The 57671-nt window shown below is 39.1% G+C and carries 48 protein-coding genes, 2 pseudogenes and 1 riboswitch (1 of these 51 only partly in view); of the genes and pseudogenes, 40 read left to right on the plus strand and 10 right to left on the minus strand.

What is annotated here, in order from left to right; all coding sequences use genetic code 11:
• Positions 1-3: 3 nt before the first annotated feature.
• Both DAHG_RS21965 and DAHG_RS02150 read right to left on the minus strand, forming a co-directional pair.
• Complete coding sequence (locus DAHG_RS21965) at positions 4-1248, minus strand: 2-hydroxyacyl-CoA dehydratase (RefSeq protein WP_022936669.1); 1245 nt, start codon at positions 1246-1248, stop codon at positions 4-6.
• On the minus strand, positions 1245-4181 hold the full coding sequence (locus DAHG_RS02150) for an acyl-CoA dehydratase activase-related protein (RefSeq protein ID WP_022936670.1): 2937 nt from the start codon (positions 4179-4181) through the stop codon (positions 1245-1247). The genes DAHG_RS21965 and DAHG_RS02150 overlap by 4 nt, the downstream gene beginning before the upstream one ends.
• Positions 4182-4549: 368 nt before the next feature.
• On the opposite strand from DAHG_RS02150, the gene DAHG_RS02155 reads away from it, so the two are divergent.
• From DAHG_RS02155 to DAHG_RS02200, 10 genes and pseudogenes are all read left to right on the plus strand, one after another.
• The gene (locus DAHG_RS02155; RefSeq protein WP_022936671.1) at positions 4550-6178 is read left to right on the plus strand and encodes an ATP-binding cassette domain-containing protein; all 1629 of its coding nucleotides are present in this window, start codon (positions 4550-4552) and stop codon (positions 6176-6178) included.
• Positions 6168-7826, plus strand: coding sequence for an ABC transporter ATP-binding protein (locus DAHG_RS02160; RefSeq protein ID WP_022936672.1), 1659 nt, complete (start codon positions 6168-6170; stop codon positions 7824-7826). The genes DAHG_RS02155 and DAHG_RS02160 overlap by 11 nt, the downstream gene beginning before the upstream one ends.
• Before the next feature lie 102 nt (positions 7827-7928).
• Positions 7929-8558: a CatB-related O-acetyltransferase gene (locus DAHG_RS02165; protein WP_022936673.1), complete on the plus strand. Its 630-nt coding sequence runs from the start codon at positions 7929-7931 to the stop codon at positions 8556-8558.
• A gap of 14 nt (positions 8559-8572) precedes the next feature.
• The gene (locus tag DAHG_RS21705) at positions 8573-8881 is read left to right on the plus strand and encodes a lacto-N-biose phosphorylase central domain-containing protein (protein ID WP_022936674.1); all 309 of its coding nucleotides are present in this window, start codon (positions 8573-8575) and stop codon (positions 8879-8881) included.
• A 28-nt stretch (positions 8882-8909) separates the two neighbouring features.
• Positions 8910-9065 (plus strand): annotated as a pseudogene (locus DAHG_RS22115) (1,3-beta-galactosyl-N-acetylhexosamine phosphorylase C-terminal domain-containing protein); the annotation flags it as partial.
• Between the two features lie 175 nt (positions 9066-9240).
• On the plus strand, positions 9241-11157 hold the full coding sequence (locus DAHG_RS02180; protein ID WP_022936676.1) for a helix-turn-helix domain-containing protein: 1917 nt from the start codon (positions 9241-9243) through the stop codon (positions 11155-11157).
• Positions 11158-11307: 150 nt separating this feature from the next.
• The gene (locus DAHG_RS20385; RefSeq protein WP_022936677.1) at positions 11308-11796 is read left to right on the plus strand and encodes a PTS system mannose/fructose/N-acetylgalactosamine-transporter subunit IIB; all 489 of its coding nucleotides are present in this window, start codon (positions 11308-11310) and stop codon (positions 11794-11796) included.
• A 13-nt stretch (positions 11797-11809) separates the two neighbouring features.
• On the plus strand, positions 11810-12592 hold the full coding sequence (locus DAHG_RS02190; protein WP_022936678.1) for a PTS mannose/fructose/sorbose/N-acetylgalactosamine transporter subunit IIC: 783 nt from the start codon (positions 11810-11812) through the stop codon (positions 12590-12592).
• The gene (locus tag DAHG_RS02195) at positions 12585-13406 is read left to right on the plus strand and encodes a PTS system mannose/fructose/sorbose family transporter subunit IID (RefSeq protein ID WP_022936679.1); all 822 of its coding nucleotides are present in this window, start codon (positions 12585-12587) and stop codon (positions 13404-13406) included. The genes DAHG_RS02190 and DAHG_RS02195 overlap by 8 nt, the downstream gene beginning before the upstream one ends.
• Before the next feature lie 10 nt (positions 13407-13416).
• Positions 13417-14196: a ChbG/HpnK family deacetylase gene (locus tag DAHG_RS02200; protein ID WP_022936680.1), complete on the plus strand. Its 780-nt coding sequence runs from the start codon at positions 13417-13419 to the stop codon at positions 14194-14196.
• A gap of 271 nt (positions 14197-14467) precedes the next feature.
• On the opposite strand, the gene DAHG_RS02205 is transcribed toward DAHG_RS02200, so the two are convergent.
• On the minus strand, positions 14468-15916 hold the full coding sequence (locus DAHG_RS02205) for a glycoside hydrolase family 1 protein (protein ID WP_022936681.1): 1449 nt from the start codon (positions 15914-15916) through the stop codon (positions 14468-14470).
• 175 nt (positions 15917-16091) lie between these two features.
• On the opposite strand from DAHG_RS02205, the gene DAHG_RS02210 reads away from it, so the two are divergent.
• From DAHG_RS02210 to DAHG_RS02240, 7 genes are all read left to right on the plus strand, one after another.
• Positions 16092-16469 (plus strand): RidA family protein, encoded by a 378-nt coding sequence (locus DAHG_RS02210; protein WP_022936682.1) that lies wholly within the window; start codon positions 16092-16094, stop codon positions 16467-16469.
• A gap of 11 nt (positions 16470-16480) precedes the next feature.
• On the plus strand, positions 16481-17854 hold the full coding sequence (locus tag DAHG_RS02215) for a PTS transporter subunit EIIC (protein ID WP_022936683.1): 1374 nt from the start codon (positions 16481-16483) through the stop codon (positions 17852-17854).
• Positions 17855-17908: 54 nt separating this feature from the next.
• Positions 17909-19111, plus strand: a complete 1203-nt coding sequence (locus tag DAHG_RS02220) for a pyridoxal phosphate-dependent aminotransferase (protein WP_022936684.1) — start codon at positions 17909-17911, stop codon at positions 19109-19111.
• 122 nt (positions 19112-19233) lie between these two features.
• Positions 19234-19896, plus strand: a complete 663-nt coding sequence (locus tag DAHG_RS02225) for a helix-turn-helix transcriptional regulator (protein ID WP_022936685.1) — start codon at positions 19234-19236, stop codon at positions 19894-19896.
• A gap of 211 nt (positions 19897-20107) precedes the next feature.
• Complete coding sequence (locus tag DAHG_RS02230; RefSeq protein ID WP_022936686.1) at positions 20108-20419, plus strand: PadR family transcriptional regulator; 312 nt, start codon at positions 20108-20110, stop codon at positions 20417-20419.
• A 16-nt stretch (positions 20420-20435) separates the two neighbouring features.
• Entirely contained in the window at positions 20436-21710 is a 1275-nt protein-coding gene (locus tag DAHG_RS02235) for a DUF2812 domain-containing protein (protein WP_022936687.1), read from the plus strand.
• Positions 21711-21723: 13 nt separating this feature from the next.
• On the plus strand, positions 21724-22998 hold the full coding sequence (locus tag DAHG_RS02240; protein WP_022936688.1) for a DUF2812 domain-containing protein: 1275 nt from the start codon (positions 21724-21726) through the stop codon (positions 22996-22998).
• A gap of 74 nt (positions 22999-23072) precedes the next feature.
• Here DAHG_RS02240 and DAHG_RS02245 read toward each other — a convergent pair whose 3' ends face one another.
• Together DAHG_RS02245 and DAHG_RS02250 are read right to left on the minus strand one after the other, a co-directional pair.
• Positions 23073-23555, minus strand: coding sequence for a hypothetical protein (locus tag DAHG_RS02245; protein WP_022936689.1), 483 nt, complete (start codon positions 23553-23555; stop codon positions 23073-23075).
• A 795-nt stretch (positions 23556-24350) separates the two neighbouring features.
• Positions 24351-24839, minus strand: coding sequence for a hypothetical protein (locus DAHG_RS02250; RefSeq protein ID WP_022936690.1), 489 nt, complete (start codon positions 24837-24839; stop codon positions 24351-24353).
• A gap of 853 nt (positions 24840-25692) precedes the next feature.
• On the opposite strand from DAHG_RS02250, the gene DAHG_RS02260 reads away from it, so the two are divergent.
• The 11 genes and pseudogenes from DAHG_RS02260 (at position 25693) to DAHG_RS02320 (ending at position 37003) form a co-directional block, all read left to right on the plus strand.
• Complete coding sequence (locus tag DAHG_RS02260) at positions 25693-26634, plus strand: hypothetical protein (RefSeq protein ID WP_022936692.1); 942 nt, start codon at positions 25693-25695, stop codon at positions 26632-26634.
• Between the two features lie 79 nt (positions 26635-26713).
• Positions 26714-26792, plus strand: a riboswitch (ZMP/ZTP riboswitch).
• 100 nt (positions 26793-26892) lie between these two features.
• Complete coding sequence (gene pflA, locus DAHG_RS02265) at positions 26893-27627, plus strand: pyruvate formate-lyase-activating protein (RefSeq protein ID WP_022936693.1); 735 nt, start codon at positions 26893-26895, stop codon at positions 27625-27627.
• Positions 27614-27913 carry a YbbN family protein gene (locus DAHG_RS02270; protein ID WP_022936694.1) on the plus strand — a complete coding sequence of 100 codons (300 nt, stop codon included), beginning with the start codon at positions 27614-27616 and terminating at the stop codon, positions 27911-27913. The genes pflA and DAHG_RS02270 overlap by 14 nt, the downstream gene beginning before the upstream one ends.
• A pseudogene (pflB, locus tag DAHG_RS18510) lies at positions 27913-30157 on the plus strand (formate C-acetyltransferase). Before DAHG_RS02270 ends, pflB begins: the two are co-directional and overlap by 1 nt.
• 84 nt (positions 30158-30241) lie before the next feature.
• Positions 30242-31414, plus strand: coding sequence for a metal-dependent hydrolase family protein (locus DAHG_RS02285; RefSeq protein WP_022936697.1), 1173 nt, complete (start codon positions 30242-30244; stop codon positions 31412-31414).
• Between the two features lie 216 nt (positions 31415-31630).
• Positions 31631-32572, plus strand: a complete 942-nt coding sequence (locus DAHG_RS20390; protein WP_022936699.1) for a helix-turn-helix domain-containing protein — start codon at positions 31631-31633, stop codon at positions 32570-32572.
• A gap of 113 nt (positions 32573-32685) precedes the next feature.
• The gene (locus tag DAHG_RS02300) at positions 32686-33411 is read left to right on the plus strand and encodes a hypothetical protein (RefSeq protein WP_022936700.1); all 726 of its coding nucleotides are present in this window, start codon (positions 32686-32688) and stop codon (positions 33409-33411) included.
• Positions 33412-33416: 5 nt separating this feature from the next.
• The gene (locus tag DAHG_RS02305; RefSeq protein WP_022936701.1) at positions 33417-33977 is read left to right on the plus strand and encodes a TetR/AcrR family transcriptional regulator; all 561 of its coding nucleotides are present in this window, start codon (positions 33417-33419) and stop codon (positions 33975-33977) included.
• Positions 33978-34060: 83 nt separating this feature from the next.
• Positions 34061-35926: an oleate hydratase gene (locus tag DAHG_RS02310; protein WP_022936702.1), complete on the plus strand. Its 1866-nt coding sequence runs from the start codon at positions 34061-34063 to the stop codon at positions 35924-35926.
• A 317-nt stretch (positions 35927-36243) separates the two neighbouring features.
• Positions 36244-36690 (plus strand): GNAT family N-acetyltransferase, encoded by a 447-nt coding sequence (locus DAHG_RS02315; protein ID WP_022936703.1) that lies wholly within the window; start codon positions 36244-36246, stop codon positions 36688-36690.
• A 16-nt stretch (positions 36691-36706) separates the two neighbouring features.
• Positions 36707-37003 carry an MGMT family protein gene (locus DAHG_RS02320; protein WP_022936704.1) on the plus strand — a complete coding sequence of 99 codons (297 nt, stop codon included), beginning with the start codon at positions 36707-36709 and terminating at the stop codon, positions 37001-37003.
• Between the two features lie 136 nt (positions 37004-37139).
• Here DAHG_RS02320 and DAHG_RS02325 read toward each other — a convergent pair whose 3' ends face one another.
• Together DAHG_RS02325 and DAHG_RS02330 are read right to left on the minus strand one after the other, a co-directional pair.
• Entirely contained in the window at positions 37140-37730 is a 591-nt protein-coding gene (locus tag DAHG_RS02325; protein WP_022936705.1) for a cytidylate kinase-like family protein, read from the minus strand.
• Positions 37727-39142, minus strand: a complete 1416-nt coding sequence (locus DAHG_RS02330; RefSeq protein ID WP_022936706.1) for an MATE family efflux transporter — start codon at positions 39140-39142, stop codon at positions 37727-37729. Before DAHG_RS02330 ends, DAHG_RS02325 begins: the two co-directional genes overlap by 4 nt.
• 412 nt (positions 39143-39554) lie before the next feature.
• Between DAHG_RS02330 and DAHG_RS18520 the strand changes: the two genes are divergently transcribed.
• From DAHG_RS18520 to DAHG_RS02355, 5 genes are all read left to right on the plus strand, one after another.
• Entirely contained in the window at positions 39555-40565 is a 1011-nt protein-coding gene (locus tag DAHG_RS18520) for an ABC transporter permease (RefSeq protein ID WP_051151176.1), read from the plus strand.
• The gene (locus DAHG_RS02340; RefSeq protein WP_022936708.1) at positions 40562-41530 is read left to right on the plus strand and encodes an iron chelate uptake ABC transporter family permease subunit; all 969 of its coding nucleotides are present in this window, start codon (positions 40562-40564) and stop codon (positions 41528-41530) included. The genes DAHG_RS18520 and DAHG_RS02340 overlap by 4 nt, the downstream gene beginning before the upstream one ends.
• On the plus strand, positions 41527-42279 hold the full coding sequence (locus DAHG_RS02345; RefSeq protein WP_022936709.1) for an iron ABC transporter ATP-binding protein: 753 nt from the start codon (positions 41527-41529) through the stop codon (positions 42277-42279). Before DAHG_RS02340 ends, DAHG_RS02345 begins: the two co-directional genes overlap by 4 nt.
• A gap of 15 nt (positions 42280-42294) precedes the next feature.
• Positions 42295-43257: a siderophore ABC transporter substrate-binding protein gene (locus DAHG_RS02350; protein WP_022936710.1), complete on the plus strand. Its 963-nt coding sequence runs from the start codon at positions 42295-42297 to the stop codon at positions 43255-43257.
• A gap of 146 nt (positions 43258-43403) precedes the next feature.
• Positions 43404-45041, plus strand: coding sequence for a Na/Pi cotransporter family protein (locus tag DAHG_RS02355; RefSeq protein ID WP_022936711.1), 1638 nt, complete (start codon positions 43404-43406; stop codon positions 45039-45041).
• Positions 45042-45064: 23 nt separating this feature from the next.
• Here the strand turns inward: DAHG_RS02355 and DAHG_RS18525 are convergent, their stop codons facing one another.
• Positions 45065-45859 carry a putative ABC transporter permease gene (locus tag DAHG_RS18525; protein ID WP_022936712.1) on the minus strand — a complete coding sequence of 265 codons (795 nt, stop codon included), beginning with the start codon at positions 45857-45859 and terminating at the stop codon, positions 45065-45067.
• Positions 45860-46009: 150 nt separating this feature from the next.
• On the opposite strand from DAHG_RS18525, the gene DAHG_RS02365 reads away from it, so the two are divergent.
• Both DAHG_RS02365 and DAHG_RS02370 read left to right on the plus strand, forming a co-directional pair.
• On the plus strand, positions 46010-47368 hold the full coding sequence (locus DAHG_RS02365; RefSeq protein ID WP_022936713.1) for an aldehyde dehydrogenase: 1359 nt from the start codon (positions 46010-46012) through the stop codon (positions 47366-47368).
• Positions 47369-47536: 168 nt separating this feature from the next.
• Positions 47537-48514 (plus strand): ArsR/SmtB family transcription factor, encoded by a 978-nt coding sequence (locus DAHG_RS02370; protein ID WP_022936714.1) that lies wholly within the window; start codon positions 47537-47539, stop codon positions 48512-48514.
• Here DAHG_RS02370 and DAHG_RS18530 read toward each other — a convergent pair.
• Complete coding sequence (locus tag DAHG_RS18530; RefSeq protein ID WP_022936715.1) at positions 48506-49360, minus strand: SPL family radical SAM protein; 855 nt, start codon at positions 49358-49360, stop codon at positions 48506-48508. The two genes, DAHG_RS02370 and DAHG_RS18530, sit on opposite strands and share 9 nt — an antisense overlap.
• A 559-nt stretch (positions 49361-49919) precedes the next feature.
• On the opposite strand from DAHG_RS18530, the gene DAHG_RS02380 reads away from it, so the two are divergent.
• From DAHG_RS02380 to DAHG_RS02400, 5 genes are all read left to right on the plus strand, one after another.
• Positions 49920-50360, plus strand: a complete 441-nt coding sequence (locus tag DAHG_RS02380) for a hypothetical protein (protein ID WP_022936716.1) — start codon at positions 49920-49922, stop codon at positions 50358-50360.
• A gap of 273 nt (positions 50361-50633) precedes the next feature.
• A complete protein-coding gene (locus tag DAHG_RS02385) occupies positions 50634-50978 on the plus strand; it encodes a hypothetical protein (protein ID WP_022936717.1) in 345 nt (114 codons plus the stop codon).
• Between the two features lie 17 nt (positions 50979-50995).
• Positions 50996-51943 (plus strand): helix-turn-helix transcriptional regulator, encoded by a 948-nt coding sequence (locus tag DAHG_RS18535; RefSeq protein ID WP_022936718.1) that lies wholly within the window; start codon positions 50996-50998, stop codon positions 51941-51943.
• A 947-nt stretch (positions 51944-52890) separates the two neighbouring features.
• A complete protein-coding gene (locus tag DAHG_RS02395; RefSeq protein WP_022936719.1) occupies positions 52891-54357 on the plus strand; it encodes a DUF2779 domain-containing protein in 1467 nt (488 codons plus the stop codon).
• Positions 54358-54466: 109 nt separating this feature from the next.
• Positions 54467-56458 carry an FtsX-like permease family protein gene (locus tag DAHG_RS02400; protein WP_022936720.1) on the plus strand — a complete coding sequence of 664 codons (1992 nt, stop codon included), beginning with the start codon at positions 54467-54469 and terminating at the stop codon, positions 56456-56458.
• Positions 56459-56492: 34 nt separating this feature from the next.
• Here DAHG_RS02400 and DAHG_RS18540 read toward each other — a convergent pair whose 3' ends face one another.
• Positions 56493-57671, minus strand: partial view of a peptidoglycan-binding domain-containing protein gene (locus tag DAHG_RS18540; protein ID WP_022936721.1) — the 3' portion only. 930 nt of this gene lie beyond the right edge of the window; the window shows 1179 of its 2109 coding nt (coding positions 931-2109); the start codon falls outside the window, past its right edge; its stop codon occupies positions 56493-56495.

A 57671-nucleotide genomic window follows, 5' to 3' on the forward strand; every position in this document is an offset into this window, starting at 1 on the left:
TTTTTATGCTTTATCACGCTGGGCGTTCACTCTCGCATTGCTCAACATCAGTTTCAGTCGGTTTTCCTGATTAATTTCTGTTGCGCCGGGATCGTAGTCAATGGCAACAATATTGGAATCAGGGTATTGATCCTTAATCTTTCGGGTCATGCCCTTCGCAACAATATGATTCGGCAGACAGCCAAAGGGCTGACAGCATACAATATTTTTTACGCCATGATCGATCAGATCAAGCATTTCGCAGGTCAGCAGCCAGCCTTCACCCATTTTAACACCGGTGGAGATATAGCCATCGGCATAGGCAGGCAGCTTGGCAAAGGGTGTCGGCGCTTCAAAGCGGGATTGATTAATCATTTTAATCATCAGATTCTGATAACGCTGAAGCAGTGCCAAAACAGTTTTATTCACCAATAAGGTTTTGGTAGAGAAACCATAGAAGCCGACATCGAGAATGTTGTTTTTTAAGCAGTACATGGCAAAATCCATGACTCCGGAAAGGACAGGCTCCATGCCTTCACGAATCAAGAAGTCTTCTAAATAGTTATTGCCGATCGGTGCGTATTTCATATAAATCTCGCCGACGATACCAACCTTGATTTTCTTTTCACCGCTGACTGGAATCGCTTCAAAATCTTGAATCATCCTTTTGATATTCTTTTTAAAATGTAAAAAGCGAGTTGAATCAAACTGTCTGACCATTTCCTCACACCATTGATCAAGCAGCTTTTGAGTATCTTGACTATTGATTTCATAAGGCTTTACCTGATTGGCAAGACACATCAAAGCATCACCGTACATGGCAGCATAGAGCACATGCATAATCAGGTTGGGGGTCAGTTTAAAACCCGGGTTGGATTCAAGATTGCTGGTGTTGACGGAAATTACTGGCACCTGTGGAAAACCACTCTGCTTTAATGCTTTGCGCAGCAGGAAAATATAATTACTGGCACGGCAGCCGCCGCCTGTCTGAGTGATCATCAAGGCTGTTTTATCAGGGTCATACTGGCCGCTTTTAAGCGCGTCAAGCATCTGGCCGATAACTAACAGGGCAGGATAACACGTATCATTATGGACGCTGCGAAGTCCCTCATCAACAATTCTGCGCCCGCTGGTTTTTAGTAATTCTACTTTATAGCCCTCTTTGCGCAGACATTGGGCAATCATTTCAAAATGAATCGGCAGCATATAAGGAATCAGAATTGTATGCGTTGCCTTCATTTCTTCAGTAAACTTTACAACCTCACTCATGAATCACGCTTCCTTTCTTCCATTGCCGCCAGCAGTGATCGAACACGGATGCGCACGGCGCCGAGATTGTCGATTTCATCGATTTTGATTCCGGTATATAATTTATGGCGTTTCCGCAGCTGATCGCGCAGCTCATCACCGGTAATGGCATCAATACCGCAGCCAAAGCTGATCAGCTGAATGCATTCTGTTTCATCAAGCTCACCGGCAATGATGGCAGCGTTATACATCCGGGCGTGATATGTCCATTGATTCAGCACATTCACTTCCATCCTTTCCCTTGGCCGCAGGCTGTCTTCAGAAACAACAACCAGATCTAAACTGCTTAAAAGCTGAGGGATACCATGATTTATTTCCGGATCAATGTGATAAGGACGACCGCAGAGAATGATGGTTTTCAGGTGATTCTCCTTGGCATAAGCCAATGCCTTTTCACCTTGCTGATAGATATCTTCCTTATATGCATAATAAGATGCATAAGCTGCTGCGCTGGCTGCTTTGATTTCTTTTTTTGTGCAGTCAAAACCAGTTGCTTTTAAATATTTATAAATCTTTTTTTCAAATACTTTTGGGTCCTGCATGCCGATAAAGAACGACAGCAGCGGGATATTGGCAAGCTCCATATTATTCTGAATAACTTCTGGATAATAAGCAACCACCGGACAGTTATAATTATTATCAGAAATCTTTTCATCGAAGTTATAAGACATACAAGGATAGAATATCTTATCTACCTTATGATTAATAATGGTTTGAATATGACCGTGAACAAGTTTTGCCGGGTAACAGATCGTATCCGAAGGTATTGTATTTTGACCGCGGATATATAAGGCCCGGCTGCTGCGTCCTGACAATACGACTGAATAACCAAGGTGTTTAAAGAATGGCTGCCAGAAAGGAATATTTTCATACATATTTAAAACCATCGGGATGCCGATTGTACCCTTTGTGCCATCGGTATTCTGATACGTCAGCAGCTTATTAAACTTATAGGTATATAAATCAGGCAGCGGTTTCTTAGCCATCTTACCTTTATTTAAAGGCCGTTCACACTTATTGCCGGCAATCTGCTGGCTGCCGTCATTAAATGTATTGATCGTCAGGTTGCAGTGATTGGCGCAGAAGCGGCAGTGTTCAGCCTTTGTGGAATGGGAGAAGTTTATTAACTGTTCACCCGTATAGAGCGCTGATTCCTTGGGCGCGTGAGCTTTCGCGTATAATGCGGCGCCATAAGCCCCCATCAAACCAGCAATCGTCGGTCTGATGACATGATGGCCGCATTCCTTTTCAAAAGCGGCAAGCACAGCGTCATTGGCAAAGGTTCCGCCCTGGACAACGATATTTTCACCCAGATCTTCAGAGCTTCGTGCCCGAATTACCTTGTATAAGGCATTCTTAACGACACTAATGGCTAAACCGGCAGAGATATCCTCAATCGTAGCACCATTTTTTTGCGCCTGCTTCACTGATGAATTCATGAAAACCGTACAGCGTGTACCGAGGTTGACTGGATTTTTTGATTTCAAGCCGAGCTTTGAAAATTCATCAATTTTATAACCAAGTGATGAAGCAAAGGATTCAAGGAATGAACCGCAGCCTGATGAACATGCTTCATTCAGCAAGATATCATCAATGCTGTTGTCTTTAATTCGGAAGCATTTCATATCCTGTCCGCCAATATCCAAAATGAAATCAACATTTGGATTGAAATAACGGGCGGCATTGAAGTGGGCAATAGTTTCCACGATGCCGTGATCTACATGAAAAGCACTCTTGATTAAATCTTCGCCATAACCGGTCACACAGCTGCTTTGAATCTTCATGTCTTTATTGGCAGCCGCATAAATCACTTTCAGCTGATCTAATACAACATCAACAGGATTACCAAGATTGCTTGTATAATGTGAATAGAGAATGCGGTTTGCTTCATCAATTAAAACCAGCTTTGTTGTCGTCGATCCAGCGTCAATACCGAGATAGGCATTACCCTTATAGGTGTTTAAATCATTGGCAGCAACGGCTTGCTGATTATGCCGGGCAACAAATTGCTGATAGTCATCTTCATCCTTAAACAAAGGTTCACAGCCCTGATGTTCAGAAACCGTGTTCTTAATCTTTTCAAACAGTTCCAGCAATTCATCATAGGTATAGGTTTCAGTTTCCGCCTTGGCATAGGTAGCAGCCCCTAAGGCTACAAAATAAGGCCCGATTTCCGGGAATACCGCCTGATCACGGCTGAGCTTTAAGGTTTCCACAAAGCGCTGCTGCAGTCCCTTTAAGAAGGACAGTGGGCCGCCGAGGAATAAAACGTTGCCTTCAATTTTACGGCCTTGGGCAAGTCCGGTAATTGTCTGATCAACAACGGATTGAAAAATACTCGCTGCCAGATTGCCTTTATCGGCTCCTTGATTAATCAGCGGCTGTAAGTCAGTCTTCGCAAACACCCCGCAGCGTGAGGCAATCGGATAAATCATCGTATGCTCTAGCGATAAGCGGTCAAACGTCTCCAAATCAAGATTTAATAAAGCAGCCATTTGGTCGATGAAAGCCCCGGTACCGCCGGCACAGGTAGAATTCATGCGTTCCTCAATAGCACCCTTTAAAAACAGAATTTTGGCATCCTCGCCGCCCAGTTCAATGACGACATCACATTGTGGCTCATATTTTTTTACGGCCTCACCGCAGGCAAAAACTTCCTGCACAAAAGGCAAATTGCCAAGATGCGCAAAACCGAGTCCGGCTGAACCGGTAATCGCCAACGCGATTTCTTCATTGGCTAATAAAGACTTTAAGCTTTTGAATTTATCATAGACCATCTCTTTTGCTTTTGATTTATGACGGTCATAACTCTTATAGAGAATTTCATTATGCTCGTTGAGGATCACAAACTTGACAGTTGTCGATCCCATGTCGATTCCTACAGTAATAGACATCGTGTACCCCCTCCTTAAGCATATGTACAATTGTAGCGCACGGTTCATTAATTTTCAACTTTAAACCCTTAACAAATAGATGAATGCGGGCTATATGTATCATTAGTTCGCCGACTTACTATTGTTAGTTTAATGGTTCTTTTTTCAAATGTCAATCAAACCGTTTATGAATTATTTTGATTGCGTTTTCATTTTCATTATGCTTTAATAGAAATAGAAAATAACCAGTTATCAAGAGTTGGGTTAGAGAGTTAGCTCGTTTGATCCCACACCAACCTGCATGCGTAAGGTGGTCCAGCTAACATCGATACTTATGATGTTTAATAAACACAGCGTATCGGCTGTGTTTTCTTTTAGGGGGTATGAAAATGTATTTTACGAGTCCGCAGCAGAAGCAAGAATTAAAAAGCTATATCAAGCAGATTCGCATGCCGCTGCTGTTAAGCGGTCTTGGCGGTCTGCCTTATAATTGCTTGTCAGCATTGGTGCCCATCATTCAGGGCTGGTGTATTGATCAGGTACTGAGCGGCAGCTATGACGATGTTGTTTATGCGGTTATTATTTTAGCCGCGGTAACGATCGCTTATCAGTTTTTTCGTTTCTTTAAGCGTTATTCAGTAAGAGTGATGGCAAATCGGTTAAGTGCTAATCTGCGTTATTCATTAATGGAAGCTCTGTTTCATACAAAAAATGATGAGCTTGAATTAAAAGGCAGCGGTGATGTGCTGAATACATGTGTCAAGGATGTTGATCTGTTGGTTGAAGCAATTCGTAAAACGGTGACTGAAATCTGGGATACATGGGTGCTGATGCTTGCTTATCTGGCAGCTTTGGCAATGCTTGACTGGAAGCTGACACTGCTTGGCTGTATTCCGCTGCCGTTTGCTATTTTATGTGCCAACGCAATGAAGAAAAAAGTGGTGGCTAAAAATGAACTAGCAGTAAAGGCAAACAGTGAGGCAAGTGTTAAATTGAAGAAGACATTGGATGAGCTGACATTCGCGCGTATGAGCGGCTGTGAAGAATTAAATCTGGAGGCTTTGCGTGAAGCTTTTCAAAAGCAGGGCGATACTAATGGCTTGGCTTCCTTCATGAAAAACGGCTTGGCACCCATTTATCTGGGCATCGCGTCTTTATCCGTGGTTGTTGTTGTCGGATTGGGCAGCTTAAAGGTTGTCAATCGCGGCATGAGCGTTGGCGCATTGCTTTCAATGATTTCGCTGATGGGAACCTTAGCTCAGCGTTCAACGGTAGCCAGCAAGGTATTCAATGTCCAGCAAGGAGCTATTGCCAGCTGGCATAATATATCTGCCTTGCTTGAGCGGGAACAGGATGGCAGCGGCGAATCATTGAGCGCACCTGTAAATACTTTAGAATTAGCTCATGTATCTTATATGTATCCGCAGGCAAGGCATACGGCCTTCTGTGATTTTAATCTGAAGGTGACCAAGCCTTCGCTAATCGGTATCCGCGGGGCGGTAGGCAGCGGCAAAAGCGCGCTGGCGAGAACCTTGTGTGGTTTTTATGATTATGAAGGCAGTTATAAAATTAATGATTGTGAAGTGAAGGCACTCTCTGAAGCAAGCAAAGCGGCTCTCCTTAAATATATGCCGCATCAATTATCTTGTGTAAATGGTACGCTGTGTGAGGTGATAACCTGGGGCAGTCAGCGGGATAACGATTATAAGGAAAGCAAGCGTCAGGCATGTCTTGATGAATTGAATGATGATAAAGAAATCGGTGAAAACGGAAGTCAGTGTTCAAGCGGTCAGCAGCAGCGTATCAGCTTGGCCCGTGTTTTATATTCAGACGCAGAAATATTGATCCTCGATGATCCGTTTGCTAATGTGGATCATAAAACTGAAATCCAGCTGATTGACATGATTCGTGAGTTAGCAAATAGAAAAATTATTTTTGTATTCTCTCACCGGCCATTGATTTTTGATGTCTGCGACCAGGTGATTCAATTAGAAGGCGGTGAATGTGATGAAGCATAAAATATTAGTACCCTCAATATTATCAGGATTCAAAGCAAAGAAGCTGATATCTTTTTTCTGCTTCTTATCCATTGCTGCCGGTATTTATCTGCAGCTGCTGCCTTCTTTGCTCTTGAAACAGATTACCGATGAGCATATTGTGCCTGGTATCGCGCAAGGTGTACTGTCTTTAGCTTTTGTCTATTTAGGTGCTGTATTGCTGAGTGGTGCAGCTGATTTAATTAAACAATATACGCTGAGCAGGCTGACCCAGTCAGTTATTGTGGAAATTAAGATCCGCATGAGTGAAAAGCTGCGGCATCTGTCTATTTTTACGATTCAGTCGAAGACCAGCGGTGAATGGATGTCTTATTTCAGTAATGATGTAGATACGATTGCTACTTTATTTACCGATGATATCTTAACATTAATTGCTAATCTTGGCAGTATGGCGGCTATCAGCTTTACAATCTATACGCTGAATCCTGCCGTGGCTTTCTTTGTAGCGGCGGCGCTGCCGATTCTGGTGCTGATTTCATATCGGTTTAATATTTTAACCTTCCGCAATCAGCTCAAGGCCAGAGTTTCGCTCTCACGGCTGAATGGCTGGCTAAATTCACGGATACAAAATACGCCCACTTTACGCTTTTTTCATCAAGAGGCAGATCAGTTAGAGAAGATGCAGGCACCGCTTGATGAGAATTATCGAATATTAAATAAGACTAATTTTTATGATTCACTTTTCCCATGTATTATGAATATATTCCGAGGCTTGGTTTTGATCTGCTTCTTACTTTATGCGAAACAGGATATCGATTCAGGCGGTTTATTAAGCAGCGGCAGTGTTGTTGCCTGTGTGAACTTGCTGCTTCAGCTGTTAGCGCCGGTAGAGGCAATCGCAATGCAGCTGCAGACCATTCAGGAAGCGGCCAGCGGTGTTAAACGCATTAAAGATTTTGAAAACCTCGAAGAGGAAGAACGAGCTGAAAGAGAAATTAATGGCGGCGGCGCAGTGATTCGCTGTGATGATTTAACTTTTGCTTATCCGAATCAGAAACCAATATTTGATGGGTTATCATTAACAATCCGTCAAGGTGAACGAATTGTGATTCAAGGAAAGACCGGCGAGGGAAAGTCAACGCTGATGAATCTTTTAACGGGGCTGTACGCGCCGGATAAAGGAACCGTTTCCTTATTAAATAAGGATCCCTTTGGTATGAGTGAAGAAGAACGCCGTCAGTCCGTGGGTGTGATTTCTCAGCTGTTTCTGACAAGACAGGGAACCATTAGGGAATTAATTACCTTAAATGATCCTGCGATCACTGATGAACAGCTGAAAAAATGCTGCAAGCTGGTGAAAATGGATGAGGTCATAGAAAAGCTGCCGAATGGCTATGACAGTCTGCTGGCGCCGGGCAGCAACGCGCTTTCAAATGGACAAATGCAGCTGCTGGCTTTGGCTTGCGCCCTAATTCATGAACCGCCCGTCCTCTTTTTAGATGAGATGACCTCAGGACTGGATGCCGAAAGTGAAAATGAAGTTTTTGAGGTAATCCGCCAGCTAAGTCAAGACCGCACGATTTTTACTATTTCACACCGTTATTCTGACGCATTGAATCCTACCCGTATTCTAAAGCTGCAAAATGGCAGGCTGGTAACCGCTGAGTGATAAATATTTAGTTATGAAGTAAAGGAGGTGCAGCCATGAGGCTCTGCATTGCATTGACTGGAATAGTTAATCATTATAAATTAAAGAAAGAAGGGTACTATTATGACTATTCCAGAAAAATTAATTTATCCCCGCACCGGCGATAAACAAACCGTATATTTAAAGTATTGCATCACTGATCCTGCGATTCAGGTAGGTGATTACACGATGTATAATGATTTTGTGAATGATCCTTGTGAGTTTGAAAAAAACAATGTGCTGTATCATTATCCAATCAATCATGATCAACTGATCATCGGCAAATTCTGTTCGATTGCCTGCGGCGCTCGTTTCCTATTCAACAGTGCTAATCACTCCATGCAGTCTTTATCAACCTATCCCTTTCCATTATTTTATGAAGCATGGCAGCGTTCAATCAAGGATGTGGCTTCATCATGGGACAATAAAGGTGATATTCGTATCGGCAATGATGTATGGATCGGGTATGAAGCGATCATAATGGCCGGCGTTACGATTGGTGATGGAGCCATCATCGCTTCAAGAGCGGTTGTCACAAAAGATGTTGAGCCGTATACGATTGTCGGCGGTGTACCTGCGAAAATGATAAAGCGGCGTTTTTCTGACTCAACGATTTCGGCTTTGCTGGAAATCAAATGGTGGGATTGGCCGCAAGATAGAATCATGCGAAATATTGACGCGATTCAATCAGGTCAGCTTGAAAAATTAAAATAATATTAGGGCGGTTAATGCAGTTGCATTGGCTCGGTGTCGGTGAACCAAGTGCATATCAGTGGGAAGGGAGATACTTCCAGTCAGCGAATGTCTTGAGGGTTGAAAAAGAAAATGGCTTCAACTTGAATACAGATAAATACACCTGGGAAGAACATGACCACTTTATCAAAGAAAACTGCACCAAGGATATTGATTTTGGTGAAGGCAAGAAAAATATCTTTGCATTGAAAGGTACAACCATTTTACGCCAGATTGACAAAGAAGTTCAATTAGTGTCAATGATTTTGGCAAAGGGCGCAGTGTTTATATCAGGCTCACGTTGAGGAGAGTTTACATAAATGGTTCAGCTCTAACTTCAATGTCGAAGTGCGTGCCTATGTGAAAAACGGCAACTATTGTGTCATTAATAACACGTATGAGCCACAGTTTACTACTGTTTATAAGGGTGATGGCACTAGCTTTGATTTGGATTTGGAAGCAAACGAAATCATCTGGTATGAAATTTAGTGATGACGGAGGGGAAACCTTCCGTTTTTCTTTTTACAAAATATCCATGAAAAAATTGAATATTCATATTAAATCATTTGAAAATTTCAAAAAAAATACTGCATGGAAATGTATGAGTTATTGAAGAGTAATGATGTATAATAAGAGTAATTAGAAAAGACTTGAGGTACTTAAAATGGACAATATTTATTTGAGAAATTATATTGAAGTATGTTACATCATAATCAATGAAAATGTCCAAGTGCAGAAATTCATTTCTTACTTTTATTTAAGTAATTACGAATATAATTTGGATGTTGAAAGAATTCATGAAATTGATTCATCTTTTGGTATTAGAATCCATTTTCAAACAGATACTATTCATTACGACATTTTAGATGAAGAATTATTTCGTGTTAAATATTGTCATTACAGAGCTTTTTATTATCGTCATAGGTACACATTTCATACACAAAGCGGAGCTTTGTTAGAGGCATATATTGGCAGAAGGTGTTTATGGTCTAGTGATTTCATAAAGGTGAACGATATTGCAAATGATTTGTGTTACTCTCGTTCAAATATAAGGAATTCTATGAAGACCGCACGAGAATTTCTTCAAGCTTTTGACATACGTGTAGATAATGTTCCATACTATGGACTTGCTACTTCTGGAAATGAGTTTAATATTCGCAGGTGTTTGCTTTCTTTATATAGTATTTTCGATATTAATGTTATGCCTATTGAAGATAATTATCATATGATGAGAGGGTATAAAGCAGAGGTATATGATGAAATAGTTATGATAGTATCAAGAAAAATATCTTCTTACTGTTTCCCAATAGTGAATGTTGAAAAGAGGCGAATAGTTAACTATTTAATTGTTCAAAATGCTAGAATAAAATCAGGTTATAACATTGATGTAATCCCACAAATATATACAATGGATTTAAAAAGCAATCAGATTTTAAATTTAGCAGATTCAATTACGAAGGAGTTACAGGAAAATTTAGAATATGGACCCTACTCAGAAGCGGAAATACAGACAGTTGCGATATTATTGCTTATTGCTTATACAAATGTAAAAGATGTCCTCAAAATAACTGAAAAAAATTACGATAAAGAAATAACAATCATCAGAAATGAATTTTTACGGTATACAAAAAAAAGTTTGCATCTTGATTTCAAAAAAGATATAGATTTTATGACATATTTAGACTATACGATTTGTATATTGCTTTTAAAACATAATTATCATATTTTAAAAAATGAAGCAACCGATTTAGGCGGAGGATTTTCTCTTACCAATGAATATCCTTTACTTGGAAAAATACGGCAGGATATATCAGGGATGTTAGAAAATTATTTTAAATATGCGATTCCATTAGCTCAATTAGATGATTTAACTCTACTAGTTTCATATTTTATCTCTACTTTAGATTTTACATATAAGAAACTTAAAATAGCTATTATTTCGAGAAGCAGTTTATTTGAACCCGTTTTCCTAAAAAAAGTAATAGAAAAAAATGTAAATCCTAATTATTATCAAAAATTAGATTGTTTACTCTACAATGAGGCATTAGAAGAAATGAATATTGAGTATGATCTTGTAATTAGTGATACAGTTCCACAAAGATTTGAAGCTAGAGTTTATCCATATAATGGGCTTAAATATCAACTGAATAGTTTGAATGACTACATTCGAACCAACAGAGATCTTTGCAGCTGTACTTTAAACCAAGTTATCTCTAAATCAATCAATGATATATCGGAAATTTTAGATATAGTAAACACTATTTTTTCAGTAAGTAAACAATTTCTCAATGAGGTATTTGAATCTGCAAATCAATATAATCGAAACATTGTATTGATTATGAACGACAAAAGTGTAAATAAAAATACGCTGATTATTGGGGACTTAAAGAAAAAGATAGTGCGTGATGGTATGAAGTGTTCTTCGTATATTTTATTGATAGCAAATTTGGATTCAACTAATTTATCTTTCTTTAATATCTTACTGCATGAGCTAGCATATGATTATGCTTTTCTAGAGCGTCTTATTCGGTATCCGGAATTATGTCTTATCAATGATCAAATGAATGCAGTTATTGTCTAATGCACAAATTATTGTGCATTTTTTTTAATCTAAAATAAAAAAAATAATGAATTTATATATACAATAATATTGTTAAAATAAAATTATAAAGCGCTTACAATTATGACTGGCCAGAATAATTGCAGTGTTTTAAAGGGAGGAAAAAATCAAATGATTGTACAATTAAGACTGGATGAAAGACTAATTCATGGTCAAGTAGTTACTGCTTGGGCACGAGCTTTAGACATTAATACCATTTTAGTGGCAAACGATGAAGCGGCAAATGATCCAATTAAGAAAAGTGTTTTGTTAATGACAGTTCCAACTGGAAAAAAGGTGCATGTAAAAGGAGTAGAAGAAACGATTCGTTTACTAAGTGATCCTAGGGCAGATAAGATGAATATTCTGTTAATTGTAGATAATCCGGATGATGCATTGAATTTGATTGAACATTTGCCAATTACAGATATTAATATTGCCAATTATCAAAAGAAAAAATCTGAAGATAAAATTATTATTCATACATACTGTACGGCGGATCAAAATGATTTAAAAACATTTGAGAAAATTGCACAAAAGGGGAAACATGTATATTCACAAATGTTGCCATCTATGAATGCAGAAGATTTTTCTGAATTGTTAAAAAAAGCAAAAAAGTAAAGGAGATAAAATTATGTTAAATGCTTTAATCATTGCATTGACATACTATGTGTGTCAAATAATTGATGCAATACTTGGATTCCAAGCAATGACACGACCAATTGTTATGGGAAGTGTAGTTGGCTTAGTTTGTGGTGATTTGGAAACTGGAGTTATATTAGGGGCAGCAATTGAAGCCTTATATATGGGTATTTCAGGAATTGGTGGAATACAACCTGCTGATTATCGAAGTGCTGTTGTTGTGGCTGTTGGGTTAACTATTTTATCAGGTATTTCTGTTGAACAAGGATTAACAATTGCTGTTACAATTGGAGTTCTTGGAAATACTGTTGATCCAATTACCGCATTAGTTGTAAATTCAATTCAACCAATTTCGATTCGTTATGCCGAAGAAGGAAATTATAAGAAATTTAGATTTATGATGATTTTTGAAATGTTATTTATTAAGAATACATTATCACCAATTCTAGTCTTCTTATGCTGCGCTTTTGGCACAGAGGCTGTAAGCACTCTATTTAGTGTGATTCCAGCTTGGGTATTGGCCGGATTAAGCGCAGCAGGAGGAATGTTAATTGTTATTGGTCTTTGTTTAACGACTCAAGCAATTTATTCAAAATCAACACCGATTTATGTTTTACTAGGATTTGTATTAGTTAAATATTTAGGACTTACAACACTGCCCATTGCTATTATAGGTATAATTATTGCTTTCATTGGATTTAACAGAGATTATAAATTGAAAGAATTAGAAAACAAATTAGCATTAAGTGGAGAAGGAGATGATTTTTATGAGTAGACCAGAAATTAGCCAAGAAGATAAAAAAATACTGAATAAATGTTACTATTATTCATTGAATACATATATGTGTTTTAACAATGTAGTCATGCAAGGAAAAGCATTTGGAATGTCAGTTTTGCCGGCTATTCAGGCCTATTATAAAACAGAAGAAGAAAAAAGAAAGGCTTTTGCAAGAAATGCTAATGAAGTATTCAATAGTCATGGAGTAATGCATGGCTTAATTGCTGGAATTGTCGCCGCGATGGAAAAAGAGCGTGCTGAAAAAGGCAATATTGATGAAAAGGCAATATCTAGCTTAAAGGCTTCTTTGATGGGTCCTCTTGCAGGTATTGGAGATTCATTTTTCTTCAATTGCTATCGTGTTATAATTGCGGGTATTTGTATAGGGTTAGCATCAGATGGAAATGCCTTAGCACCAATTTTATTTCTTTTGTTATATGGAGGAGGTCTATTGGCTATAAAGTATGTTTTCTTGATAGAGGGTTTCCGTTATGGAGCGAAACTTGTTAGTGAAGCATTTGAAAGAGGAATTATACCAATGATTATGGATGCTTGTGGTATTGTGGGAGCTATCATGGTTGGAACATTAGTTGCTTCTAATGTCAAAATTAAGATTGCACTGGAGCCAATAATTAATGGTGCAACAATATCCGTTCAAGGTATTTTAGATAGTGTTATGCCAGGAATTCTCTCATTAATTTTATGGTGGATAGTGTTTAAATGGATTCGAAAAGGAATTACTCCAACTAAAATGATTTTTATTATTATTGGCTCATGTTTGGTTCTTGCATTCTTTGGCGTATTTGCGTAGGAGAACTAGTATGAAACTTTTGGTTCAATCTGATGATTTTGGTTTTACAAAAGGAATCACTGACGGAATATGTGATGCTCTTCAAAATGGTATTGTTACTTGTACAGGACTTTTTGTTAATATGCCTGCCAGTGCATATGCTGCATCAAAAATAAAAGATTTTTCAAATGTTTGTTTTGGTATTGATTTTAATATCGTATCAGGACATCCTGTTGCTGATATAAACATGATTCCTCATCTAGTTGATGAGAATGGATTATTTATTCGTTCTACAGAAAAGTATAAAGATCCAAATTTTGGAATCAAGGAATTGTGGCCTTATGATGAGGTAATGATTGAATTAAGGGCTCAATTAAATAAATTTAAAGAATTAACAGGAAGAATGCCAGAATATTTACATCCTCATTCTATAACAGATGCTAGTAAAGCTTATATTCAGGCAATTCGTGATCTTGCCGAGGAGTTTCACATTCCATATTCAGCAGATATAAGAAAAGAATTTAATTTTGGGTCTCTAAAAAAGGGATGGGCACAAAAACCTTTTACAATTGAAAATCAATTAAAAGCAGATGCACTTTGTTATATGAAAGAACATGCAAATGAACTTTTAGAATTTGAGTATGCTTATTTAAGTGGACATGCTGGATTTGTTGATAATGATATTTTTCGGTGGAGTAGCTGTAACATTTTAAGATGTAAGGATCATGAAATGATGACTTCAGTTTTTATGAAAAAATGGATAGAGGAGAATCAAATTCAGCTTATTTCATATCGAGATTTAAATAAATAGAAAATAAGGTGGAAAATCAGTGTTGCACTGTACCACCTTTTTGTTATTCAAATAATGGAATATTCTTATAAAAAAGGGGCTGTAACGAAATAAAAAGTCCCTAAAATAAAAAAGACAATGAAATCTGGCATTTGATAAAGTAGAAGGGGCATTTGGAGTAATCAAGGAGAATATGAAATTCACGTTTCACCAAAACGGCAAAGAAAAAAGAGCTAAAACGCTCATGACTTTATAAATGAGTCATTTCGTTACAGCCCCTTCACTAAGCATGTTAATCTAAATCTTCACCATTGCTCTCAATACATTTTTTATACCAATAGAAACTATCCTTTTTATAGCGTTTAAGCGTACCGTTTCCCTGGTTATCCTTATCTACATAAATAAATCCATAGCGTTTTTCCATTTCACCCGTAGATACACTGACTAAGTCAATGCTTGCCCATGGCGTATAACCAATTAAATCAACCCCGTCATTAATTGCTTCTTTCATTTGAATGATGTGTTCTTTAATATATTGAATGCGATAATCATCATGAATCTTGCCATCTTCAAATGTATCTCTGGCACCTAAGCCATTTTCAGTAACCATAATTGGCACACCATACCGGTCATAAACATGATTTAAAGTATAACGTAAGCCTTTTGGATCAATTTGCCAATCCCACTCAGTAGCTTTTAGATATGGGTTCTTAGCACCGCCCATAACATTACCGGAAACCTTGGCGCTGCTTGCGTCAGAACTGATGCAATTAGACATGTAATAACTAAATGAATAGAAATCGACGGTACCTTGTTTGATGATGGATAAATCTTCATCAGTGATTTCAAAATGGATATCGTTCTTTTCAAAATAACGTTTAATGTAATAAGGATAAATTCCTTTAACCTGTACGTCACCAGAGAAACAATTGCGCATCAGATCTTCCTGCTGAGTGAGAATTACATCATCTGGATTGCATGTCAGCGGATACACTGTTATATGGCAAATCATCGTACCGAATTGAAACTCAGGATTGATTGATTTTCCCAACATTACAGCTTTTGCGCTGGCAACAAATTGATGATGAAGTGATAAGAAACGGGTGTTTGGATCATCAACCTGAGCGGTGAAGAATTCCGTTCCTTCATTGAGAATACCCGCATGATTCCAGTTCCCTAATTTTGTAGTTAAACAGTTAATTTCATTAAATGGAATCCAATACTTAACAACATCCTTATAGCGTTTAAATAATACTTCACAGAAATTTAAATAATAATCGATGCATTCACGGCTTGCCCAGCCATTGCATTTACCGGTTAATGCGAAAGGATTCTCATTATGATAAATAGTTACTAAGGGTTCAATATTGTATTTCTTTAATTCCGCAAATACACGATCATAGAATTCAAGGCCTTTTTCATTAGGCTGAGATTCATCGCCATTAGGGAAAATACGCGTCCAGTTAATTGACATTCTAAAGATATTAAAACCCATTTCAGCACATAATGCGATATCTTCTTTATAATGATGATAGAAATCGATGGCTTCATGAGAAGGATAATAATATTTATCTTCATCAATTACCGGTGTAATTCTTCTAGGATCTTTATGTGTTCCTGAAGTCATCACATCAGAAATACTGACTCCTTTGCCATCTACATTCCATGCGCCTTCACATTGGTTGGCAGCCGTTGCCCCTCCCCAGAAGAATCCCTGAGGGAATTTTTTGTTTTCTTTCATATTTACCTCGCTTTCATAACTAGAACAATGAAATAAATTTTATTCATTTGCTCTTATAAGGCCATTATAGCATGAAAAAAATAAAATACAATGAAAAATATGCTATTGACTAAAATAAATTTAAGTGATATATTGTCTTTAGTGAAAAATATTTTATCAAGAAAGGGTGATTGAAATGGATCGAATTATTTCCACTGAGAAAGCACCAGCAGCAATTGGTCCTTATTCTCAAGCAATGAAGGTAGGTAATATGTTGTTTGCCTCTGGACAGATTCCAGTAGATCCAGCTACCAATGAAATAGCTGGTACAACGATTGAGGAACAGGCACAGCAAGTAATGAAAAATGTTTGTGCGATTCTTGAAGCATCAGCGATGAGCGTAGAGGATGTCGTTAAAACAACTTGTTTCTTAGCCGATATGAAAGATTTCGCGGCATTTAATAAGATTTATGGGGATACGTTTACGAGTTGGCCGGCACGTTCCTGCGTTGCTGTAAGAGAAATTCCAAAAGGTGTTTTATGTGAGGTAGAAATCATCGCAGTTAAGCGATAGAAAGGATAGTTATGAAATACGAAAAGATGATTAAGGATATTTTAGGGGCGATTGGCGGCAAAGAAAATATTGAAAGTGCAGCCCATTGTATGACACGTTTACGTCTTACTCTAAAAGATGACAGTAAGGTTGAAGAAGAAACGATTAAGAATATTGATGGGGTTATGGGATTAGTTAATAATGGTCAGCAAACACAGATTGTTATTGGTCCTAATGTTGCTAATGTGTATAAAGAATTCATTGAAATGACGGGTTTGGCTGAAGAAGCATCGATTGATGAAAATATCGATGATTTAAAGAAAGACTTAAAAAACAAAAAGGGTAATTTAATGACTTCTTTCTTTGAAACCATCGCTGGCATCTTTAATCCGATTGTTCCTGCTTTGGCGGGTGCTGGTTTAGTCCGTGCCGTATTAACCATCGCTGTTGTCTGCGGATTAGATAATTCAAGTAATACTTATTATGTAATTAATACTATTGCGAATGGCGTATTTACTTTCTTACCGTTCTTGCTTGCTGCATCTGCTGCCAAACAATTTAAAATGAATCAATATGTTGCTTTAACGATCTGCGCGGCGATGATGTCCAGTAATTGGGCAGCGTTGCTTGCTGAAGGAACTACAACATTCTCTTTCCTTGCTATTCCATTTACTGTAGTGAATTATGCATCCAGTGTATTGCCGATGGTATTTGCTATTTGGTTTGCATCAATTATTGAAAAATATGTTGACAAGATTATCCCTGGTGCGTTAAAAATTATCTTAGTACCATGCTTAGTAATGTTAATTGCTACGCCGATTGCTTTAATTACCATTGGACCGATCGCGACTTGGGTAGGTAATCAATTAGCGGTTGTTGTAACACTCTTGTTTGAAAAAGGCGGTGTTTTTGCCGGTATAATTTATGGCGGTATCTATTCTTCAATGGTTGTACTTGGTATTCATCATGGTATGGTTCCAGTATTGGTACAGGGTATTACGACACAAGGCTTTAACTATATTTCACCAACGTCAGGTGCTGCTAACATGGGACAAGCAGGCGCAGCCTTCGGTGTATGGTTAAAAGCAAAGAATCCTAAAATGAAAGCAATTGCTGGTTCAGCTGCCATTTCAGCGATTACGGGTGTAACTGAGCCTGCTATTTATGGTGTAAACTTCAAATATAAGAAGCCTTTCTTAGCTGCCTCAATCGGCGGTGCTGTGGGCGGCGGATTTGCATCATTCTTCGCACTAAAAGCCTATGCTATGGGTGGCCCTTCATTCTTAAACTTTGCGATGTTTATGGGTGATGATCCAATGAATATGTGGTTAGTCATGATTGGCTTTGCCATTGCCTTTATCATTGCGGCGGTATTAACTGTAGTGATGGGGTTTGAAGAAAACTAACACGAATCCTAGAGGGTACAGCCGTATCCTCTTTTATCAGAGAGGAAGAGGAAAATGAAAGAAAAAATGATTAAAGCATTCCGCAATGCCAATGGCGGATTGTTCTCAAGTGTTGAAAAGGCGGATGTCGGCGGTTCATATCAAGAACTTGAAAAACAAGGAGTCGCATTAATGGGCTGGGCAGATCCATTTATGCCTGACTTTTCACTTCCTGAACATGTGAAAAAGGCAACTATTCAAGCCATCGAAGCAGCAGCAGCCCCTCACTATACAGCACCCATCGGCAATCAAGTATTGAAAAATAAAATTGCTGAAAAATTAAAGAAGCAAAATGGTTTGACGGTAGACCCTCAGCGGAATATATTAATTACACCAGGCTCTGATTCCGGCTTGTATTTTGCTATGCTGCCTTTTATAGAAGCGGGGGATGAGGTGCTTATTCCAGCGCCTAGCTATCCTAACAATTTCTTAAATGTTGAAATCATGGGCGGCCGCACGGTACCTGTACCCTTAAAGGAAAGCAATCAGTTTCAAATTGAAATCGATGAATTTGAAAAACGAGTGAGTGAGCATACGAAAATGGTTGTATTAACGCATCCGAATAATCCAACAACAACGGTATTTAATCGTTCTTCATTGGAAGCTTTAGCCGATTTTGTCATTCGTCATGATTTGATTTTAGTTTGTGATCAGGCTTTTGAAGATTTCTGTTACGAGAATGAAATGATTACACCAGCCTCTTTACCGGGGATGTTTGAGAGAACCATCACTGTATTCTCATTCTCAAAAGGGATGGGGCTCAGCGGATATCGGGTTGCCTATTTAGTATGCAGTGATGTGATCATGGATACGATGTTTGCCAACGCTGTTTCTGTGCTTGGCGCGACAAATACGGTCAGTCAGTTAGCAATTCTCGCGGCTCTTGAAGATCCTTCATTTATGAAAGAATTTGAGACAGCCTTTGATTATCGAAGGAAAAAAGCATATGAAATTATCAACTCCATTCCTCATGTCAGCATGCTGATGCCTGAATCGGGCTTCTTATGTTGGGTCAATGTATCAGAATTAGGCAAATCCAGTGATATTGTTAGTTATTTAGTCAAAGAAGCAAAGGTATCGGTGAACGATGGCATTAACTATGGTATTGGCGGCGAGGGTCATTTACGCATTGTATTAGGCGTATATCGTGATAATCAAAGAGTCGTTGACGCGTTATTAAGAATAAAAGAAGCACTGGAGAAATATCAGCAACAATAAAAATTATTTTAGTGAAATACAGAAATTCATCATTGATTGAACGAAATTTCAGCGATATACTATATATAGCATGGAAAGGGAACACCGCACAGTTTAACAAGCGTTGTTGAAAAGGGAAGAATATGGCACATCAACCAATAAAATTAACTAAAGTCGATCGAGAAATCTTAAATTCCTATATTACGATGATTCAAGGCTTAGCCTTTTATCTGGGTAATGGTTATGAAATGGTTTTACATAGTCTCGAGAGCTTTGAACATTCAGTTATTTGTATTATCAATGGTGAACATACAGGCCGTAAAGTAGGCGCGCCAATCACGGACTTAGCATTAAATATGCTTGATGAGATATCAAAAGGGCAAGAGGATTATATTACATATTTTAGTAAAAATCGTAAAGGTGAACCTCTAAAATCAACCACAATTGCTATTCGTGGTGATAAAGGCAGAATTGTCGGCCTGTTCTGTATCAATTTTTATATGAATACGCCTATTCATGATATTCTTCAAACGATGCTGCCGGTGTCAGCGCCGCCGGTGAATACCCCTAAGGAAAACTTTGCGGAGAATTCTGATGAATTGATTGAAACCGCGTTAGAAGCCGTAAAGAATGAAATCTATGCGGATCAGTCAATCAGTGCGAGCAATAAAAATAAACATATTGTTTATCAGCTAGATGAACGGGGGATTTTCAATATCAAGGATGCTGTTGTGAAAGTAGCGAATTTACTGGGAATTTCTAAAAATACTGTTTATATGCATATCCGCAATAAAGCAAAGAAATAAGTTCGAATGTTAATCAGTAAGCTGTATGGATAATATTTGATTCACTGTTCTGCTGCAGCGAATGGAATTATTTACATGTAGGATAACAAACAAAGCCAGCCATCGGGTCAAGCGTCCAATGTGCTGGCTTTTTCTTGCTTGCTCTTGCTGAAATGTTAAAACTATGCTATATTGATAGTAGATATAGCGAGTATCGATAGTAGGTGGTAAAGTGGCAAGAAATCAGTTTCAGACATTAAGTGAACCCATGTATTATATTTTGCTGGCCTTGCTGACGCCTTGTTATGGTTATGAAATCATGCAGAAGATAACTGAGATTTCTAAAGGCAGGGTGCAGGTTGGCGCTGGTACATTATATGCACTCTTGGCACGTTTTGAAAATGAAGGAATAATTAATCAAATAGCGGATGACGGCAGACGGAAAACCTATGTAGCCACCGATCTGGGGAAGGAGTTGCTCAGACAGGAAATAAAACGTCTAAAAAGCATGAGTGAGGAAGGAGAGGCATTATTGGATCAGTAAAAGGGAGGTGAATCCAGTGAAAAAATTGTGGATTCCATTAAGCTATGGCGTCAATGATACGCGGGCTATGAGTGAATTATTTGAACGTTTTGCTAAAAAAGGCTGGCATTTCGATAAGCTCTATGGCACCGGGGTTTTGTTTATTAAAGGGGAGAAGCAGGCATGCGCTTATGCTGTGGACTTGTTTTCACTTAAACGTAAGAATAATGATGATGAACAGCTACAGGAATATTATGATTTTTGTGCGCAAAGCGGCTGGGAATTTGCAGACGGGTATGACCAGTATCAGGTATTTAAGGCGGCTGAAGGTGCAGAACCAATTCCTTTGCAGAGTGATGATGAGGTAGCTTTCGATATTCTCTATCAGCAGCGAATAAGGGAAATAGGCCATAGTGTTTATGAAGCATTCTCTACGATACTGCTTTTGTTTCTTGCCTATTGCTTATTTCCGCTGGACTTTTATACCGATGATTTATTTTTAATGATTGGCATTTTGACACCGGTATTGGATTGTCTGATACTCTTGCGGCAAGCTTTCCGCTATGTGAAAATGCGTCAAGTGAAGAAAGCTGTGGCGCAGGGAGAGCCGTATATATTTACTAATCATTTATTAAGCCGTTCAATCCGTGATTTCACGGTCTTACTTTTATGCATTGGATTTTTGGCTGGTTATATGCTGTTTAAGTATCTTCGTCATGAACAGCTGCCGGGGACAATCTATTATGTGATTGCTTTGGTAAATCTGCTGTTAATCGGCAGATATGTAAAGCGCAATGGAGGGCGGACACTGAAACCTAAAACGTATGTGAAAATCTTTTGCATTAGTTTTATAGGCTGTTCATTGTTGTTTGGCATCCTTGATCATGAATTTGCGGCTTCATCTCATGTTGAACCATCACGGGTGATTCGCATGACCAATGTGGATGAGCAGGGAAAGTTTACTAAAAACAGCAGTTATTTTGTTCCTTATCAGTGTCAATATGAAGCGTTGGAGAATGATTATCAGTATCGTCTATATGTTGCCAGAGATTTAAAGAGCAGCGAAACCCTTTTTGATGAACTTCTAAAAGAGACAACTAGAGGGTTTAAAGATGCGCAGAGTATAAAAGCAGCTTTGAGTAAATTGAATGATGAGTTTACAGTGTCAGGCTATTATCTCAATGATGAGCATACTGATATAATTGTTCATGATAATACAAGCATAATCATAATTGAAAGTAATTTAAGCTTTGATGATCCATATGTTATTCGACAATTCAACGAACAGTTGAGTAAACTTGATTTATCATGAAAGGAGGATCCTTATGAAAAAATGTTGGCTGCCATTAAAGTTTAATTATGAGGATTGTCAAAGCATGGCCTTGCTGTTTAATCAAATGGCGGCAAAGGGCTGGTATGTGCAAAAGCTGAATGCTGAGAGTGTGTGGTTTGTGAAGGGGGAGAAAGCTGACGTTTCTTATATCGTTGACTTATTCCCCAATGAACGAAATCAGCACGATGATCGTGAAATCAAGGAGTATCATGAGTTATTTGCAAATACAGGCTGGGAATTTGTCGATGGGTATAATCAGTTTCAGGTATTTAAGGCAATGGGTGAGTGTCTGCCAGTCCATACGGATGCGGAACTTCAACTGGCGATTTATAATCAGTTTAAGACGGAAGGAATTAGCACTTATCTGCTTCTTGCATTGTTTGTGATGATTGTTGTAGGTTTTACACTACTTTATCCGCAAAGTATTTTAGGGGATGATTTGTATCTGTTTACCAGTGTACTGTTTGTGTTGGTGATTTTGAAACAAATCCTTGCGTCTATTCATGCTCAGCGTCTGATTAAACAGTACCGGCAATCGTTATTGTCAAAGGGAGAAATGAACTGGCAGGGGAATGCGAAGCAGTTGATGATCAAATCAATAATCAATTTGCTTTATAAGCTTGGCTTAAATATGCTTCTGATTATTTTAGTGCTGCGGGCGTTGTGGAATAACGGCGGCAATAGTGAAAATATGTCGATGATAACCTTACTTGTCAGTGCTGTCTTTATTTCAGCATTGACTAAGCAAAATCAAGGCCGCAGATTATCAATAGGTAAATCGGTGGGTGTTTATTTCGCATGCTTCTTGTTGCTGCAAATGGTGTTAACACCATTCAAGGGTGAAAGCATGATTGATGAAGGGGCGGTTATCACTATTAATCAAGGTTCCGATTATAAATACAGTCATTCGCAGAGTTTGTTTATCCCAGAGCAGTACACCTTTGAAACAGAAGGTTATCGATATGAGTTGTACACTGCACGGAATGAAAAGATAGCAGGGCTGCTGTTTGATGCTTACCTTAGACAATATGCAGGTCTTTTCACCTATCCGACAGAATTAAAAACCATGCTTATACCAATCAGCGATTCAGCATTTGATGAAGGTTATTATGTTGATGAGAATAAAACGGGTTTGATTGGCAGAATGAATCAATCGGTAATTATTATTGAATATAATGGAAGTTTAGATACACCACAGATTATTGATACCATCAATACACAATTAGCAATGATAAATGTGCATAATGGTGGCGCAAATCATTCTTAATATAAAAATGTAGCTGCTTAATTAATTAAAGTTTATGGAAAATTGTAAAAAAGCTATGATTTTTAGAGAAATCTCTATTTTCTCTTACTAATCATAGCTTTTACATTTGTATAAAACTTTTTAATTGATTCATAAATAATATCAAACAATGAGGGTTCATTGGTTTTGAAAACATATATCTGCAATAAGATACCGATAATCGTGAAACCGAAAAGAGTAAACACCCAAATAATAAAACCATTATGCTGATTCACCAAGCCAGGATGAAAATTAATTAATTCTTCGTATGTATACTGAAGCCGAATATTCGCTCTTTGAAGATCACCAATATATTGTCCTAAAAATAATCCTGCCATGTGACCAATCGCTAAAGTGAGAGCAAGCGCATATTTATCAAAAGCAACCCAAATTATAGGTATGATCCATACAAGAAAATATTGTCTAAAGACGCGGGAAGTCCACCCAAATATGTATACTTCTTCCAGATATAGAGTGGAAATCAAATATATAAATACATATATGCATAAGATTGATAATACTTTAAATAATCTTTTCATTTCATTCTATTGCCTCCTTTTAAAAATAGCTGTTTTTGATTTTATGTGTGATGACTATTCTATAAAGCAAGAAGAGTTTTCATAGATATGTACTTTAATAAACATATGTAAGTTGTTTTTCACTTTCAGGATAACTGCCTGTGATTTTTATGTCAAGGCAAATTTTGCTTAATAAGACTAATATTAATTTTAAGGATATATCAGAATGAGATATAATTTTATATTTCAAAAATAGTGTTGATATGATAAAATTATAGAGAAGAAAACATCTAACAGAGTGACTGCCGATAAGCTCCTCTCTCTTTTTTCCTTTTGGGATTGGAAGGGGGGATAAACGGTATGGACTTATCACTTATAATTGCTGTTATAGCATCGGTTTTGTCTGGTGTAGCGATAGTGATTGATTTGATCCGCCTTTGTTTTTACATCCTCTTTGAAAGTTCAAAGAAGGAAAAATAAAAACAAAACACTCTGTTTTCTAAATTTGACCGTTTAGACAGAGTGCTTGTTTTTAAAGTGATTTAAGGCAGACACCTGAAAGATGTCTTTCTTCACTATTATTATAAGTAAATCTAAGAAATAAATCAAGCAATCTGTGAAATACAAGACAGCTTTTATATAGAAATTTTTTTAAGAAATCGCTTTTTTTACTTACTCATCAAACTATTTAATCATAGACTAATACATTAACGGTCGGAAATCATAACATATATAGCATATAAAACTTATGTGGTATGGAATTTAAACTAAGCAGAAATTGCTTTCCATTGTAATTGCTTAACTTATAAAGCTAATTTATTCAATAATACCCATTTTGTGTTTAATCCATTCCTTGAATGAATTAAACAGTGTTTTTATTATTGATGGCTCATTTGTTTTAAAAACATATTTCTGTAAAATAATACCGATAATCATGAAAATTAAAATGGTATAAAACCATGTATAAGCTGCTTTAGACTGCAGCAATTCATATTTAGCACCAGTTAATTCAGATATATCATAATGAAGAAGAACGTCTGCAATTCTGCGTTCATCTAAGTAAAGACCAAGAAATAGACCTACAATGTGACCGACTGCCATAGAAAGAGCTACTGTATATTTGTTGAAAATCACCCAAATCAATGCTATCAGCCATGGGAAAATAAAATCATACCTTGAGGTCCATTCAAAGATATAAACATCTTGCAAATACATTTTGGAAATTAAATGAATAGATAAGAATATGAGATGGATGGAAATCAATTTAATTAAAAACTTAATTATTTGACTGAATATTCTATTCATTCTATTGCCTCCTTTTAAAAATAGCTGTTTTTGATTTTATGTGTGATGACTATTCTATAAAGCAAGTAGAGTTTTCATAGATATGTACTTTCATAAACATATGTAAGTTGTTTTTCACTTTCAGGATAACTGCCTGTGATTTTTATGTCAAGGCAAATTTTGCTTAATAAGACTAATATTAATTTTAGGAATATATCAGAATGAGATATAATTTTATATTTCGAAAATGGTGTTGATATGTTAAAATTATAGAGAAGAAAACATCTAACAGAGTGACTGCCGATAAGCTCCTCTCTCTTTTTTCCTTTTGGGATTGGAAGGGAGGATAAACGGTATGGATTTATCACTTATAATTGCTGTTATAGCATCGGTTTTGTCTGGTGCAGCGATAGTGATTGACTTGATCCGTCTTTGTATTTACATCCTCTTTGAAAGTTCAAAGAAGGAAAAATAAAACAAAACACTCTGTTTTCTAAATTTGACCGTTTAGACAGAGTGCTTGTTTTTAAAGTGATTTAAGGCAGACACCTGAAAGATGTCTTTCTTCACTATTATTATAAGTAAATCTAAGAAATAAATCAAGCAATCTGTGAAATACAAAGCAGCTTTTATATATAAAATTTTAAAAAAATTACCATTTTCATACTCATCAAACTATTTATCCTTAAAATTCTTTGAAGATCAATAGGCTGTTTATAATAATTGTGCGTTTAGTCTTTTGATATGATAAAATATAAATATATAGCACATTCATTTATTTGATTTTCTTGCTTATTGTTTTCAATTTTCATCACCTATGATTTTTCTGTTTTGACAATGATTAAATTACAAATCGGTTGAAGGAGGGGTGAAAATGCAAAAAAAGACTCGTTTAATATTATGTTTAAGTTTAATGCTGACCATGCTGAGTGGCTGTTCAATCATTGATATACTAGTCCAATCAGTCAGTACAAAAACGAGTATCTTGTTGGATGTCGCAAAGGTTTATCGTGATTATGCCATTGCTTATCCAGTAGGCAGAGTGATGCGCAGTATAGAACCCTCTGAGCCAATTATCATCCCGCATAAGCAAGAAACTGCTTATCCTATGGAATTTGGCTTTGTTCCTGATGTATTGGTCTATCCAGAGAATCTGGATGAACCTTTATCAGGGTATGTATACTGTGTAGAAAATAACTATCTTGATGTATCCGCAATCAAGAATTTTGATGATACAGCTTTACAAGTAGGTGATCAATTAACAGTTGCTTTTGATGAAGGGGATATGAATTTAGAGAATAATACGATTATTGCGAAAAGTATCAATGTTAAATCCGTGAATGATATGGATTTCAATGAGTTGGAAAGTGATGACCTTATATTAGGTGATCCATACAAATATAATGTGGATTGTAATGATATGTCTGTTTATAGTTTAATATCCATATTAATGGAATATGGAACTGTACATTGCACAGAAGGGAATAATGAACTTTGGTTATTCAAAGGATATGAAACAAGTATAACTGTATTTTTTGAGAATAGAACTCATGCGGGCATATCCATATATCAATATCCATCAAATGCTGAGATGATGATTGATGCTTATAATATGAATAAGGATGGTGAATATAATGGTAAAGCGTATCCTCTACAAGAATACTATTTTAAGATAGGGAAAATCATATTAGAGGTGAGAGATTCAAATGAAGCAAGTGATTATGATGCGGGAAAATTATTAGAGATTCTAAAAACACATATAGGAGATCCATATGCACGAACCTTTCCAAAAGATAATTTTATTGAGAATGAATAATGTAACCGCTTAACTATGTAAACTTTATTTATTCGTTCATATCCATGCTTGACAAAGCCTTTGGTCAATGCTATTTTATTAATAGTTATACGACTGACGGAAGTGGAATTAACCACATGAAGTATGACAGTGCAGCGCCGACCGTCTGGGCAATTCAGTCCGGATGAGTCGGCTTTTTTGTATCAATTTTTAAGTGGTTTTACTTTACAGATCGGCTGACTTTCGATAGACTAAATGTACGTTACGGAGGGATGATCATTGACTCAGGGAAGAATTCATTCAATTGAAACATTTGGAACCGTCGATGGTCCGGGAATCCGTTTCGTATTGTTTATGCAGGGCTGTCCAATGCGCTGTCTTTATTGTCACAATCCAGATACATGGAATCTTGAGAACGGTGTTTTGAAAACACCTGATGAGATTCTTCATGAAATATTAAAGTATCGCCCTTATTACAAGGATACTGGCGGCTTGACAATCAGCGGCGGCGAGGCGTGTCTGCAGTTAGATTTTGTACTTGAATTATTTGCTTTATGTAAAAAAGAGGGGATTCACACTTGTTTAGATACGTCGGGAATCACTTTTAATCAAAAGGATGATCGCTATCTCAAGCTTTGTGAGTTGTGTGATTTAGTTCTTCTTGATATGAAGCAAATGAACAGTGCCAAGCACAAGAAATTATGTGGTTTTGAGAATGATCGGGTATTCGCTTTCGCATCTTTCTTAGCTCAGCACCACGTACCCGTTTGGATTCGTCATGTTCTGGTGCCGGGACTGACGGATGATGCTGAGCATTTAATGGCCATGCGGAAATGGATCGATACCTTATCAAATGTAGAGAAGGTTGAGGTTCTCCCTTATCACACGATGGGGATTGTGAAGTATCAAAGTCTTGGTCTTGATTATCCGCTGGCTGGGGTAAACGCGCCAAGTGCTGAAAAGGTTATAATGGCCAGAGAAATATTATGTGGAGATCAGCATGAAAAAATTTAAACTTATACAGCTGAATGGCGATGTTTGTGCCGGCTGTGCGCAGAATCTGCCGGTGGTTCGCCAGGTGCTTGCAAATCGCGATGACTGTGATTTTGTAGAAATTGGTGAACTGGAGGAAATCGCAAAGATTGTCCGACGTTATGGTTTGACACATCTGCCGGCACTTGTTTTGCTTGGCAATAATGAATTTATTGGCGAGGTTCACGGCTATCAGCCTGAAGAAATCCTCGCTGTGTGGCTGGATGCCAAAATCGAACAATTTAATCGACAAGGAGAAAGAGCATGATGAGAGAAGAATGGACAGGGTTTAAAGAAGGTAAGTGGATCAAGGAAATTAATGTCCGTGATTTCATACAGAAGAATTATACGCCTTACACAGGTGATGAAACTTTTCTTGCCGGGCCTAGTGATGCGACAACGGCTTTATGGCAGCAGGTACTGTCACTGAATGAGCAGGAAAGAGCGGCAGGCGGTGTATTAGATGCTGATACCAGTGTAGTATCAACGTTAACTTCCCATGCGGCGGGATATTTAAACAAAGAATTAGAAAAGATTGTTGGTTTTCAAACCGATAAGCCATTTAAACGTGCGCTGCAGCCTTTTGGCGGTATTCGTATGAGTGAAAGTGCTTTAGAGGCTTATGGTTATGAGCTTGATCCGGAAATTAAGAAAATCTTTACGCAATATCGCAAAACCCATAATCAGGGAGTATTTGATGCTTATACGCCTGAAATGAGGGCTGCCCGTACTTGTGGTATCATTACCGGTCTGCCTGATGCTTATGGCCGCGGCCGCATTGTTGGCGATTATCGCCGCATTGCCCTGTATGGTGTTGACGCGTTAATTGAAGATAAAAAAGAAGTGATGCGGATTCGCTTGAATGGCAGTATGTATGAAGATAAGATTCGTGATCGTGAAGAGGTTGCGGAACAGATCCGTGCATTAGGTGAATTAAAGAAAATGGCGGCAATTTATGGCTGTGATATTGCCAAGCCTGCCAAGAGCGCGCAGGAAGCGATTCAGGCGGTTTATTTTGGTTATCTGGCTGCGGTTAAGGATCAAAATGGTGCAGCCATGTCATTAGGACGTACTTCCACTTTCTTAGATATTTATATTCAGCGTGATCTAGAAAATGGTACCTTAACAGAAGCTGAGGCACAGGAATTGATGGATCATTTCATCATGAAGCTGCGTCTGGTTAAATTCATGAGAACACCGGAATACAATGATTTATTTTCAGGAGATCCAACTTGGGTTACTGAATCGGTCGGCGGTGTTGGCATTGACGGACGTCCTTTAGTAACAAAAAATTCCTTCCGTGTACTGCATACACTGGAAAACTTAGGACCAGCGCCAGAACCAAATCTGACCGTTTTATGGTCCAAGCAGCTGCCTGATGGCTTTAAGAAATACTGTGCGAAGCTTTCCATTGAAACTTCTTCTTTACAGTATGAGAATGATGATCTGATGCGTGTGGAAATGGGTGATGATTATTGCATCGCCTGCTGTGTAAGCTGCATGCGTGTGGGTAAGGATATGCAGTTCTTCGGTGCTCGTGCTAATCTTGCGAAAGCATTGCTTTATGCGATTAACGGCGGTATTGATGAAAAGAAAAAAATTCAGGTATCACCGCGTTTTGAACCAATCACCTCGGAATATCTTGACTTTGATGAGGTAATGGCTAAATATGATCAAACCTTAGATTGGCTGGCTGGTCTATATATCAATACATTAAATGTAATTCATTATATGCATGATAAATATTGTTATGAAGCGATTGAAATGGCTCTGCATGACTATGATGTGCGCCGGTTGTTTGCGACGGGTGTAGCTGGTTTATCAGTGGTTGCCGATTCATTATCCGCTATTAAATATGCTCATGTTAAAACCGTGCGTGATGAAAATGGCATTGTCGTAGATTATGAGATTGAAGGCGATTTCCCTAAATATGGCAACAATGATGATCGGGTTGACCAATTAGCGGCTGATTTAGTTAAGAATTTCATGGATAAGCTCAGACAGCATCATACATACCGCGGCGGAATTCATTCCATGAGTATCTTAACTATTACAAGTAATGTTGTTTATGGTAAGAAGACAGGCAATACACCGGATGGCCGTAAAGCCGGTGAACCTTTTGCACCAGGTGCTAATCCGATGCATGGCCGTGATACAAGCGGCGCATTGGCGTCTTTAGCATCAGTGGCAAAATTAAATTATGATGACGCTCGTGACGGTATATCAAATACCTTCTCAATCGTGCCGGAATCATTAGGAAAGGACTAAGGAGGAACTTATGAGTCAGCGTGTAGATAATCTAGTAAATTTGATCGACGGTTATGTGGAAAGCGGCGGTCATCATCTGAATGTAAATGTATTTAACCGAGAAACATTGTTAGATGCTCAAAAGCATCCTGAATTATATCCGCAGTTAACCATTCGAGTATCCGGTTATGCTGTTAATTTTAATAAATTGACAAAGGAACAGCAGGACGAGGTAATATCTCGTACAATGCACGAAAAAATGTAAGCGAGGTCTGGTGAAAACCAGACTTTTCATTTACTTCTCATGCATCAAAAGGTAAAATAGAATGAAAGACAGGAGGCTTAATTTATGGAATATATAAAAGCTGGAAGATTAATTGATGGCTGCGGGAATGTCAGTGAGAACATGATCCTGTGCATTGATGAGGGAAAGATTAAGGGAATATTAAAAGCAGAACAAATGGCTAAGGAAGTAGAATTTATTGATTATTCTGATTTTACGATACTGCCGGGACTGATTAACGCGCATATTCATGCTTTTTCACCTTGTGATATGAGGGCAGAAGAAGAGCAGGCACGCACGCCTTTGCAGAAGGCTTATGATGGGGAACGTTTCATGCATGATTTGCTTTACAGCGGTGTTACCGCTGCCCGTTCTCTGGGTTCTGAGGGAACCAGTGAGCAGCAGCTTCGCGATTGTATCAATAATGGTACGGTAATTGGACCGGATCTTGTCGTATGCGGCCGTGTGATCACAATGAGCGGCGGTCACGGATGGAGTGACGGCATGCAGTCTGATGGTGTTGATGAATGCCGTAAGAATACGCGCATTCTGCTTCGTGAGGGAGCGGATGTGATCAAAATAATGGCTACCGGCGGGGTTATGACGAAAGGCGTAGAACCGGGCAGCGCGCAGCTTACGATGGAAGAAATGAAGGTCTGCGTGGAAGAGGCTCATAAGGCAGGCAAGAAAACAGCGACCCATGCCCAGGGGAATCAGGGTATCCGCAACGCGCTGAATGCCGGTATTGATTCCATTGAACATGGCATCTACCTTGATGATGAAGTAATCGCCCAAATGCTGCGTCAGGGGACTTATCTGGTACCTACACTTGCAGCGCCAAAATGTATCGTCGATCATGGCGAAGGAATACTGCCTGATTATGTGATGCGTAAATCAAAGCTGGTAATTGATGCTCATGTGGAAAGCTTTAAACGGGCTTATGCTGCTGGAGTGAAAATTGCGGTTGGCACAGATGCCGGTACACCTTATAACTTCCATGATAAAACAGCCTATGAATTAGAATTAATGGTTAAGTATGGTGTTGCGCCGATGGAGGCTATTACTTTTGCGACACATAACAGCGCTGAATGTCTAGGCATCGAAGCTGACCACGGTACAATTGAAGTCGGTAAGTTTGCTGACTTAATTGTTCTTGAAAAAAATCCTTTAGACGATATCACTGCTTTACAAAATGTCAACAAAGTCTATAAACATGGTGTTTTAGTACTCAACCGATAGTTGAAAACAGCAATTCAACGAACGGGTTATTGTTAGAATCAAGTTTCTTCTCTATGATGAAGGTGTCAAGGGAAGGTGATAACATGAGACAATCAAAACAGAAATTCTATTATCCGCAGGAGCAAAAAGCATTTGCTAAAAAAGCCTTAAGCGCAAAAGCTTGGTTTTGGATACACAGTCTTATGAACCCTAACCGATAACCTAAAGGAGAACCATATGAACATTGGAAAAACGATCGCTGATTATCGTAAAGCAGCAAATATGACGCAGTCAGAAGTCGCAGACCAGCTGGGCGTTACTTATCAGGCAGTATCTAAATGGGAACGTGATGAAAGTCTTCCGGATATAACGATGCTGCCAAAGATTGCTGATCTCTTTAATATCAGTATTGATACTTTATTAAGAGGAAGTTTTGAAATGAAGGAAGAAAAAGAAGTTGCGACAGCCCGTCAGATCATTGAAGAAGTCACTGAGGCGGAACAGGATGAAACGGCTGAAACGATTGAGCCTATAAAAAAACAGGATCAGGATGAAACGCCTAAAGCCGCTGACAAACCTGTTGATGATGAAAAAACAGAATCAGATGAAAACGATAATGATGCCTTTATCAACATCAACTTAGGCGGCCTGCTGGAACAGCTTGCACCGCTGATGAAGCCTAACCAGTTGGATCGGGTAGTCGGCAAGCTTGGCCGGATGAATAAAAAATTAAGCAGCATCTATCCGTTCCTAAAGCGTGAACGAATGAGTGAACTGATTGCCAAGACCCCCTTGGATGAGCTGGAAATTGATGAACTGCTGCCGTTCTTAAACAGTGCGCAGCGTGATCTGCTGATTGAAAAAATCGTGCAATATGAAAATGTACCTAACTTTTTAGATCTTGATGATCTTTATCCTTTCCTTAACTCAGCCCAGAAAACAGTTTTGCTTTCATGGCTGCTGGCATATGATCGTTTTGATCTGCTTGATGACTTTATGCCATTTTCCAACTCAGAACATCGTGAAAAGATCATTGATGAAATGCTTGAAACTGGCAATTTAGAGTATGTCAGTGAAACCTATCCTTTCATTAATAATGAGTTAAAAAATCGGCTGCTTACTTATTTTATAGAAAATCGAATGACTGAAGAGCTTTCTGAACTGATGGATTTTATGTAATCTATCAGTTTTCTTTTCGGTGACAGTTTATATAGTTTGTGTAAATTTGACTGTCTTTTTGAAAGAAAGTGATATAATAATGATGATTATTTTAAATTTGGAAAGGAAAATCTATGAAAAAATTCAACTGGCGTAAATTTATTAACCGTTTTGTCTTTTTTTCTTTACTTATATCGGCAATCTTTTTGATTATTCGATTATTTCTGGCACCGGCGGGCAACGATGTTCCTTATGGACGCGTTAAAAGTGATTATGTTTTAATGCTTGTGCAATGTATTCTAGGCTTATTTGCCATGACTTTACCGGGCTTGCTTTCACATCGTTTTCAAATCGAGATTCCTTCCGGCATGCTGGTACTTTATGCGATCTTCCTATACGGGGCGATCTTTCTTGGCGAGGTGCGTTCATTTTATTACACGGTACCGCATTGGGATACGATTCTGCATACCTTTTCCGGCGGTATGCTGGGGGCATTAGGCTTCTCCTTTGTGACATTGCTGAATAAAACCGATAAGATACCATTAAATCTATCACCGCTTTTCATTGCGATTTTTGCGTTCTGCTTTGCAGTAACACTAGGTGTATTCTGGGAAATTTATGAATTTACCTTTGATGGTGTTCTGGGCTTAAATATGCAGAAGTTTGCTCTTGAATCCGGTGAGCAGCTGATGGGCAGGGCCGCGCTTCAGGATACGATGAAGGATTTGATCGTTGACTGCTTAGGTGCCTTCATCATGGCATTAGTAGGTTATATTTCATTGAAATATAAGACTGGTTTTATTGAAAAGCTGACGCTGCGCAAGAAAAAGAATCATCATGATAAGCGCTTATCCGCTTAGTTATTATGTCACAGACAACTAAAAAGGCATTAGCGGCCTCTTTGAAACAGCTGCTGAAGGAGAAACCGCTTGATAAAATAACGGTGACAGACTTGGTTGAGGATTGTGAGGTAAACCGTCAAACGTTCTATTATCATTTTCAGGATATCTATGATCTGATTGAATGGATCTATGTCAGTGAAGCGGCACGTATTCTTGGCGATAAAAAAACGGCGGCAACTTGGCAGCAGGGCTTTCAGAATATTTTTGACTATCTGATAGAAAACAGCTCTTTTGTATTAAATACCTTTCATTCATTAAACCGTGAGCACCTTGAACGATTCCTTTATGAACAAACCTATCATCTGCTTTATGATGTTGTTGATGAGGAGGCGGTAGCCTATTCAGTATCAGAAGCGGATAAAGCATTTATTGCTGATTTTTATAAATATGGTTTTGTCGGCATTGTGCTTGACTGGATCAGCAAGGGAATGAGGGAAGAACCGCAGACAATTATTCAGCGTCTTTATGTAATGATTCACGGCAATATCACAAAAGCGCTTCATGATTTTGAAAAGGAACACTGATTTATACAAGTCAGTGTTTTTGTATGAAATTTTGTCAAGGTTAAGGCAGTGTTGAAAGATTGGACAGGCAGGATGTAATGTCTATGGCAGTTCTTTTAAATATTGAGTATTCTATGGGTGTAAAACAAATGGAGGTACTTAATATGTATTATAGCAGTGGTAATTATGAAGCGTTTGCACGTCCAAAGAAACCGGCTGACGTTGACCGCAAATCAGCTTATGTGATTGGTTCAGGTCTTGCCGCTCTGACAGCAGCATTCTATCTTGTTCGTGATGGACAGATGAAAGGTGAACGAATTCATATTTTAGAAAAATTAGATTTGGCCGGCGGCAGCTGTGATGGCCGTAAAGATATTACAAAAGGCTATTATATGCGCGGCGGCCGTGAAATGGATAATCACTTTGAGGTTATGTGGGATGTATACCGTGATGTTCCATCTATTGAAACGCCGGGAGTAACTGTACTTGATGAATATTATTGGTTAAATAAAGAAGATCCGAATTACTCTTTATGCCGTGCATCAACTAATTGCGGCGAGGATGCGCATACAGATAAGAAGTTTACGTTAGATAAAGAGTCTGCATTAGCAATGTCCAAGTTATTTATCACTCCTGAAAAGGATTTAGAAGATAAAAAAATATCAGATGTGCTGCCGGAATCATTCTGGTCAACAAATTTCTGGCTCTATTGGCAGACGATGTTTGCTTTCCAGCGCTGGTCAAGTGCTTTGGAAATGAAGCGTTATCTTTGCCGTTATGTTCATCATATTGATGGCTTGCCTGATTTTAGTGCTTTGCGTTTCACTAAGTACAATCAATATGAAAGTATGATTCTGCCGCTGGTGAAATATCTGGAAGCTCATGGTGTTACATTAGAATTTGGCATGAATGTAAAAAATGTTGTTATTGAAAATAAAAATGGTGAACGTGTAGCTAAGCAAATTGTTTATATTAAAGATGATGTTGAACAGACCATTGATTTAACAGCTGATGATTTAGTATTTATTACAAATGGCTGCTGCACGGATACCTCTTGCTACGGCGATCAGAATACCGTCCCAGATTTATCATGTGTAAAGAATGGTACCGGTGAAAGCTGGGATCTGTGGAAGAATATTGCCGCGCAGGCAGAGCATGGTGAATATGGCAACCCGGATCATTATTGTGATGATTTTGAAGCTACAAACTGGATGAGTGCTACGGTTGCGACTGCGAATGAGGATATCATTCAGCATATCATGAAAATCTGTAAACGTGATCCTCGTAAAGGAAAGGTTACGACCGGCGGTATTGTTACGGTTAAGGATAGTACAGAAAATTGGTACATGTCTTGGACCATTAATCGTCAGCCGCAGTTTAAGGCTCAGGATAAAGATACTGTATTGATTTGGGTTTATGGTTTAACGACCAATAAAGAGGGTAATTTTGTTAAAAAGGCAATGCGTGATTGCACCGGTGAGGAAATTTGTCAGGAATGGCTCTATCATATCGGTGTGCCTGTTGATCAAATTGAAGATTTAGCGAAGAATGCCTGCAACACAACCACTTGCTTCATGCCGTTCATTAATTCATTCTTCCAGCCAAGAAAAGAAAGTGACCGTCCAAAGGTTGTACCTGAAGGTGCTGTAAACTTTGCCTTCATCGGTCAGTTTGCGGAAACACCGAGAGACACTATTTTCACTACGGAATATTCAATGCGTACAGGTATGGAATCAGTTTATACATTATTAAATGTTGACCGCGGTGTGCCGGAAGTATGGGGCAGTAAATATGATGTACGTGAATTGCTGAGAGCTTGCTACTATGCAATTGATAAGCAGCCGATTACTAATATTAAGCTGTCATTTAAGGAAAGAGAAATGATTAAGATAGCGATGCGGTTTGTGAAGGGAACTGATGTAGAAATTTTATTGAAGGAATCAGGATTGATTCCGGATACAGAGGAATAGTTTGTTTAAGGGTACTGCTAAAAGCGGTACCTTTTCATGTGTCATGGCAAATGATATAATACGGATATAAAGGCTTATAAAAGAAAAAGCAGGCAGATTATGAAGAAATTATTTTGACCAGTCTTATTTGATGAATTTAATAGACTAATTATCTTTTTAGTGGTTACTGTCTGCTTTGTATTTTTGCCGGCTAAAATTCGGATAAAAGGATTATCTCTGTACAATATTCTAATGGTTGTAATTACGTCATCACTGACAGTAAATGGCATATAAAGCAATACGATGGTTAGGGCTTGATATATAAGGGGTGATAGAGCATGCAAAAGGTTGAAATTAGATATTTAAAGGCTGCTGATAAGCAGTTTTGGTTTTGTCTTGATAAACACTTGCCAGAGAAAGAATTTGAAAATAAATTGCATACAAAAAGAGCTTATGTTTTATTGCTTTCTGATAAACCGATAGGGCTTTTAAGATATAATTTATTTTGGGATAATACCCCATTCTGTACAATGCTAATCATTGATGAAGAGTATCGAGGAAAAGGGTATGGCAAACAGTTAATGACTTATTGGGAAAAAGATATGAAAGAACAAGGATATGGTATGCTGTTGACATCTACTCAGGTAGATGAAGATGCTCAGCATTTTTATCGAAAGCTGGGCTATAAAGACTGCGGCGGCTTCATAATTGACATTCCTAAATATGCTCAGCCAATGGAACTGCTGCTTATCAAGGAAATTAAGCAGGAATCAGTCAAAGTATAAAAAAGGAGGTTCTTCTATGAATGAAGATTTCGCCTATATGGTCTTAGAAATCGTGCGTGAAATACCTAAAGGCAAGGTTGCCAGCTACTCCCAGATTGCTGCCTTATCCGGCTATCCAAAACGGGCGCGGATGGTTGGCAAGATTCTCTCACAGGCTGAATATTTTGGCCGTTATCCCTGTCATCGGGTACTGCACAGCGATGGCCGCTTAGTCACGGGCTGGGAGGAACAGCGCGAATTATTGGCAAGTGAAGGTGTTTTCTGCACAGCCTCAGGGAAAATTGACATGGCCAGTTATCAATGGGAAAATTAAAAAAATGAATAATTTAATCTTCTTTTTATCTTTTTTAGATAATTTTTAAGACAAAATCGGTACTTTGATACTTAAAATAAAATTTCTACATAATAAAAAATGTACTTATCCAATTATGGTATAAGTACATTTTACATTATTCAGCATTATAAAGATGGGTAATCAATTCGACACATTGATCAATGCCCAGTTCACCGCTGTCTAAAGAAATGTGATAATTATGCACATCTCCCCAGTTCATGTCTGTATAGAACTGATAATAAGCGGCACGGCGTTTATCCTTGTCTTTTAAGCGCTTCATTGGTGAATCATCTCTTTCACCATATTGTTCGACAATCCGTTGTGCGCGTTTTTCCATACTGGCATGAATAAATACCTTTAAACAATCGTGTTCTTTTAATATATAATCAGCACAGCGGCCAACGATCACACACGGGCCTTTCTCTGCCAGTTCAAGTATGATTTTTCTTTGAATGAACCAAATATAATCCTGATTGGAGTAGCCGTCCACTGAACGATCCGCAAAAGCATTGGCTAACCAGCCGCCATGACTGGCATATTCACTTTTCTCGGCAATATATTCCTTTGTGAAGCCGCTTTTCGCAGATAATTCCTCAATCAATGATTGATCATAACACGCGATACCCAATTTTTCTGCCGTAAGCTTTCCGACAGTTCGGCCGCCGCTGCCAAATTCACGGCTGATAGTAATAATTTTTTTGTTCATGATAGGATCTCCTTTTTCTGTTCTGAATCTAAATACTTATAAGTGCTGAAGATAACGGCTGCGGATATTAAGAAGGTTAAAATATCAGATACCGGCATGGAATAAAGGACGCCGTCTAAACCAAAGAACAGCGGCAGGATTAAGGCAAAGCCAACACCAAATACTACTTCACGCAGCATCGAAAGCAGCGTAGATACGAGTGCCTTTCCTAACGCTTGAAGGTAGATGAAGGTTGCCTTATTGACACAGGCAAAAATCATCATACATAAATAGATGCGGAAGGAACGCACAGCAAATTCTGTATAATAAATACTTTCATTCGCAGCACCAAAAACAGTGATTAACTGATGTGGGAAGCATTCTGCGATGAGTAGTGCAACCGCACCGACAATGGCCTCCCATATTAAAAGATGAGTAAACAGACTGCGCGCTCGATCTTGACGTCCGGCACCGATATTGTAACCAATAATAGGGATGCAGCCAGCTGCCATACCGACGGCAATTGATATTACGATCTGAAAGAATTTCATGACAATACCAACGACGGCCATAGGTATCTGTGCATACTGAGCCTGTGAAAAAATAGGATCAAGCGCACCGTACTTGGTAATCATATTGTTGATTGCCGCCATCGCTGCTACCAATGAAATCTGCGAAAGGAAGCTGCAGATGCCTAAAGACAAAAAGCGCAGAGTCAGTTTTGGCTGAATCGTAAAACTATTTTTATTCAGTGTGACGGCTTTCATATGACAAAGGTACCAGATTGCAAGAACGGCAGTTAGAACTTGTCCGATTACGGTCGCTGCTGCTGCCCCCATCATACCCCATTTGAAGATAAAAATAAAGATGGGATCTAAAATAATATTGACTGCGGCGCCAGCCAGCGTAGAAATCATCGCAAATTTTGGACTCCCGTCAGAGCGGATAATGGGATTCATTGCCTGTCCAAACATATAGAAGGGAATACCAAGGGTAATAGTGAAAAAATATGATTTACTCAAGGCAAATGTTTCCGCATTTACCTGACCGCCAAACATCGTCAGGATTGCATCTTGAAAAAGTAAATAAATCGCCGTAAGCAGCAGGGAAGCAGTCAGGCATAACAGAATGGCATTGCCGATGCTTTGATGAGCCTTCGTTTTATCATTGGCTCCTAGTGATAAGCTCACAAAGGCACAGCAGCCATCGCCAATCATGACGGCAGCGGCGAGTGCGACCACGGTCAATGGAAATACAACGGTATTAGCGGCATTGCCATAAGAGCCCAGATAACTGGCATTGGCGATGAATATTTGATCTACGATATTGTATAATGCCGCTACCAGCAAGGATATAATGCAGGGCAGGGCATACTTGCGCATCAGTGTTTGAATGGCCTCTGTTTCTAAAAAATGATTCGATTTTTGTTCCATAAATTTCCTCCTTGTTAAACAAAAAAGCGAGCGGCAAAAGGAGCTGGATTTATGCCCTTGGCCACACGCTAAAAACTTAAATATACAATTTTGGTTTTGATTATATATTGAAAACCACATAAAAAGCAACCCGTAGTGCCAACTGGTTTTACGCCGAAAGCTACGCGTTGCATGGTTTAATTATAATCGGAATCAAAAATAATTTCAAAGTGAAATTTCAAAAAATAAAATTTTATTTATAAAGTTTGTCCCAGTATAAAAATTTATAATAAAATCATTTGACAAAAGAAAGCGTAGTTGATAGAATGAACAGGCAGTTAGTTAAAGCTAACTGTATTCTTTAAAAGATAAAGTTAGAAATATCTAACTTGTTAGGAGGGGTATCATTAAAAAGGTAAAAATAACCTTTCTGCTGGCAGCGGCATTATTTGTTTTATCAATGATGTCTTTATTTATCGGTGTTTCAGATGTAACGCTGAGCGGTGTTCTAAGCGGTAATCATGAACAGCTGCAGCTGCTTTTGATTTCACGGATACCAAGACTGCTGGCGATTCTTTGTACAGGCATCGGCATGAGTGTGGCGGGTCTGATCATGCAGAAATTATGTATGAATAAATTTGTATCCCCAACAACTGGGGCAACGCTTTCTTCGGCTCAGCTGGGAATCCTGATTGCATTGTTATTTATGCCTGGATCAACGCTTTGGAGCCGGGCAATCTTTGCGTTTATTACAGCTATCTTAGGAACGTGGCTTTTTGTCTATTTTATTCAAAAAATACAGTTCAAGGATGTTGTGATGGTTCCCTTAGTAGGCATTATGTTTGGTAATGTAATTGGCGGCATAACAAATTTTCTCGCTTATAAATATGAGGCGACGCAAGCCCTTTCTTCATGGCTGGTTGGTCATTTCTCCTTAGTGCTGCGCGGCCGATATGAGATTGTTTACCTGGTTGTGCCCTTAGTTTTCATCGCCTTTCTCTATGCCAATCATTTTAATATCGTCGGCATGGGAAAAGATTTTTCTAAAAACCTGGGTGTGAATTATAACCTAGTGTTATTTCTGGGGTTATCGATTGCGGCAATGATTAGTGCGAGTATTGTTGTTGTCGTTGGCAGCATCTCCTATATCGGTTTAATCGTACCTAATTTGGTAGCGATGTTTAAGGGGGATAAGATCCGCGGAACAATGGCTGACACCGCTTTATTCGGCGCCTTGTTTGTGCTGGTTTGCGACATGATCGGCAGAATAGTGATTTATCCCTATGAGCTGCCGATTGAATTGATTGTCGGCATTATCGGCAGCCTGCTGTTTATCGGCTTGTTATTTTATCGTTTAAATCATGGCACCCGCAGCATTCAGCTTTCCATTTTTGGCAGCGGCTGTGCGAGTCAGCCGGTAATTGAAGAGGAGGCAAAGCCGTGAAGGAGCGTTCAACCAATAAAAGAAAGATGTGCTGGCTGATTCTGCTGTCTATTGCAGCGGCGCTGATTTATCTGTTCCTGTTTATGAATATGAAGTATTTTGATTATTTCATGAGTCTGCGTGTTCCTAAACTTGTTGTCATGATCATTGTAGCATTCGCAATCGGCGGTGCCTCCATCGTCTTTCAGTCAATTATCAACAATACAATTGTAACCCCCTGTCTTTTGGGCATGAACTCACTTTATACGCTGATCCATACGGCGGTTGTCTTTTTTCTTGGTTCAGGCAGTATCTTTGTGGTTCAGGCAAATCTGTCTTTTGGTTTAGATCTGATCCTGATGGGCGTTATTGCGACGCTGATCTACAGTTATCTGTTTAAGAAAACCAAGCATAATGTGCTGTATGTACTTTTGAGCGGTACGATTATGACAACCTTTTTTTCAAGCATTCAGACGACACTGACCCGTATTATGGATCCCAATGAGTATGATACATTGTTATCCTCATTAGTTGCCAGCTTCAGCAATATTAATACTAGTATTATCGTTTTTTCAGTATTGCTGATGGCAGCCATTATCTTTGGTTTAAGAAAAGAACTGGCCCTGCTTGATGTGATTACGTTGGGTAAGGATCAGGCCATTAATTTAGGTGTTGACTATGACCGTACGATCCGCAGGCTGCTGCTTGGTGTAACACTGTTTATCGCCATTGCTACTGCGATGGTTGGCCCCATTTCATTTCTGGGTTTGATTATTGCCAATTTGTCCCGGGAGTTTTTCAAGACATACCGGCACACTACTTTAATCATCGGGTCATTTTTAATCGGTATCATCATTCTGGTTGGCGGCCAGATCGTTGTGGAACGTGTCTATAACTACGGCATACCAATTTCAGTCTTTATTACTGTGGGTGGCGGCATTTATTTCTTATACTTGCTGCTTAGACAAAGGAGGGTCAATGGATGAAGGCAAAGCAATTAACAAAAGCCTATGACGGCAAAAAAGCGGTGGATGAGGTAAGCTTCTCAATACCTAAGGGGAAGGTTACTTCACTTATCGGACCCAACGGCGCCGGCAAGTCTACCGTTATGGGGATGATCTCACGATTAATTGCGAGTGACAGCGGCTGTATCGACTTTGAAGAGAAGGATATTAAGCAATGGAAAAGCCGTGAATTAGCAAAAAAGCTGGCAATCCTGACGCAGTCCAATGCAATCCAGATGAAACTGACAGTGAAGGAGCTGGTCAGCTTTGGCCGCTTTCCATACAGCGGTTCACATATCAATGAAACGGATAAAAAAATTATTGACCGGGCGATCAGTTATATGGAATTATGCGAGCTTGAAAATCGATTTATTGACGAGCTGTCAGGCGGTCAGCGCCAGCGGGCATATATTGCTATGGTTATTGCGCAAGATACTGATTATATCCTGCTTGATGAGCCGACGAATAATCTGGATATTTATCATGCGACCAATATGATGAAAATTGTCCGCCGGTTATGTGATGAATTAGGTAAAACGGTCGTCATGGTGCTGCATGAAATTAATTACGCGGCTTTTTACTCTGATTATATCTGCGCGTTTAAGGATGGCAGAATAGCAAAATTCGGCACTGTCAGAGAAGTGATGACCAAAGAGGTGCTGAGTGATATTTATCGGGTAGATTTTGAGATTCAGGAGATTGAGGGCAAACCTCTTTCGATTTATTATTAATAAAGGAGAAGCAAGATGCTAAAGAAAATGTTAAGTATTTTATGCTGTTCAGCTTTGCTGCTGAGCGGCTGCGCGCAAGCAAGCAAGCAGGAAGATGGAAAAAATGAGCGTGCCACGTTAAGCGTGACAACGCTGAATGGCAATCAGGAAAGTGTTGAACTTGAGGTTCCCTATGACCCGCAGCGAATCGCGATCCTCGATATGGCAGTTTTAGATATGCTTGATAATTGGGGATTGGGAAACCGGGTAGTCGGTATGCCAAAATCCAGCAAAATCGATTATTTACTTGCTTATAATGATAACGCCGATATTGCCGATTTAGGGACTCTAAAAGAAGTTGATATGGAAGCGTTAATGGCTAGTGAGCCGGATATTATTTTCATCGGCGGCCGTTTGAGCGCGCAATACGATGCCCTATCTAAGATTGCCCCGGTAGTTTATACGGCGGTTGATAACAGTAAGGGTCTGATACAAAGTATTAAGGATAATGCGCAGATGATTGCTTCTATTTTTGGTAAAGAAGCCTTGGCTTTAGAACAGACGGAAGCATTTGACGCGCGAATTGATGTTTTAAAGAAAGCAGCTGCGGGAAAATCAGCGATTATCGGTATGGTTACCAGCTCCAACTTTAATACTTTAGGAAATGGCAGCCGCTGTTCATTGATTGGCAATGAAATCGGTTTTACCAATCTTGCTGATGATGTAGATACAACCCATGGCAATGAGTCATCTTTTGAGTTACTGGTAGATAAAAATCCTGATTATATTTTTGTTTTAGACCGTGATTCAGCAATTAATGCTGAGGGTGCTAAGCTGGCACAGGAGGTCATGAATAATGAACTTGTCCAACAGACAGCAGCTTATCAAAACGATCATATTGTCTATTTGACACCCACCGTTTGGTATCTGGCAGAAGGCGGCATAAGCGCTCTTGATACGATGCTGAAAGACTTAGAAGCTGGTTTATTAGCACAATAATCATATGCACACAGGGTAAACTGTGTGCTTTTTGAATGTGATTATTCAAGTTAACTAAAAATTAACAAAAATTTAACAAAGCCTTTCTTGACGTCTGCGCAAACTCTCCCTATAATCATTATGAATAGCTAAATGAGAGGGACAATATGGATATCAAGGGGTTTTTGACTTTATTTGGAGGTTTGGCATTGTTTTTGTATGGTATGAAGATGATGTCTGATGGATTGGAGGCAGCCGCGGGTGATCGTCTTCAGCTGATTCTTGAGAAGCTGACATCAAACCGCATTGTCGGTGTTTTGGTAGGCGCTGGCATCACGGCTGTAATTCAAAGCTCTTCCGCGACAACGGTAATGGTTGTCGGCTTTGTGAATGCCGGTATGATGACATTGAAACAGGCGGTTTGGATTATCATGGGTGCCAATATTGGTACAACGGTAACCGGTCTGCTGATTGCGCTGGACATTGGCGCGATAGCACCGCTGTTTGCTTTTATCGGTGTCGTTTTAATAACCTTTATTAAAAAAGAAAAGGTACAGGATATCGGTGAGATCATCGCCGGTCTTGGTATCTTATTTATTGGTATGGATATGATGGGAGCAGCCATGCTGCCGCTTCGAGAATCACCATCTTTTATCGCGTTGATGACTACCGTAGAAAATCCATTGCTGGGAATTTTGATCGGCCTTGTATTTACCGCTGTAATTCAAAGCTCATCAGCATCGATTGGCATCCTGCAGGCATTGGCAGCCAGCGGTTTAATTCCTTTGCATAGCGCGGCCTTTATTCTGTTCGGTCAGAATATCGGTACTTGTATTACTGCCTTTCTCGCATCCTTAAGCGCGAATCGCAATGCGAAACGCACAACGATCGTTCACTTATTGTTTAATGTGATTGGTACGGTGATCTTTGTGCTGCTTTGTCTGGCAACGCCGCTGATATCAATTATTGGCCGCTTGACGCCGGATAATCCAATGGCCCAGATCGCCAATCTGCATATTTTATTTAATGTCACAACGACGCTGATCCTGCTGCCATTTGGTGTGAAACTGGCAGAGTTGGCTATGGTGATCCTGCCGGTACACAATGACGAAAAAGAGGATCTGCTGAAGCCGCTTTATCTGGATGATCAGCATCTTGGCTCGGTAGCGATTGCCACAGCTCAGCTGAAGAAAGAAATAGTACATATGTTTGAAATCGTGCGCCGCAATGTGGATTATATTTTTGAGGCACTGGATCCGAAGGTTCGTTTCCAAAAGGAAAAAATTGAACGCAACGAAGCTAAAATCAACGCGCTGAATATTGAAATTACTGATTTTGTAGCAAAGGCATGTACATTAGAGATGTCAGCGGCTGATTCAATTAAAATCAACAGTTATTTTAAAATCAGCAATGATCTTGAACGCATTGATGATCATGTGATGAATTTAAAAGAATACATGGAATTTTATCTGAATAAAGAGGTTGATTTTGATGAGGAAATACAGGCTCAGCTGAAGGAATTGTATTTACTGCTTAAGGAATGTTTAATGAAGCTTGGTGAAGAGTCTTTCTTTGACTATGAAGATAAGTATGAACTGATTGAACGTGATGAACAAAAGATGGATGATCTGACGTTCTATTACCGGGAGAAGCAGGTCAATGATTTACGCAGCAAGCAGTGCAGTGCTAAAACGGTTGTTACTTATTCAGAGATGCTGACGGATATTGAAAGAATGTCTGATCATTTATTAAATATTGCCCAGGAATGCAACGGTTCACGGATATCATTAAAAATAGATGATTAAAAAAATGCGGTTTCTACGCATTTTTATTTTTGCCGTTCTTTTAGATAAGAACTAATTGTATTCAGTTTTTGAGAAGAGATTTTCATTTGTGGAAATGCATTCTTTAAACGGCTGTGAAAGCCTTCCTGATTAGCTAGTTTTTCATAACGGGCATTTAGGTGCTGTTTTACCTCATTGATTCGCTCATCCTTTAATTCCATGAAGCCATTAAACTGCTCCCTTAATTCAAGCTGACTGAAAGCCGGTGCATATTCATTCAATTTTATTTTAAGCTCTTGGACCGCATTTTCAAATTTGCGGATATCCTGATCATAAGCCTTCAGTTCATCTAATGAAGAAAGTAAATCGATAAGGAATGCCATAAACAGTGCGGCAGCCATCAAGCATTGCGCAGAGTAGGGAATGAGCATTAATATTCCTTGAATCTGAGGATTGAGCACATAGAGAACAAAAATTGACATGATACCAAACATCATGCTGAAAAGCAGACAGATGCGGCCATTCAGATTGAGAAAGAATTGTGAGTAATCCCACCAGCGGGTGTGAAACAATACTTCCATGATCCATGAGGTAAAATATTCAAGGGCACTGGTCAGCACGACACCTAAGATAAAAACTAGGATGGGATATGATTGAACGGGCTGCAGCAATAGAATCACAAACATCGCGCCAAAGCCATAGATTGGGCAGATTGGCCCATTTAGAAAACCGGAATTCACTGCCTTGCGCTGCATCGCGGTGACTAAAAGTGATTCACACAGCCAGCCTAAAAAGCTGTAAATCATCAGCAGGATATAATTAGTTACAAAACTTGCCATAAAGACCTCCCAATATAAGTGTACCTATTCTATCGTACAGGCAAGGATGTGTCATTAGACAATCTTTGCTATTTGTAGTATGGATAAATGGCTTATGAATATCCGCTGATGAAGTTTTGTTGTATAATAAATATAAATCGGAGGTATTCTATGCGTGAAACAGTGGAAGCTTTAAGGAATGGATTTAAAAAAGGCAAAATGCAGTCAGTAGAAGCGAGACAGAAAAATTTATTAAAATTAAAACATGCTTTGTTAAGCTATGAGCATGAATTATATAATGCTTTATATGAGGATTTAGGTAAATCTGAATTTGAAAGCTTTGAAACTGAGTTTGGTATTTTAATGATGGAAATTAATGAGGCGGTGAAGCATTGCAAAGCGTGGAGCCGCTGTAAACGGGTAGGTACGCCGTTAATGCTTATGCCATCAAGCAGCATGATTCAGCCGGAGCCTTTGGGTGTTGTTTTAGTAATGTCACCATGGAATTATCCGCTTCAGCTCTCTATTGCGCCGTTAGTTGCATCGATGAGTGCCGGCAACTGTACGCTGATTAAGCCAAGCAGTTACTCGCCTTCAGTATCGGCAGTGCTGAAAAAAATGATTAATGAAAACTTTGATTTTGAGATTGTCAGAGTCATCGAAGGCGGCCGCGAGGTGAATGAGGCAGTCCTGAAGGAACGCTTTGACCATATCTTTTTTACTGGCAGTGTTCATGTGGGAAAAGTTGTTATGCGCGCGGCAGCGGAAACATTAACGCCGCTGACCCTTGAATTGGGCGGGAAGAGTCCGTGTATCGTAGCGGCTGATGCCGATTTGAAAATGGCTGCCAAGCGCATCATCTGGGGTAAGGCAATGAACTGCGGACAGACATGTGTGGCGCCGGATACCTTGTTTGTTCATGAATCAGTGAAGGATCAATTGATTGAAGCAATGAAACAAAGCATTCACGAATTCTATCCGCAGGGCTGTCTAGCTTCACCTATCTATGGCAAAATTGTTAATCAGAAGCATTTTGACCGTTTGTGCGGTTATTTAAAAGAAGGACGTATTCTAACCGGCGGTCATATAGACCGTGAGGCACATAAGATTGAACTGACCTTAATCGATGGCTTAAGTGAAAATGATGAGCTTTTAAAAGAGGAAATCTTTGGCCCGATACTGCCTGTTCTGACGTATCAGGATATTGAGGAAGTATTCGATTATGTAAGAGCGCATGAAAAACCGCTGGCAGCATATCTGTTTACTAATGACCGTGATCTTCAAAAGCATTTCCGCAAAGATCTGAGCTTTGGCGGCGGCTGTATCAATACGACCTTATTGCACCTTTCCAACTCGAAGCTGGGCTTTGGCGGGGTAGGCAGCAGCGGCATGGGACAATATCATGGTTATCGCGGCTTCTGTGAGCTCTCTCATTTTAAGAGTATCCTGAAAAAAAGCCGGTTAGAAGCACCGGTACAATATCCGCCTTACGGCAATAAGCTTAAACTGATGAAATTCTTTATGAAATAGAAAAGCGTCCTGCGACGCTTAAGCCTTTTATATAAAAGGAGAGAGAATTGAATTACTTAATAGTAATGGGGCAGCTTCTATCTCTGCCTTGCACTTATCATATCAAAAAGTTGTCGGTAACTCACAGTATAAAATTGGAAAATTATGTGAATTAGAAAAGAGGCATTTATGAATATAAACTACTTGGCATACGATCCCTTTCTGGACAGTATTGAATATCTGCATATGCTTCAGGAACAGCAGGATTATCAAAAAGTCGCTCAATCAATTAAAAATAAATATGGGGTACATGATGAAGCGGTTGATATGGTTTTTAATCAGCTGCATAAGCTCAGTGCCCAGATTCAATTGGAGCTGAATGTTGATGAGCATCTGCTGCAGACTTATTTTGATAGTGATATGCCGCTGGCTTCAATGATGGTGCTCAATGCTGATCAGATTGAGGCGGAGAATGCAGATGCATACCGAGCGCAAATGGATGCCAATCTGAAATTATTCTCACAGGAAAAAGCCGATCGGCTTGAGCTTTTGGAAATGGCGGCACAGAGTAACGCAGTGCGCTGGCAATGGCTGAAAGTCTATCATGATCCGCTGCCTTATTATCATGAATTAAAAGGATTGCTGAATGAAACAGCAGCCCTTATTATTAAACACATGGCAGATATAGAACCCCTGCTTGAACTGTATCAAGCTCACATTAACCCGCAGCGTTTCTATCAGATTGGCATCAAATATGAAGAAAATTCAACACTAAATATCAGACCCTCGGTTTTTTCATGCAATCGAATCACCATATTCAATGACAGTGAGCGTAATGTCTATGATGTCCGTGATGGGATTGCGATGATTTGGATCAAGCTGAATCAGCAGTGTTTTAATAAGGAAGAAGTTTTATTGGCCGCGAAGGCTATGGCTGATCCTTCTAAATTAGAAATATTAAGTGTATTAAAACAGGGACGCAGTTATGGACAGAAACTGGCTTGCAGATTAAATCTGACCACGGCTACGGTATCTTATCATATGAGCGCTTTGATTAATGCTAACTTAATCACGATGGAAAAAGAAGGAACCCGCATCTATTACAGCATCAATGAGGAATCCGTGCGGGCTTATCTGAATGGTATTGAAGAACTGCTTCTAAAATAGTGAAAGCTGTTCATTCATGATCAAAAACTGCTGATAATCGGTATTGATATCTTTCATCCGCGGACGCAGCCATGAATATAACTGCTTTTTATACTCCTTATCAAGAGAACCTTTGGCGTAGAGCTGCATAAAGGTTCTTTTTAAATGCGGATATTGGCGTTCGATAAATGCCATAAACGCTTTTCTTGTTTCGCCTCTAAGATACATCGTACCGCAGGTAAAATAGTCAGCCTCATGAGCTAGCTGTAAGAGCGCTTCAAGATTTTCACGGCTGTCTGTCAGCATTGGAATGATCGGTATTGTGTGCAGTCCGGTTTTAACTTTTGAATCCCTGAAGGCACGCAGGGCCATGATTCGTCCCTGGATAGGTGACGCGTTAGGTTCCATGATTTTGCGCAGCTCTTCATCAACGGTGTTGATAGAAAAAGCAACAATGACCGGTACTTTTTCAGCAAGCTCATCAAGCAGTGCCTTGTCTCGTAAAATCAAGGCTGATTTAGTGGAAATGACACAGGGTGTAGCAGTTTCAATTAAAAGCTTCAATATTTCCGGCATCAGCTTCATTTCTGCCTCGATTGGCTGATAAGCATCACAGACGGTACCGATACCAATGATTTTATGCTTCCAGCTAGGGGCGGTTAGCTGAGAACGCAGCGCTTCAACAATATTGCTTTTCACATGCACATGATCAAAAAAATGTCCGTCATCCTCTAAATAGCGGTGTGTGTACATGGCATAACAATACTGGCAGTGATGCGCACAGCCTCGATATGGATTCAATTCATAATCATAGGGAAATCTACCCTTCGATTTAGTTAATGCATTGCGGCAGTGTATTTCATTCATAAGCAATCTCCTGATACCTTTAGTATAACAGAAAAAAGCATCGCAGGGGAACGATGCTTTTTCAAATACTATTTATAAAAGGGATAGAATATGATTGAACATTATGGATAGGGATTGTCCATGTTCATCAGCAAGCTATTATCCTTGCCTGAATATAGTATAGCCGAATTGTGTCAAAAGAAAACGTATGTATTTCGTGAAATTATGTGATGATGAATATAATGGGAAAAGCCTTGTGGGATAGGCTTTTCCTCCAATAAAGAAACATGAAAGGGATAGAAATATGAATGAAACAGCAGTACAGCGAGGAATTACTGACTGCCTATTACCAGTATGAACAATAAAATTTGTTTTATACTATAAATATACAAAAAACAACGGTTCATCACGCCGTTGTTCTTTGTTAAAATGAAAGGGATTAGAAAATGTTTTGAACATTCATATTTGGGGTTGACTGTTCAAGCAGGTATTTCCTGCTACTATTAGTATAAAAGATTTATTTCGTTGCAATATGCCAGAATTATGGTTTATTATGGGAATTAGATAAAGGAGAGTAATCATGGAATGGAAAATACCAAAAGCTGCTAAAGTATATGAAGCCTATTCAGCAATTGCTGATGAGCGGATCACAATGCATGAGAATTGGGCCGAAGCTGTCTCTAGTGATGGTTCAAAAAAGTATGAGATTGTATGGGATCAAAACACCTATGCCAGTTCAGACAATGCCTCTTACTGGCAGAAAACGCTGGGATATCCTCTGCTTGCGGTTTTGATGCTGCAGGGAAGACTCACTTATGATCCAGCGATTGCTGAACAATTCAAGGGTATCCCCTGGAAAAAGATTAATAAGGAATATAAGAATGATTATGATCTGGCAGCCGCTTCAGTTTTGCAAACGATGCAAGATCCGCAGCGTCTTCAAGAAAGCGCAGAACAGATTATCAAGCAGTGTGAGCAGTTAGATTTAAACTATAAAAGAAAGCTGAATAAAGCAAAGTGAGCGTCAGGGGAAACGCTCACTTTGTTGTTTTAGGATTATTTATAAGGGGATAGAATTTGAATTTCAATTAGGGATGATTGAAATTCATGCAAGATTTAAATTATATTGTACCTCTTGCATGATTAAAGTATAGGATAAAGATACCGCAGCACTATCATAAAAATATGTGAAGTTATGTGAGCTCTAAAAAATAAAATTCATTTACCTATGATTGTTACATAAATAGTGTTACAATCAATGATATAGTAAGTTCACAAAGGAAAGGTGAACACTATGACAGAAAATAAATTAGCAAAAAAATTATTAAACGCAGTTTGGGAGGAAGACCTAAACGCAGCTGAACTGGCCATTTATGAGGGAGCCGATCCAAGCTGGATCTTTAACGGCTATCCGCTGTTGATTCATGCTGTATTTACAAGAAATGAGGCAATGGTTACGCTGCTGATCGATCATGGCGCAAATCAATGTGCAGAGGCGCTGGGCTTTGCACTGGAACAGGGCATCGGCTGTGTTGTCGGCGCACTTGCATATCGCGGTATCATTCCTAAAACATATGAGACACCGGAAGCATTTGGACCGCTGCCGCATCGATATGCGCCATTAGATCTTTTTTGCTGAAGAAAGGAAGCATTTCTATGAATCGTACCGCTTTATGTATCCGTATGCTGACGTATCTTAACTCACGGGGACTGCTCTCTAAAGCTGAACTGGCAGAATTGCTGGAAACCAATGTCCGCAATATTTCGGAGTTTAAGCATGAGCTTGAAATTGCCGGCTATACGATAGAAAGTATACCAGGTAGATATGGCGGTTATCAGCTGATGCAGGAATCAGTGCTGCCCTTGCTGCCGCTTAGTGATGAAGAAAAGGACGCGATCAGTGAGAGTGTCAGCTATTTAAGCTCGCACAGCGATTTTCTGCCGCTTGATGATTATCTGCATGCGGTGGATAAAATCAGAGGCGCGGCACATTCCACTGTCAATACATCATCAATTCTCTTTAAAAGCAATACCGCAGCCTTATCTTCTCAGATGCGGGAAATGATTACGCTGAGTGAAACATGCCGTGATACGCTGCACACAATGGCGGTTGTATATAAATCAATGCGCAGTGATAATTATAAAAAAATACGGCTTCAGCCGTATGAGTTATTGAATATTAAGGGTTCGTATTATGTATTAGGTTATAATGCTGATATTCATGAATTCAGAGTCTATAAATTCTCAGAAGCCCGTATGCAGTCATGTACGATGTTAGAGGAACGATTTACCAGGGATCTTGATTTTGATATTAAGGAGCATATCGGTCAGACAGGATTGATGAAGGATGATCTGCATGAAATTGACTGTGTGATCAGCGGTGATCTGGCATTGCTGATATATGAAAGTGAAGTTGGCATTAATTCACAGAAGGAATGGCTTGATGAAAAGGTACTGCATTTAAAAACCATTATTGAAGGGAAGATGGAGGCTGTCCGTTTTCTGCTCTCATTAGGTGCCGCCTGTCAGGTGCTGGAACCAGTTGAATTAAAGAAAGAGATTAATGATCAGCTTGTCACGATGTGCGAACACTATCAGTTATAATTGAAAATAAATAAAGCTGTGATCTATTGAAAATTTTCTTTACTGATCACAGCTTTTTAGTAAACTTTTTAATTGATTCAGGCATGTTAATTATGAGATCATTAATAAGAGAACCAAGTGAGCAGCTCATAAACATAAATTAAAGTCGCCAGTTATCGTATCAATTTCCAATAACTGGCGACTTATGAATGAGTTGGTTCCATCAATATCTCCTTACATCTCCTTTACTAGTATTCTTTCTTTTACTTTTGGGTTGACTTAATCGAAAGGATTACTAATATTACTAACCTTGAACAACTTACTTTTTTTACTATTTACTGACTATTCTTTTGTAGTCTATCTGCTTAAGAGCAATTCCTTAAAGTATTTTTATTCTCAGTTAATCTTTTGCAACTATACCATTTGCAAATCTGGTTCCGTCTTTTACTTCTTATTCACGTTTGCTTACCTTTAAAAATAAAATTCGGATAATTCAATTATCATAAATCGTAATCATGTTTCAAAAGCTTTTTCATCTTTTATACTTCACCAATACAATTTATTTTCACGACTTGTTAATTTTTTTGATTTTATCCTAAAGATATCATACTTTCTGTATCTTTCAATAAAATCTTAAGTTCATACGATCTGTCGATCAATTATCAGCGTGAATTTATAATTGATTAATCAGACCGTGGATTGAGTTGTCCATTGGTCTCACCCTTCCTCTTTTGTCACCTTTATTATAACAATTACTAAATGAATGAATAGTCTTTTTTTAATTTTTTCTATGCTATAATTAATATGTTGAGAGCGCTTACAGAATGGCGCTTTTTTTGCTGATTTAAAGTTTGAATAGGACAATACTAATTGAAGCCTTGAAGCAGCTGGTTATATTTTCTGATTTTCAGATAAACTTCACTTTTATATATAACTTTGCTATAATAAACAAGTTAGAGGTGATGGGTATGTTTCATATTTCAGATATAAAAAAATACAATCGGTGTGACCGCTATTTTTATTTGAATCAGCTGGCGCCCAAACCGTATTTTCCTTTTGCTACATGTAATGAAAGTACCCTGGAATTAGCCAAGCAATTTTTAAACTGTACAGAGTATTATGAAGGGAAAAGCGGCGATGCGGGTGAATTGGTTCTGGCTCAGCTGGATCATTATGATACATTTGTAGCCGCGCGTTTTACTTATCAGGATTTACGGGTTACGATTCCTTTCCTGCGTAAACAGCAGGATGGCTATCAGGTGATTTTCACAAATAATCAATGTTTTCCTAAGGAAAGTGAAGCTGCCTATCTGGCAATTGCATGCTGGGTATTAAAACAAAACGGCATTCAGGTAAATGATGTGAAAATGATTCATTTGGCGGCAGATTATGTGCGTGAAGAAACGCTGGATGTCTTTAAGGTGCTGATGCTTGATGATTATTTGTATCATGACAAGAAACAGACGCATAAAACGATATTTGAAATTATATCTGAACAAAAGCTTGATGTAGATAATCTGCTTATCGGTATGCGCAGCGCGCTGGCAGAGTATCCTGAGGGTAAGCAGCGCAGTTCAGTCTGTACCCATCGCGGTAAGTGTGATTATTTCGACCGTTGTTTTAATCAGGAAGAAAAACCCGATTCTGTCTATAATTTAGTTCAGTCAGGGATGAAATATGATTTAGTCGATGCCGGCAAAACCGAGCTGGGAATGCTTGACGGTGATGATATAGAGGGCACTCGTCATCAATATGCGCAGATTATGGCTGCCCGCAGTGAATCCGGTCTTTATTTTGATGTGTTTGCGATGCGCGATTGGGTAAAACGGCGGATTCAGTATCCGATTACCTATCTCGATTTTGAATGGGAAACGTATGTCTATCCGCCCTATCAGGGAATGAAGCCGTATGATGTGCTGGTTTTCCAATATTCAATGCATGTTGAAAATACACCGGGAGCACCTTTGCTGCATGAACAATTTATCGGCACTGGTGATTGCCGTGTTGCCTTTATTGAAGATCTCTTGGCAAAGATACCCGCTGAAGGTTCGGTTATGGTTTATAATGCCGTAGGTGCCGAAATGCTGCGCTTGAAGCAGTTAGCTGTCCAGTTTCCTCAATACAGTGAACGCTTAAAAGCTATCTGGGAACGCATGGTTGATTTGTCACTGCCATTTTCAACCGGCAATATCTATGATGTGCGAATGGCGGGTGCATACAGCTTAAAGAAGCTTGTGGAAATCTTTACTGACTATGATTATCATGATCTTTCAATCAGTCACGGTATGGAGGCGGTTGCTAACTGGCGAAGTCTGCAGGCCGATGAGATCAATGATGAGATTCGTGAACAGCTTTATGAATACTGTGGTATGGATACATATTCAATGGTACTGGTTTATCACATGATTCTTGATGTATTAAAAAAATATGAATGAGCGCAGGCTCATTTTCTTTTCCTTACAAAAATGAAAGATAACTGTTAGCTAAATCCATGGCGTCAGTCATGACAAAATCTTAAAATAGAATTGTCAAGGAGGCATCGTTATGAAACCTGTTTATCTGAAGATAGCGGTGGGGAATGTAAAGAAAAGCTATCGGGATTTTATGATTTATTTTATGACATTGACATTTTCAGTCTGTCTGTTTTATGTGTTTAACTCTTTTGATGCCCAGCAGAAGATTATGATGCTGAGTACCGATCAAGAGTATTATATAAATCTGGTTGCGACCTTTATGCTGATCCTGTCATTTTTTGTAGTATTTGTTTTTGGCTTTTTGATCCTTTATGCAAATAATTTTTTAATTAAGCGGCGTAAAAAGGAATTTGGTTTGTATATGCTGATGGGGATGCCGAAAAAGAAAATCTCCCGAATCTTAATCTATGAAACCTTGTTTATCGGTTTAATTTCATTAATTTCTGGCTTGCTGCTCGGTTTGGCTGTCTCACAGCTGACAGCGATTCTGGTTGCTGCTTTGTTTAAGGTTGAGGTTAATTTTCATTTTGTTTATTCGTCCTTGGCAATGCTGATGACAGTTCTTTGCTTTGCGTTGATTTTTGTGGTGATCATGCTGTTTAATACCCGTATCTTAAATCATTATAAGCTGATTCAGCTGCTGAACGCAGAAAAGGCGAATGAGAAACAGCGCTTGATGTCACTGCCGGTTTCTATTGTGCTTTTTATAGTCAGCCTGCTGTTTTTAGGTGCTGCCTATTTTCTGGCATCTTATTCGACGGTTACGTTTGTTGAATTCTTTGGTCAGATATTAATCTTGGGAATCATCGGAACGATGCTGTTCTTTTTCTCACTTTCGGGTTTCCTGCTGTTTTTTATTAAACGCAGCCGCAAGTTCTATTTTCATAATTTAAATATGTTTGTACTGAAACAGATTAATGCAAAAATCAATACTAATTTTATATCAATGGGCATTATATGCCTCATGCTGCTTTTAAGCATTGGTGCCTTGGCTACCGGATTAAACCTGAATGAAGCGTTCAGTAATGATTTGACGCTGCGGACACCTTATGATACTTCAATTGTTATGTATGAGCATGATCTGAAGCAGGAAGATATGTATCGGCTGAGCAGCGGCTTAGATATTGAATCATCAGACTGGGTTGAGCTGATCCGTTCCGATGTTGATGAGTCTGTGATTTTTCCAATGCTGCCGGAAAAGTCTAAGAATGTATTTGCCAATGCGACAGCTTCGATTGTTTTAATCAGCGTCAGTGATTACAATAAGCTGATGCACAATCTTGGTCAGCGTGAAATTCATTTGGCGGCTGATGAGGCGCTGATTACATGTGATATGGAATTAATTCAGACCTCGCTGCAGGGTGGGAAGTATGCCGGTGAAACGGTAACTGTCTTCGGCAGAGATTTACATTTAATCAATGATCAAATAGATGTTTTATATCCTTATACGATGAGTCAGGGCGGCAATTATGGCATATTCTTCATCGTCAATGATGAATTGACCGCTAATGAAGTAGCGATGACTTCAATATGGAACATTAATTTCAGCGGTAATGCTGATGAACAGAGTGATGAATTAAGTCAGCGGCTGAGTGCGCTGCGTCAGGAAAACAGTGAGATTTTAGGCAGTTATCAGCTTTATACACGAACCGTTATTATGATGAGTGATACCAGCTTCGGCATGATATTCACATTTATCGGCTTATATCTGGGTATTGTATTTGCGATGGCAAGTACCGTCATTTTAGCTCTTCAGCAATTATCGGATGCAAGTGACAACCGTCAGCGTTATCAGGTTTTAAGCAAGCTGGGCGCCGATCGTTCACAAATTAATCACGCGGTGTATCTGCAGATCGGCTTGTATTTTATTTTACCGCTGGGACTGGCGGTGCTGCATTCTTATATCGGCATTAATGCGGTCTGCAATGCGTTTTCCTTTTTAGGTATCGGCAATGTTACTAAATCAGCATTGATTACAGCGGCTTTGTTTATGCTTGTCTATGGCTTGTATTATTGGATTACGGTTCAGGGTGTCAAGTCAATTTTAAGAAAAGCAAATTAGAGAAAAGGTCATACCGGTTGGTATGGCCTTGTTGTTAGTTGGCTAATTCATTATACATCTGCATGATTTTATCCCATGTCTGCAAGCCGACAATGCCATCGACACTGAGTCCCAGCATGATTTGGAAGGCTCTTACTGAATTTGTGGTGAGCGGTCCATAGATGCCGTCGGCAACAATGGTAGGAATATTTTTATAATACATTGCAATGAAATTTAAACGCTCCTGTATCAGTCTGACATCTGTACCGCGGGAACCGCTTTGCAGCAGCGTGCCCGGGAAGGTAGGGAAGGTTGGTGAAGGCCGTGAACCCTGCTGGATTGCCTTGCTGACTTCAAACAGCTTATTCCATGTGTTGACACCGACAATGCCGTCAACATCGAGATTAAACAGTTCCTGGAAGCGGCGTACCGCTCTTTCTGTTTCAGCGCCAAAGACACCATCTTCAACTAATACCGGAATGCCCGTATATTCCTGCCCGACAATGTTGAGCGCCTGCTGAATCTGCTGGACACTGGTGCCGCTGGCTCCGTTTTTAATGGCGATGCCCGGATATTGCGGAGCTAAATCGTCTGGAGTTACCGTTGTGTTGAATCTTGAATACGCGGCATAAATCGCATTCCATGTCGCCTGTCCAACGATCCCGTCAACAATCAGTCCATAGGCGCGCTGGAAGGACATAACAGCGCGTTCAGTTTGCAGTCCAAAGCGTGAATCAATCGTCGATATTGTAGAAACCTGCGGCTGGAAGGTCGCTATTACACTCAAATAATATTGAAGCTGCTGAACATCGACACCCTTGCTGCCCTCTCGAAGCACCGTGCCTGGCCATTCACCGCTCTTAGTGTTTTCAATTCGGCCGATTGAAGTCAGTTCAGCGAGCTTGCGCACTGCTAAATAAATATAATTAATCTTATACCAGGTTGTTTTGCCGATAATGCCGTCTGCCGTCAGATTGAACTGCCGCTGGAAGACCTTTACCGCCGCTTCTGTATCGGCACCGAAAATACCGTCAACCGGATAAATCGGTTTAATATTTGGATAATTAACCGCGATCGCATTTAACTGTTCCTGAATCAAAGTGACATTGTCACCGGTACTGCCGACTCTTAGGACACCATCATAGGAGCCCTTGACATCCTCAACCCGCTCTGTGGTTACTAAACGCACATCAGTTGTGTAATAACGCTGAAGAATCTGAATCGCGCTTAACCC

It is taken from the genome of Dielma fastidiosa, from assembly GCF_000313565.1.
Classification (GTDB): domain Bacteria; phylum Bacillota_I; class Bacilli_A; order Erysipelotrichales; family Erysipelotrichaceae; genus Dielma; species Dielma fastidiosa.

What these genes read in the sequence shown, in the direction of transcription:
- DAHG_RS02365 (WP_022936713.1), top strand. Translation starts at nt 46,010, where the DNA reads ATGCGTGAAACAGTGGAAGCTTTAAGGAATGGATTTAAAAAAGGCAAA.
- DAHG_RS02310 (WP_022936702.1), top strand. Translation starts at nt 34,061, where the DNA reads ATGGCAGTTCTTTTAAATATTGAGTATTCTATGGGTGTAAAACAAATG.
- DAHG_RS02210 (WP_022936682.1), top strand. Translation starts at nt 16,092, where the DNA reads ATGGATCGAATTATTTCCACTGAGAAAGCACCAGCAGCAATTGGTCCT.
- DAHG_RS02370 (WP_022936714.1), top strand. Translation starts at nt 47,537, where the DNA reads ATGAATATAAACTACTTGGCATACGATCCCTTTCTGGACAGTATTGAA.
- DAHG_RS02180 (WP_022936676.1), top strand. Translation starts at nt 9,241, where the DNA reads ATGGACAATATTTATTTGAGAAATTATATTGAAGTATGTTACATCATA.
- DAHG_RS02160 (WP_022936672.1), top strand. Translation starts at nt 6,168, where the DNA reads ATGAAGCATAAAATATTAGTACCCTCAATATTATCAGGATTCAAAGCA.
- DAHG_RS02225 (WP_022936685.1), top strand. Translation starts at nt 19,234, where the DNA reads ATGGCACATCAACCAATAAAATTAACTAAAGTCGATCGAGAAATCTTA.
- DAHG_RS02205 (WP_022936681.1), bottom strand. Translation starts at nt 15,916, where the DNA reads ATGAAAGAAAACAAAAAATTCCCTCAGGGATTCTTCTGGGGAGGGGCA.
- DAHG_RS02165 (WP_022936673.1), top strand. Translation starts at nt 7,929, where the DNA reads ATGACTATTCCAGAAAAATTAATTTATCCCCGCACCGGCGATAAACAA.
- DAHG_RS02150 (WP_022936670.1), bottom strand. Translation starts at nt 4,181, where the DNA reads ATGTCTATTACTGTAGGAATCGACATGGGATCGACAACTGTCAAGTTT.
- DAHG_RS02220 (WP_022936684.1), top strand. Translation starts at nt 17,909, where the DNA reads ATGAAAGAAAAAATGATTAAAGCATTCCGCAATGCCAATGGCGGATTG.
- DAHG_RS02240 (WP_022936688.1), top strand. Translation starts at nt 21,724, where the DNA reads ATGAAAAAATGTTGGCTGCCATTAAAGTTTAATTATGAGGATTGTCAA.
- DAHG_RS02315 (WP_022936703.1), top strand. Translation starts at nt 36,244, where the DNA reads ATGCAAAAGGTTGAAATTAGATATTTAAAGGCTGCTGATAAGCAGTTT.
- DAHG_RS02305 (WP_022936701.1), top strand. Translation starts at nt 33,417, where the DNA reads ATGTCACAGACAACTAAAAAGGCATTAGCGGCCTCTTTGAAACAGCTG.
- DAHG_RS02250 (WP_022936690.1), bottom strand. Translation starts at nt 24,839, where the DNA reads ATGAATAGAATATTCAGTCAAATAATTAAGTTTTTAATTAAATTGATT.
- DAHG_RS21965 (WP_022936669.1), bottom strand. Translation starts at nt 1,248, where the DNA reads ATGAGTGAGGTTGTAAAGTTTACTGAAGAAATGAAGGCAACGCATACA.
- DAHG_RS18530 (WP_022936715.1), bottom strand. Translation starts at nt 49,360, where the DNA reads ATGAATGAAATACACTGCCGCAATGCATTAACTAAATCGAAGGGTAGA.
- DAHG_RS02325 (WP_022936705.1), bottom strand. Translation starts at nt 37,730, where the DNA reads ATGAACAAAAAAATTATTACTATCAGCCGTGAATTTGGCAGCGGCGGC.
- DAHG_RS02190 (WP_022936678.1), top strand. Translation starts at nt 11,810, where the DNA reads ATGTTAAATGCTTTAATCATTGCATTGACATACTATGTGTGTCAAATA.
- DAHG_RS02350 (WP_022936710.1), top strand. Translation starts at nt 42,295, where the DNA reads ATGCTAAAGAAAATGTTAAGTATTTTATGCTGTTCAGCTTTGCTGCTG.
- DAHG_RS20385 (WP_022936677.1), top strand. Translation starts at nt 11,308, where the DNA reads ATGATTGTACAATTAAGACTGGATGAAAGACTAATTCATGGTCAAGTA.
- DAHG_RS18525 (WP_022936712.1), bottom strand. Translation starts at nt 45,859, where the DNA reads ATGGCAAGTTTTGTAACTAATTATATCCTGCTGATGATTTACAGCTTT.
- DAHG_RS02195 (WP_022936679.1), top strand. Translation starts at nt 12,585, where the DNA reads ATGAGTAGACCAGAAATTAGCCAAGAAGATAAAAAAATACTGAATAAA.
- DAHG_RS21705 (WP_022936674.1), top strand. Translation starts at nt 8,573, where the DNA reads ATGCAGTTGCATTGGCTCGGTGTCGGTGAACCAAGTGCATATCAGTGG.
- DAHG_RS18535 (WP_022936718.1), top strand. Translation starts at nt 50,996, where the DNA reads ATGAATCGTACCGCTTTATGTATCCGTATGCTGACGTATCTTAACTCA.
- DAHG_RS02285 (WP_022936697.1), top strand. Translation starts at nt 30,242, where the DNA reads ATGGAATATATAAAAGCTGGAAGATTAATTGATGGCTGCGGGAATGTC.
- DAHG_RS02155 (WP_022936671.1), top strand. Translation starts at nt 4,550, where the DNA reads ATGTATTTTACGAGTCCGCAGCAGAAGCAAGAATTAAAAAGCTATATC.
- DAHG_RS02300 (WP_022936700.1), top strand. Translation starts at nt 32,686, where the DNA reads ATGAAAAAATTCAACTGGCGTAAATTTATTAACCGTTTTGTCTTTTTT.
- DAHG_RS02200 (WP_022936680.1), top strand. Translation starts at nt 13,417, where the DNA reads ATGAAACTTTTGGTTCAATCTGATGATTTTGGTTTTACAAAAGGAATC.
- DAHG_RS02245 (WP_022936689.1), bottom strand. Translation starts at nt 23,555, where the DNA reads ATGAAAAGATTATTTAAAGTATTATCAATCTTATGCATATATGTATTT.
- DAHG_RS02320 (WP_022936704.1), top strand. Translation starts at nt 36,707, where the DNA reads ATGAATGAAGATTTCGCCTATATGGTCTTAGAAATCGTGCGTGAAATA.
- DAHG_RS02345 (WP_022936709.1), top strand. Translation starts at nt 41,527, where the DNA reads ATGAAGGCAAAGCAATTAACAAAAGCCTATGACGGCAAAAAAGCGGTG.
- DAHG_RS02395 (WP_022936719.1), top strand. Translation starts at nt 52,891, where the DNA reads ATGTTTCATATTTCAGATATAAAAAAATACAATCGGTGTGACCGCTAT.
- DAHG_RS02400 (WP_022936720.1), top strand. Translation starts at nt 54,467, where the DNA reads ATGAAACCTGTTTATCTGAAGATAGCGGTGGGGAATGTAAAGAAAAGC.
- DAHG_RS02270 (WP_022936694.1), top strand. Translation starts at nt 27,614, where the DNA reads ATGAAAAAATTTAAACTTATACAGCTGAATGGCGATGTTTGTGCCGGC.
- DAHG_RS02385 (WP_022936717.1), top strand. Translation starts at nt 50,634, where the DNA reads ATGACAGAAAATAAATTAGCAAAAAAATTATTAAACGCAGTTTGGGAG.
- DAHG_RS02380 (WP_022936716.1), top strand. Translation starts at nt 49,920, where the DNA reads ATGGAATGGAAAATACCAAAAGCTGCTAAAGTATATGAAGCCTATTCA.
- DAHG_RS02215 (WP_022936683.1), top strand. Translation starts at nt 16,481, where the DNA reads ATGAAATACGAAAAGATGATTAAGGATATTTTAGGGGCGATTGGCGGC.
- DAHG_RS20390 (WP_022936699.1), top strand. Translation starts at nt 31,631, where the DNA reads ATGAACATTGGAAAAACGATCGCTGATTATCGTAAAGCAGCAAATATG.
- DAHG_RS02355 (WP_022936711.1), top strand. Translation starts at nt 43,404, where the DNA reads ATGGATATCAAGGGGTTTTTGACTTTATTTGGAGGTTTGGCATTGTTT.
- DAHG_RS02260 (WP_022936692.1), top strand. Translation starts at nt 25,693, where the DNA reads ATGCAAAAAAAGACTCGTTTAATATTATGTTTAAGTTTAATGCTGACC.
- DAHG_RS02330 (WP_022936706.1), bottom strand. Translation starts at nt 39,142, where the DNA reads ATGGAACAAAAATCGAATCATTTTTTAGAAACAGAGGCCATTCAAACA.